The organism is Thermocatellispora tengchongensis (genome assembly GCF_014202315.1).
In the GTDB taxonomy this organism is placed as follows: Bacteria; Actinomycetota; Actinomycetes; order Streptosporangiales; family Streptosporangiaceae; genus Thermocatellispora; species Thermocatellispora tengchongensis.
In genome coordinates this window covers 344378-400507 of sequence record NZ_JACHGN010000003.1, presented here as the reverse complement: position 1 = coordinate 400507, position 56130 = coordinate 344378, and the positions used below count along the sequence as shown (strand labels likewise).

General features: G+C 74.7%; 48 protein-coding genes and 1 pseudogene (2 of these 49 only partly in view). 15 read left to right on the top strand and 34 right to left on the bottom strand.

The window, feature by feature from the left end:
* Together HNP84_RS08165 and HNP84_RS08160 are read right to left on the bottom strand one after the other, a co-directional pair.
* Nucleotides 1-1163 carry the 5' portion of an ABC-F family ATP-binding cassette domain-containing protein gene (locus HNP84_RS08165; RefSeq protein ID WP_185048762.1) on the bottom strand. Its footprint begins 553 nt before the window's first position, so the window shows 1163 of its 1716 coding nt (coding positions 1-1163); it begins with the start codon at nucleotides 1161-1163; its stop codon lies off the left edge, out of view.
* Nucleotides 1164-1442: 279 nt separating this feature from the next.
* On the bottom strand, nucleotides 1443-2015 hold the full coding sequence (locus tag HNP84_RS08160) for a TetR/AcrR family transcriptional regulator (RefSeq protein WP_185048761.1): 573 nt from the start codon (nucleotides 2013-2015) through the stop codon (nucleotides 1443-1445).
* Between the two features lie 85 nt (nucleotides 2016-2100).
* On the opposite strand from HNP84_RS08160, the gene HNP84_RS08155 reads away from it, so the two are divergent.
* Nucleotides 2101-3891: an AMP-dependent synthetase/ligase gene (locus HNP84_RS08155; protein ID WP_185048760.1), complete on the top strand. Its 1791-nt coding sequence runs from the start codon at nucleotides 2101-2103 to the stop codon at nucleotides 3889-3891.
* On the opposite strand, the gene HNP84_RS08150 is transcribed toward HNP84_RS08155, so the two are convergent.
* The 5 genes from HNP84_RS08150 to HNP84_RS08130 form a co-directional block, all read right to left on the bottom strand.
* Nucleotides 3864-4463: a phosphatase PAP2 family protein gene (locus HNP84_RS08150; RefSeq protein WP_221335982.1), complete on the bottom strand. Its 600-nt coding sequence runs from the start codon at nucleotides 4461-4463 to the stop codon at nucleotides 3864-3866. The two genes, HNP84_RS08155 and HNP84_RS08150, sit on opposite strands and share 28 nt — an antisense overlap.
* A gap of 570 nt (nucleotides 4464-5033) precedes the next feature.
* Entirely contained in the window at nucleotides 5034-6002 is a 969-nt protein-coding gene (meaB, locus tag HNP84_RS08145; protein ID WP_185048758.1) for a methylmalonyl Co-A mutase-associated GTPase MeaB, read from the bottom strand.
* Nucleotides 5999-8170 carry a methylmalonyl-CoA mutase gene (gene scpA / locus HNP84_RS08140; protein WP_185048757.1) on the bottom strand — a complete coding sequence of 724 codons (2172 nt, stop codon included), beginning with the start codon at nucleotides 8168-8170 and terminating at the stop codon, nucleotides 5999-6001. The genes meaB and scpA overlap by 4 nt, the downstream gene beginning before the upstream one ends.
* Complete coding sequence (locus tag HNP84_RS08135; RefSeq protein WP_185048756.1) at nucleotides 8167-10032, bottom strand: methylmalonyl-CoA mutase subunit beta; 1866 nt, start codon at nucleotides 10030-10032, stop codon at nucleotides 8167-8169. The genes scpA and HNP84_RS08135 overlap by 4 nt, the downstream gene beginning before the upstream one ends.
* An 89-nt stretch (nucleotides 10033-10121) precedes the next feature.
* A complete protein-coding gene (locus HNP84_RS08130; RefSeq protein ID WP_185048755.1) occupies nucleotides 10122-11474 on the bottom strand; it encodes a glutamate-cysteine ligase family protein in 1353 nt (450 codons plus the stop codon).
* A gap of 241 nt (nucleotides 11475-11715) precedes the next feature.
* On the opposite strand from HNP84_RS08130, the gene add reads away from it, so the two are divergent.
* Nucleotides 11716-12795 (top strand): adenosine deaminase, encoded by a 1080-nt coding sequence (gene add, locus HNP84_RS08125; protein ID WP_185048754.1) that lies wholly within the window; start codon nucleotides 11716-11718, stop codon nucleotides 12793-12795.
* Between the two features lie 107 nt (nucleotides 12796-12902).
* The gene (locus HNP84_RS08120; protein ID WP_185048753.1) at nucleotides 12903-13907 is read left to right on the top strand and encodes a DUF2278 family protein; all 1005 of its coding nucleotides are present in this window, start codon (nucleotides 12903-12905) and stop codon (nucleotides 13905-13907) included.
* A 91-nt stretch (nucleotides 13908-13998) separates the two neighbouring features.
* Here the strand turns inward: HNP84_RS08120 and HNP84_RS08115 are convergent, their stop codons facing one another.
* Entirely contained in the window at nucleotides 13999-14775 is a 777-nt protein-coding gene (locus HNP84_RS08115; protein WP_221336056.1) for a peptidoglycan-binding protein, read from the bottom strand.
* Between the two features lie 100 nt (nucleotides 14776-14875).
* Nucleotides 14876-15913, bottom strand: a complete 1038-nt coding sequence (gene mtnA, locus HNP84_RS08110) for an S-methyl-5-thioribose-1-phosphate isomerase (RefSeq protein WP_185048751.1) — start codon at nucleotides 15911-15913, stop codon at nucleotides 14876-14878.
* 102 nt (nucleotides 15914-16015) lie between these two features.
* On the opposite strand from mtnA, the gene HNP84_RS08105 reads away from it, so the two are divergent.
* Nucleotides 16016-17125, top strand: coding sequence for a DUF5925 domain-containing protein (locus HNP84_RS08105; protein WP_221335981.1), 1110 nt, complete (start codon nucleotides 16016-16018; stop codon nucleotides 17123-17125).
* 9 nt (nucleotides 17126-17134) lie between these two features.
* Here HNP84_RS08105 and HNP84_RS08100 read toward each other — a convergent pair whose 3' ends face one another.
* Nucleotides 17135-18424 carry an amidase family protein gene (locus tag HNP84_RS08100; protein WP_185048750.1) on the bottom strand — a complete coding sequence of 430 codons (1290 nt, stop codon included), beginning with the start codon at nucleotides 18422-18424 and terminating at the stop codon, nucleotides 17135-17137.
* Between the two features lie 242 nt (nucleotides 18425-18666).
* Between HNP84_RS08100 and HNP84_RS08095 the strand changes: the two genes are divergently transcribed.
* The 3 genes and pseudogenes from HNP84_RS08095 to HNP84_RS08085 form a co-directional block, all read left to right on the top strand.
* Nucleotides 18667-19788: a C39 family peptidase gene (locus HNP84_RS08095; protein ID WP_312924110.1), complete on the top strand. Its 1122-nt coding sequence runs from the start codon at nucleotides 18667-18669 to the stop codon at nucleotides 19786-19788.
* A gap of 3 nt (nucleotides 19789-19791) precedes the next feature.
* A complete protein-coding gene (locus HNP84_RS55895; RefSeq protein WP_185048748.1) occupies nucleotides 19792-21723 on the top strand; it encodes a S9 family peptidase in 1932 nt (643 codons plus the stop codon).
* Between the two features lie 29 nt (nucleotides 21724-21752).
* A pseudogene (locus HNP84_RS08085) lies at nucleotides 21753-23048 on the top strand (M20/M25/M40 family metallo-hydrolase); the annotation flags it as partial.
* Between the two features lie 30 nt (nucleotides 23049-23078).
* Here the strand turns inward: HNP84_RS08085 and HNP84_RS08080 are convergent.
* From HNP84_RS08080 to HNP84_RS08065, 4 genes are all read right to left on the bottom strand, one after another.
* Complete coding sequence (locus tag HNP84_RS08080; RefSeq protein WP_185048746.1) at nucleotides 23079-23780, bottom strand: GAP family protein; 702 nt, start codon at nucleotides 23778-23780, stop codon at nucleotides 23079-23081.
* A 636-nt stretch (nucleotides 23781-24416) separates the two neighbouring features.
* Nucleotides 24417-25334, bottom strand: a complete 918-nt coding sequence (locus HNP84_RS08075) for an ABC transporter permease (RefSeq protein WP_185048745.1) — start codon at nucleotides 25332-25334, stop codon at nucleotides 24417-24419.
* Between the two features lie 13 nt (nucleotides 25335-25347).
* On the bottom strand, nucleotides 25348-26271 hold the full coding sequence (locus HNP84_RS08070) for an ABC transporter permease (protein ID WP_185048744.1): 924 nt from the start codon (nucleotides 26269-26271) through the stop codon (nucleotides 25348-25350).
* Between the two features lie 100 nt (nucleotides 26272-26371).
* Nucleotides 26372-27985, bottom strand: coding sequence for a peptide ABC transporter substrate-binding protein (locus HNP84_RS08065; RefSeq protein WP_185048743.1), 1614 nt, complete (start codon nucleotides 27983-27985; stop codon nucleotides 26372-26374).
* Between the two features lie 189 nt (nucleotides 27986-28174).
* Here HNP84_RS08065 and HNP84_RS08060 point away from each other — a divergent pair, with 189 nt between their 5' ends.
* Nucleotides 28175-29191 (top strand): helix-turn-helix transcriptional regulator, encoded by a 1017-nt coding sequence (locus tag HNP84_RS08060; protein WP_185048742.1) that lies wholly within the window; start codon nucleotides 28175-28177, stop codon nucleotides 29189-29191.
* A 12-nt stretch (nucleotides 29192-29203) separates the two neighbouring features.
* On the opposite strand, the gene HNP84_RS08055 is transcribed toward HNP84_RS08060, so the two are convergent.
* Entirely contained in the window at nucleotides 29204-29662 is a 459-nt protein-coding gene (locus HNP84_RS08055) for an ATP-binding protein (protein ID WP_185048741.1), read from the bottom strand.
* 386 nt (nucleotides 29663-30048) lie between these two features.
* Here HNP84_RS08055 and HNP84_RS08050 point away from each other — a divergent pair, with 386 nt between their 5' ends.
* Nucleotides 30049-30489, top strand: a complete 441-nt coding sequence (locus HNP84_RS08050) for an adenylyltransferase/cytidyltransferase family protein (RefSeq protein ID WP_185049021.1) — start codon at nucleotides 30049-30051, stop codon at nucleotides 30487-30489.
* A gap of 38 nt (nucleotides 30490-30527) precedes the next feature.
* On the opposite strand, the gene HNP84_RS08045 is transcribed toward HNP84_RS08050, so the two are convergent.
* Nucleotides 30528-31376 (bottom strand): universal stress protein, encoded by an 849-nt coding sequence (locus tag HNP84_RS08045; protein WP_185048740.1) that lies wholly within the window; start codon nucleotides 31374-31376, stop codon nucleotides 30528-30530.
* A gap of 236 nt (nucleotides 31377-31612) precedes the next feature.
* Here HNP84_RS08045 and HNP84_RS51010 point away from each other — a divergent pair, with 236 nt between their 5' ends.
* Entirely contained in the window at nucleotides 31613-31921 is a 309-nt protein-coding gene (locus tag HNP84_RS51010) for a collagen-like triple helix repeat-containing protein (protein ID WP_221335980.1), read from the top strand.
* A 4-nt stretch (nucleotides 31922-31925) separates the two neighbouring features.
* Here the strand turns inward: HNP84_RS51010 and HNP84_RS08035 are convergent, their stop codons facing one another.
* Nucleotides 31926-32537, bottom strand: a complete 612-nt coding sequence (locus HNP84_RS08035; protein WP_185048739.1) for a DUF1707 SHOCT-like domain-containing protein — start codon at nucleotides 32535-32537, stop codon at nucleotides 31926-31928.
* A gap of 464 nt (nucleotides 32538-33001) precedes the next feature.
* Here HNP84_RS08035 and HNP84_RS08030 point away from each other — a divergent pair, with 464 nt between their 5' ends.
* Complete coding sequence (locus tag HNP84_RS08030) at nucleotides 33002-33259, top strand: hypothetical protein (RefSeq protein ID WP_185048738.1); 258 nt, start codon at nucleotides 33002-33004, stop codon at nucleotides 33257-33259.
* An 18-nt stretch (nucleotides 33260-33277) separates the two neighbouring features.
* The gene (locus HNP84_RS08025; RefSeq protein WP_185048737.1) at nucleotides 33278-34081 is read left to right on the top strand and encodes an acyl-CoA thioesterase domain-containing protein; all 804 of its coding nucleotides are present in this window, start codon (nucleotides 33278-33280) and stop codon (nucleotides 34079-34081) included.
* Here the strand turns inward: HNP84_RS08025 and HNP84_RS08020 are convergent.
* Together HNP84_RS08020 and HNP84_RS08015 are read right to left on the bottom strand one after the other, a co-directional pair.
* The gene (locus HNP84_RS08020; RefSeq protein ID WP_185048736.1) at nucleotides 34078-35202 is read right to left on the bottom strand and encodes a hypothetical protein; all 1125 of its coding nucleotides are present in this window, start codon (nucleotides 35200-35202) and stop codon (nucleotides 34078-34080) included. The two genes, HNP84_RS08025 and HNP84_RS08020, sit on opposite strands and share 4 nt — an antisense overlap.
* Before the next feature lie 45 nt (nucleotides 35203-35247).
* The gene (locus HNP84_RS08015; RefSeq protein WP_185048735.1) at nucleotides 35248-36390 is read right to left on the bottom strand and encodes a hypothetical protein; all 1143 of its coding nucleotides are present in this window, start codon (nucleotides 36388-36390) and stop codon (nucleotides 35248-35250) included.
* Nucleotides 36391-36999: 609 nt separating this feature from the next.
* Between HNP84_RS08015 and HNP84_RS08010 the strand changes: the two genes are divergently transcribed.
* Nucleotides 37000-38259, top strand: a complete 1260-nt coding sequence (locus HNP84_RS08010; RefSeq protein WP_221335979.1) for an acyltransferase family protein — start codon at nucleotides 37000-37002, stop codon at nucleotides 38257-38259.
* Here HNP84_RS08010 and HNP84_RS08005 read toward each other — a convergent pair.
* The gene (locus tag HNP84_RS08005) at nucleotides 38203-40809 is read right to left on the bottom strand and encodes an ATP-binding protein (protein WP_185048734.1); all 2607 of its coding nucleotides are present in this window, start codon (nucleotides 40807-40809) and stop codon (nucleotides 38203-38205) included. The genes HNP84_RS08010 and HNP84_RS08005 overlap by 57 nt on opposite strands.
* Nucleotides 40810-41016: 207 nt before the next feature.
* Between HNP84_RS08005 and HNP84_RS08000 the strand changes: the two genes are divergently transcribed.
* Complete coding sequence (locus HNP84_RS08000; RefSeq protein ID WP_185048733.1) at nucleotides 41017-41307, top strand: Fe-S cluster assembly protein HesB; 291 nt, start codon at nucleotides 41017-41019, stop codon at nucleotides 41305-41307.
* A 170-nt stretch (nucleotides 41308-41477) separates the two neighbouring features.
* Here the strand turns inward: HNP84_RS08000 and HNP84_RS07995 are convergent, their stop codons facing one another.
* From HNP84_RS07995 to HNP84_RS07975, 5 genes are all read right to left on the bottom strand, one after another.
* A complete protein-coding gene (locus HNP84_RS07995; RefSeq protein WP_221335978.1) occupies nucleotides 41478-42701 on the bottom strand; it encodes a cellulose-binding domain-containing protein in 1224 nt (407 codons plus the stop codon).
* Between the two features lie 223 nt (nucleotides 42702-42924).
* Nucleotides 42925-43965 carry an ROK family protein gene (locus HNP84_RS07990; protein ID WP_246517918.1) on the bottom strand — a complete coding sequence of 347 codons (1041 nt, stop codon included), beginning with the start codon at nucleotides 43963-43965 and terminating at the stop codon, nucleotides 42925-42927.
* Nucleotides 43966-44062: 97 nt separating this feature from the next.
* Complete coding sequence (locus tag HNP84_RS07985; RefSeq protein ID WP_185048731.1) at nucleotides 44063-44515, bottom strand: thioredoxin family protein; 453 nt, start codon at nucleotides 44513-44515, stop codon at nucleotides 44063-44065.
* 125 nt (nucleotides 44516-44640) lie between these two features.
* Nucleotides 44641-45180, bottom strand: a complete 540-nt coding sequence (locus tag HNP84_RS07980) for a nucleotide exchange factor GrpE (protein ID WP_185048730.1) — start codon at nucleotides 45178-45180, stop codon at nucleotides 44641-44643.
* Between the two features lie 25 nt (nucleotides 45181-45205).
* Nucleotides 45206-45670: a general stress protein gene (locus HNP84_RS07975; protein WP_221335977.1), complete on the bottom strand. Its 465-nt coding sequence runs from the start codon at nucleotides 45668-45670 to the stop codon at nucleotides 45206-45208.
* A 209-nt stretch (nucleotides 45671-45879) separates the two neighbouring features.
* On the opposite strand from HNP84_RS07975, the gene HNP84_RS07970 reads away from it, so the two are divergent.
* Entirely contained in the window at nucleotides 45880-47256 is a 1377-nt protein-coding gene (locus HNP84_RS07970) for a helix-turn-helix transcriptional regulator (protein WP_185048729.1), read from the top strand.
* On the opposite strand, the gene HNP84_RS07965 is transcribed toward HNP84_RS07970, so the two are convergent.
* The 9 genes from HNP84_RS07965 to HNP84_RS07925 form a co-directional block, all read right to left on the bottom strand.
* A complete protein-coding gene (locus tag HNP84_RS07965; RefSeq protein WP_185048728.1) occupies nucleotides 47229-48335 on the bottom strand; it encodes an MSMEG_0565 family glycosyltransferase in 1107 nt (368 codons plus the stop codon). The two genes, HNP84_RS07970 and HNP84_RS07965, sit on opposite strands and share 28 nt — an antisense overlap.
* Nucleotides 48332-49180 carry a carbon-nitrogen hydrolase family protein gene (locus HNP84_RS07960; protein ID WP_221335976.1) on the bottom strand — a complete coding sequence of 283 codons (849 nt, stop codon included), beginning with the start codon at nucleotides 49178-49180 and terminating at the stop codon, nucleotides 48332-48334. The genes HNP84_RS07965 and HNP84_RS07960 overlap by 4 nt, the downstream gene beginning before the upstream one ends.
* Nucleotides 49177-50025: a carbon-nitrogen hydrolase family protein gene (locus HNP84_RS07955; protein WP_185048727.1), complete on the bottom strand. Its 849-nt coding sequence runs from the start codon at nucleotides 50023-50025 to the stop codon at nucleotides 49177-49179. The genes HNP84_RS07960 and HNP84_RS07955 overlap by 4 nt, the downstream gene beginning before the upstream one ends.
* The gene (locus tag HNP84_RS07950; protein WP_185048726.1) at nucleotides 50022-51443 is read right to left on the bottom strand and encodes an MSMEG_0567/sll0787 family protein; all 1422 of its coding nucleotides are present in this window, start codon (nucleotides 51441-51443) and stop codon (nucleotides 50022-50024) included. Before HNP84_RS07950 ends, HNP84_RS07955 begins: the two co-directional genes overlap by 4 nt.
* A gap of 4 nt (nucleotides 51444-51447) precedes the next feature.
* On the bottom strand, nucleotides 51448-52503 hold the full coding sequence (locus HNP84_RS07945) for an MSMEG_0568 family radical SAM protein (protein ID WP_185048725.1): 1056 nt from the start codon (nucleotides 52501-52503) through the stop codon (nucleotides 51448-51450).
* A gap of 10 nt (nucleotides 52504-52513) precedes the next feature.
* A complete protein-coding gene (locus HNP84_RS07940; RefSeq protein ID WP_185048724.1) occupies nucleotides 52514-53026 on the bottom strand; it encodes an MSMEG_0572/Sll0783 family nitrogen starvation response protein in 513 nt (170 codons plus the stop codon).
* Between the two features lie 16 nt (nucleotides 53027-53042).
* A complete protein-coding gene (locus HNP84_RS07935) occupies nucleotides 53043-53888 on the bottom strand; it encodes an amidohydrolase family protein (protein ID WP_221335975.1) in 846 nt (281 codons plus the stop codon).
* Between the two features lie 2 nt (nucleotides 53889-53890).
* Nucleotides 53891-55192, bottom strand: a complete 1302-nt coding sequence (locus HNP84_RS07930) for an MSMEG_0569 family flavin-dependent oxidoreductase (protein ID WP_185048723.1) — start codon at nucleotides 55190-55192, stop codon at nucleotides 53891-53893.
* 160 nt (nucleotides 55193-55352) lie between these two features.
* On the bottom strand, nucleotides 55353-56130 hold the 3' portion of the coding sequence (locus tag HNP84_RS07925) for an RNA polymerase sigma factor (RefSeq protein ID WP_185048722.1). It continues 407 nt past the right edge of the window; the window shows 778 of its 1185 coding nt (coding positions 408-1185); its start codon lies beyond the right edge, outside the window; the stop codon is at nucleotides 55353-55355.

Genomic DNA, 56130 nt, shown 5'->3' with positions numbered 1-56130 from the left:
ACCAGCTCCTCCAGCGCCTTGCCCTCGGCCTCGGCCTTGCCCTCCGCCTCCGTCTCCGCCTCGGCGTCGAGCGGGCGGCCGGGAGCCTCCGGCCCGGCGGCGTCGGCGGGGCGGAGCCCGGTGAGCGTCAGCACTGTGCGCCCGGCCGGCACCTCGGTCTCGGGCAGGTTGATGCGGATCTCGGCGTCGTCGCGCACCGCCTGCTCGGCCTCGGTCAGCCGCTCGCGGGCCTCGGCCAGCTTCTCCATGTGCATGTTGCGGTGCTTGCCCGCCGCGACCTGCGCCTGCCGCTTGCGCTCCTGCATGATGATCTTCGGTTCGCGTTTGTTGTCGAACATCTTCTTGCCGTAGCGCACCCGCCGGTCCAGCTTGATCCGGGCCTCGGCCAGCTCGCGGGCCTGCCGCCGCACGTCGGCCTCGGCCGTGCGCACCATCCGCTCGGCGGCCTCCCGCTCGGCGGCCAGCACCTCCTCGTAGGCGGTGAAGCCGCCGCCGTAGACGCGCACCTCGCCGTCGGCCAGGTCGGCGATCTGGTCCACGCGGTCGAGCAGCTCCCGGTCGTGGCTGACGATCACCATCACGCCCGGCCAGGAGTCCACGGCGGCGTACAGGCGGTTGCGCGCGTCGAGGTCGAGGTTGTTGGTCGGCTCGTCGAGCAGCAGGACGTCCGGGGCGCGCAGGAACCGCGCCGCCAGCCCGACCATGATGGTCTCCCCTCCGGACAGCGTGCCCACGGTGCGGTCCAGGCCGAGGTGGCTCAGGCCGAGCCGGTCCAGCTCGGCGCGGGCGCGCTCCTCGACGTCCCAGTCGTCGCCCACGGCGGCGAAGTTCTCCTCCGACACCTCGCCCCGCTCGATGGCGTGCAGGGCGCGCCGCGTCTCGCTGATGCCGAGCAGGTCGGAGACCGTGCGGGCGGCGCCGAGCGGCAGGTTCTGCGGCAGGTAGCCGACCTCCCCCGCCACCGACACGGTGCCGGCCTGCGGGCGGAGCTCGCCGGCGATGATCCGCAGCAGCGTCGACTTGCCCGAGCCGTTGACGCCGATCAGCCCGGTGCGGCCGGTGCCGAAGGCGACGTCCAGCCCGTCGAGCACCTTGGTCCCGTCGGGCCACGCGAAGGTGATCCCGTCGCAGACGATCGAAAATGACGTACGCGAAAATGACATACGCGGCCTCCCACGTGCAGGTCGATGAGTTTCCCCACATGCGGGCCCCGCGCCGTCGCCCATGGCACGCACCGCCGGTGACGGCGCCGAAGGGCGAACGGGACGTTCGAGGATGCCGGACCACGCCAGGCGTGGCGGAGTCGCAAAGGCCGGATCCGCGAAGGCAGGTGCGTGCGCGACAGAGCGCGGTGCCCTAGCCTTCGTTCCTCAACGGCCTTCCCCAATCAACGGCGACAAGACTTGACGACCTTAGCGTGTCCGCGCCCGCAGCGCAAGCGGTCAGCCGGGCCGGACGATGGACCAGGCGGCGGCGGTCACGAGAGGGCGGGCGGCGGCCAGGTCGAAGGCGTCCGGGGCGAGCAGGTAGCGGCGGGCGCACTCGTGCACCGGCCCCATGACCACCGCGTCCAGCGCCCACACCGGCATCGCGCGCACCTCGCCCGCGCGCGCCCGCTCGCCGAACCAGGCGGCGATCGGCGCCATGATCTCGGCCTTGTCGCCGGCCATGCCCTCGCCGAGCGCCACCAGGCCGGCGGCCGGGGCGCCGTAGACGAAGCGGGCCCGGGTGGGCTCGGCGGCCACCCAGTCGAGGTACCTGCCGGCCAGGTCGGGCACGACGTCGGCGGCGGGGCGGGCGTCCAGGGCGGGCAGCATCGCGCGTACGAGGCGGGCGAAGCTGTCGCGGTACAGGGCGGCGATCACCCCGCCCCGGCTGCCGAAGTGGTGGTAGATGCTGCCGTTGGAGGCGCCGGAGACCTCCGAGAGCCGCACGATCGTCAGCGCGTCGAACCCGGCGCCGCCGACGATCTCCAGGGCGGCGTCCAGGATCGCCTGACGCCGGTCCGCCCCCATCGCCATCCCTCCCGCTCACCCGCGCACGGCCGAGCGAAGCCCGCTAGAGTGCCACTCTAGAGTGACACTCCACCGGAGGTCGGACATGAGCGGTTCCATCCCCGCCCTGCTGAGGGAGCGGGCCACTGCGACACCGTACACGGAGGCGTTCCGTCACCCGGACGGAACCGGGTGGTCCTCCCTGAGCTGGTCCGCCGTGCAGGAACGGGTCAGACGGCTCGCGCTCGGCCTGGCCGGGCTCGGCGCGGGGCCGGGCACGACGGTGGCGATCCTGTCGGGCACCCGCGTGGAGTGGATCCTCGCCGACCTGGCCGTGCTGGCCACCGGCGCCGCGACCACGACGGTCTACCCGTCCAACACGGCCGAGGAGTGCGCGTACATCATCTCCGACTCCGGCGCGGCCCTGGTCGTGGCCGAGAACGCCGCGCAGGTGGCCAAACTGCGCGGCGTGCGCGAGTCGATCCCCGCGGTGCGCCGCGTGATCGTCCTGGACGGCGAGGCCGACGGCGACTGGGTGCTGCCCTGGCCCGAGCTGGCGGCCACCCCGGACGACCCGGCGGCGTACGACGCCATGGTGGACCGCATCGGCCCCGCCGACCTGGCCACGCTCATCTACACCTCCGGCACGACCGGCCGGCCCAAGGGCGTGGAGCTCACGCACGGCAACTGGCTGTACGCCGCCCGCGCGGCCCGCGAGATCGCGCTGCTGGCCCCCGACGACCTGCACTTCCTGTGGCTGCCGATGTCGCACTCGTTCGGCAAGCTGCTGGAGGTCGTGGTGATCGAGACCGGCACGCCCACCGCGATCGACGGCCGCATCGACCGGATCGCGGCCAACCTGGCCGAGCTGCGCCCCACCGTGATGGCCGCCGCGCCGCGCATCTTCGAGAAGATCCACAACACCGTGGTGGCGACCGTGCGCCGCGAGGGCGGGCTCAAGCCGCGGATCTTCCGCTGGGCGCGCGAGGTCGGCGTCCGGATGAGCCGGGCCCGGCAGGCGGGCGTCACGCCCTCGCCCTGGCTGCGCGCCCGGTACGCCCTGGCCGACCGCCTCGTCTTCGCCAAGCTACGCGCCCGCTTCGGCGGGCGCATCCGCTACTTCATCTCCGGCTCCGCGCCCCTGTCGCCGGAGATGGCGGAGTTCTTCGACGCGGCCGGGATGACGATCCTGGAGGGGTACGGCCTGACCGAGTCCTCGGCGGGCAGCTTCGTCAACCGGCCGGGCCAGGTGCGCTTCGGCACCGTGGGCCCGCCCATGCCCGGCACCCTGGTCCGGATCGCCGACGACGGCGAGATCCTGATCGGCGGCCCCGGCGTGATGCGCGGCTACCACGGGCTGCCCGAGGAGACCGCCGCGGCCCTGCACGACGGCTGGCTGCGCACCGGCGACATCGGCGAGCTGGACGAGGCCGGCCGGCTGCGCATCACCGACCGGAAGAAGGAGCTGATCAAGACCTCGGGCGGCAAGTACGTCGCCCCGCAGCACATCGAGGGCAGGATCAAGGCGGCCTGCCCGTACCTGTCGCACGTGGTGGTGCACGGCGACCGGCGCAACTTCTGCACCGCGCTGGTCACGCTGGACCCCGACGTGGTGCTGCCCTGGGCCCGCGCCGAGGGCCTGCCGGCCGAGCCGTCGGACCTGCCCGAGCTGGCCCGGCACCCACGCCTGCGCCAGGTCGTGCGGGAGGCGGTGGACGCGGTCAACGCCACGCTCGCCTCGTATGAGACGGTCAAGGACTTCGCCATCCTGCCCGCCGACTTCTCCGTCGAGACCGGCGAGCTGACCGCCAGCCTGAAGATCCGCCGCAAGGAGGTCGAGGCCCGCAACCGCGAGGTCCTGGACTCCTTCTACGCCGGCTCGATCGGCTCCGCCTGACCCTCCCCCTCACCCTCCCCCTCGCCCGCCGCCGGCCGGGGCCGGGGCCACAGCCGCCAGGTGAGCAGCCCGGTGGCGACCCCGACCCCGGCCCCCGCCAGCACGTCACCCGGGTAGTGCACGCCCGTGTACACCCGCGAGAAGCACACCGCCGCCGCCACGACCGCCACCGGCGCCGCCACCAGGCCGGGGGCCTCCATGGCCACGGCCGTGGCGAAGGCCGCCGCCGAGGCCGAGTGCCCCGAGGGAAACGACGCCGAGGTCGGCATCGCCAGCAGCCGCGCCAGCGGCAGGTTCACCGGCGAGGGCCGGTTCCGCCCGAAGATCTGCTTGCCCACCAGGTTCACCAGCGGGCTGGCCAGCCCGATCGCCAGCATCCCCCGCGTCGCCGCCCGCCGCAGCCGCGGATGCCCGCTGAGCGCGAACCCCGCCGCGAACCCGGCCCACAACAGCGAGTTGTCCGCCGCCCGCGACAACGGCGGCAGGATCTGCTCCCCGCCCGGCCAGTGCGCCCGCGCCACAGCGTGGAACAGATGCTTATCCAGTACATGCAACCGGGACTTGATCCGCATACCACCCATTCTCCCGTGCTCCGCCACCCCGGCCAGGGTCGCATCCGGGGCGATTCGGGCACGTGCCCTAATCCGCCGGGATGATGCTGTATATCGGCCGGAAAAGGAAACTCACCGAAGGCGCGTCTTTCCCGGATAACACCGAGTGCCACGGGCGACGACCTGGGCCGCGAAATAGAGGACCGGCTCGACGCGGAAGGCCACCTCGTCGAGATGCGGGCCCACAAATTGCTCGTCGAGCGCACGAAGGCCGCCGTGACCTCGTCGAGTTACCACGAGGACGCCGGCACCGGCCGCTTCGAGCGCATCGGCGTACGCGCCACCTGCACCTCGCATATCGCCCGGCGAACCCGCATCGGGGTGTCCGGCATGGTCACGTGCGCGAGCACCGGCGACTCGCCGTGGGTCGCCCTGTGCCCGGGGACCGAGATTGCGAACCACTGGCTCATCACCGAGCGATCGGCCACTCCGGCGGCCGGGGAATGGCCGAAGAAGATCGCCACCGCGCCGCGGAGCGCGTCCGGGGGCGGACCCGGGCCGCGCCGCCCTCGGGCGGGGCGGCGCGGCGGATCACGGGCCGGTGAAGGCGCGCAGGATCCGGTCGGCGGCCTGGGTGGGGGTCAGGGTGCCTTCGCGGACCTGGTGTTCCAGGGTGGGGGTCAGGGCCGTCACCTCGGGGTGGTTGTGGAGGCGGGTCAGGAGGCGGTCGCGGACCAGGGCCCAGATCCACTCGATCTGCTGGCGGCGGCGTTTGTCCTCCAGTTCGCCCGAGGCCGCCAGGGCGTCCTGGTGGGCGACGATGTGCCGCCACAGCTCCTCCAGGCCGGTGCCGGTCAGGCCGCTGCACGTCAGCACGGGGGCGGGCGCGGCGCCGGTGCGGAGGAGGCGGAGGGCGGCCGCCAGTTCCCGGGCGGCCTTCTTGGCGGCCATCTCGTGGTCGCCGTCGGCCTTGTTGACCGCGATCACGTCGGCCAGTTCCAGGACGCCCTTCTTGATGCCCTGGAGCTGGTCGCCGGTTCTGGCCAGGGTGAGCAGGAGGAAGGTGTCCACCATGCCGGCGACCGCGGTCTCGGACTGGCCCACGCCGACCGTCTCGACGAAGACCACGTCGTAGCCGGCCGCCTCGACCACGACCATGGCCTCACGGGTGGCCTTCGCGACGCCGCCGAGGGTGCCGGAGGTGGGCGAGGGGCGGATGAAGGCGTTCTCGTCGGCGGCCAGGCGGGTCATCCGGGTCTTGTCGCCGAGCACGCTGCCGCCCGTGCGGGTGGAGGACGGATCGACGGCCAGGACCGCCACGCGGTGGCCCCGGGCGGTGAGCATGGTGCCCAGGGCGTCCACGAACGTGGACTTGCCCACGCCGGGGACACCCGTGACACCGACCCTGCGGCCGTGGCCGGTGAACGGGGTCAGTTCCACCAGCAGGCGCTGGGCGAGCTCCTGGTGGTCGGGGCGGGAGGACTCCACGAGCGTGATCGCGCGGCCGATCCAGGCCCGGGAGCCCTCCTTCACGCCCTGGACGTAGTCTTCGAGCTTCATGCGTGGCCCAGGCGGGCGGACAGCTCCTTCAGCAGGTCGTGGGCGGCGTCGGCGATCACCGTGCCGGGCGGGAAGATGGCCGAGGCGCCGGCGGCGCGCAGCTCGTCGAAGTCGCCCGGCGGGATCACCCCGCCCACGACGATCATGATGTCGTCGCGGCCCGCCTCGGCCAGGGCCTCGCGCAGGGCGGGCACCAGGGTGAGGTGCCCCGCCGCGAGCGAGGAGACGCCGACGATGTGCACGTCGGCCTCCACCGCCTGGCGCGCCACCTCGGCCGGGGTCTGGAACAGCGGGCCCACGTCCACGTCGAAGCCGAGGTCGGCGAAGGCGGTGGCGATCACCTTCTGGCCGCGGTCGTGCCCGTCCTGGCCGATCTTGGCGACCAGGATCCTGGGGCGCCTGCCCTCGGCGCGCTCGAAGGCCGCGCACGCCTCGCGCACGCTCTCCACGCCGTGTCCCACCTCCTCACGGTAGACGCCGGAGATGGTGCGGATCTGGCCGGTGTGCCGGCCGAACACCTTCTCCAGCGCGTCGGAGATCTCGCCCACCGTGGCCTTGGCCCGTGCCGCGTCCACCGCCAGCGCGAGCAGGTTGCCGTCGCCCGCGGCGCCCGCGGTGAGGGCGGCCAGCGCCGCCTCCACCGCCGCCGGGTCGCGCTCCTCGCGCAGCCGGCGCAGTTTCTCGATCTGACGGCGGCGCACCTCGGTGTTGTCGACCTTCAGCACCTCGATCGGCTCGTCGGCCGCCGGGCGGTACTTGTTCACCCCGATCACCGGCTGCCGCCCGGAGTCGATGCGGGCCTGGGTGCGCGCGGCGGCTTCCTCGATGCGCAGCTTGGGCAGGCCGGCGTCGATCGCCCTGGCCATGCCGCCGGCCGCCTCGACCTCCTGGATGTGCCCCCAGGCGCGCCGCGCCAGCTCGTACGTCAGCCGCTCCACGTACGCCGAGCCGCCCCACGGGTCGATCACCCGGGTCGTGCCGGACTCCTGCTGGAGCAGGAGCTGGGTGTTGCGGGCGATCCTGGCGGAGAAGTCGGTGGGCAGCGCGAGGGCCTCGTCCAGCGCGTTGGTGTGCAGCGACTGGGTGTGGCCCTGGGTGGCGGCCATGGCCTCGACGCAGGTGCGTACGACGTTGTTGAAGACGTCCTGCGCGGTCAGCGACCACCCGGAGGTCTGGCAGTGGGTGCGCAGCGACAGCGACTTGGGGTTCTTCGCCCCGAACCCGTCGACCAGCCTGGCCCACAGCAGCCGGGCCGCGCGCAGCTTGGCGACCTCCATGAAGAAGTTCATGCCGATGCACCAGAAGAACGACAGCCGCGGCGCGAACCTGTCGATGTCCAGCCCGGCCGCGACGCCCGCCCGCAGGTACTCCACCCCGTCGGCCAGCGTGTACGCCAGCTCCAGGTCGCAGGTGGCCCCGGCCTCCTGGATGTGGTAGCCCGAGATGGAGATCGAGTTGAACTTCGGCATCCGCTCGCTGGTGTAGGAGAAGATGTCGGAGATGATCCGCATCGACGGGGCCGGCGGGTAGATGTAGGTGTTGCGGACCATGAACTCCTTGAGGATGTCGTTCTGGATGGTGCCCGCGAGCTGCTCGGGCGCCACCCCCTGCTCCTCGGCCGCGACGATGTAGAGCGCGAGCACCGGCAGCACCGCGCCGTTCATGGTCATCGACACGCTCATCTTGTCCAGCGGGATGCCGTCGAAGAGCTGCCGCATGTCGTATATCGAGTCGATGGCGACGCCGGCCATGCCCACGTCGCCCGCCACGCGCGGGTGGTCGCTGTCGTAGCCCCGGTGGGTGGCCAGGTCGAAGGCGACCGACAGGCCCTTCTGCCCGGCGGCGAGGTTGCGCCGGTAGAACGCGTTGGACTCCTCCGCGGTGGAGAAGCCGGCGTACTGCCGGATCGTCCACGGCTGGGTGACGTACATGGTCGGGTAGGGGCCGCGCAGGAACGGCGCCGCGCCCGGGTAGGTGCCGAGGAAGTCCAGGCCGTCGAGGTCGGCGGCGGTGTACAGCGGCTTGACCGCGATGCCCTCGGGGGTCTCCCAGGCCAGGTCCTCCGGCCCCGTGCCGGTCTCCTGGCGTACGGCCTCCACCCACTCGGCCGGGCCTGCGGGGGTCTGGCCGGACTTCAGCTCGATGTCGGAGAAGTCGGGGATCGTCACCGGGTCACCTCCTTCTCGATGTCGGCCTTCTCGATGTCGGCGAATGTGGCGCGCAGGACCGCCAGGGCGTCGCAGCCGGCGTACAGGGTGCCGTCCACACCCTCATACTCTCCCCTGCCGGCCAGCCATACGCGCGCGGCGCCCGCCTCGCGCAGCGCCGCGGCGACGGGCGCGGCGTGCTCGGCGTACAGCTTGTCGGCCGAGCACAGGCAGGCCACCCGGGCGCCGCTGCGGGCGTAGGCGGCGGCGATCTCGGCCGGGTCGGTGGTCGCGCCCGCGGTCGTCGTGGCCAGGCCGCCGGCCTGGAACAGGTTGGCCGCGAACGAGGCGCGCGCGGTGTGGGCCGCGACCGGGCCGATCGTGGCCAGGAACACCAGCGGCCGGGCGCCGGTCTCGGCGGCGATGGCGTCGGCGCGGTCGCGCAGCTCCTCGAACGGCGCGGCCGGGCGCACGAGCGGCAGCCCGCCGTCCTCGCCCCAGGCCGCGAGCCCGGTGCCGGGGCGGCGCACGACCGGCTTCTCGGCGGGGTCGGCGAACTCGCTCACCCCGGTGATCGGGGCGCGGCGGTGGCCGACGTCCTGCGCGCGCCGCGCCGCCGTGGCCGCCAGCCGGGCCTGGACCAGCCCGGACGCGAGCGCCGCGGCCATGCCGCCCGCACGCTCGATCTCCTGGAACCAGGCCCAGGCCGCTTCGGCGAGGCCGGCGGTCAGGCTCTCGGCGTACCAGGAGCCGCCCGCGGGGTCGGCGACCCGGCCCACGTGCGCCTCCTCCAGCAGCAGGGTCTGGGTGTTGCGCGCGATGCGCCGGGCGAAGTCGTCGGGCAGGCCGAGGCAGGCGTCGAAGGGCTGCACGGTGACCGCGCCGGCCCCGCCGACCCCGGCGGCGAAGCAGGCCACGGTGGTGCGCAGCATGTTCACCCACGGGTCGCGCGCGGTCATCATGGCCGAGGAGGTCACGGCGTGCTGCCGCTGCCCGCCGTCGCCGGGGGCGCCGCACGCCTCGGCGACCCGGGCCCACAGCCGGCGGGCCGCGCGCAGCTTGGCCACGGTGAGGAACTGGTCGGCGGTGGCGGCGTAGCGGAAGTCGATCTGGGCCAGCGCCTCGGGCACGCTCAGCCCCGCGCCCCCGGGCCGGGGCGCGGTGAGCGCGCGCAGGTACGCCACGCCGGTGGCGATCGAGCAGCCCAGCTCCTCGGCGTCGGAGCCGCCCGCGTCGTGGTACGGCGTGGCGTCCACGGTCACCGCCCGCAACCCCGGGTGACCGGCCGCGCACCGGGCCGCCTGCTCGACGGCCACCCCCAGGTCGGGGGCGCCGCCGGTGCGCGCGGCCAGGCCGATCGGGTCGGCGCCGAGGTTGCCGCGCACCGGCGTGCCCCGCTCGGCGGCGAGGGCGAACAGCGCCTCGGCCGCGGCGGCGGTCTCGGCCCCCGCGTCCAGCACCACCGGCGCGAGGTCGAGGTAGACCCCGGCGAGCACCCGCGGCAGCTCGGCGACCGGGATCGCCTCGCGGCCCACGGCCAGCCACAGGGAGGTCACGCCGTTCTCCAGGTCGGCGAGCACGGCGTCGGGGTCGGCGACCGCGTGCCGCTGCCGCACGTCCCAGCCGGGCAGCGGGCGGTCGCCCCGTACGTACGGGGCCCGGCCGGGCACCCCGGAGGCGTCGGGGGCGCCGGGCGCGTCGGCGGCGTCGTACAGGGGGCGCACGGTCAGACCGTCGTAGGTCGTGGCGGACAGTGCCCGCTCCGGGTCGTCGGTCTCGATCCCGGACTTGCGCAGCACGGCGAGGGCCGACTCGCGCCAGCTTTCGCGAGTCGCCGGCGGGAAGTCCGCGGCCAGTCGAAGTTCTTCGGGCGGCACCGTCATGAGTGGGATGGTAAGCGTCTCGGTACCTCAGCGCTCGGGCGGGGGGCGCGGGCGCGTCGCGGCGGCGTGACCGCGCAGGTCACGAGCGGTCAGCGGTAGCGGTGCAGTTGAACATACCGCGCCGGGCTGGGATCGGCGGCCCAGCGGGCGGCCAGGCGCTCGGCGGGCGTGGCGCCGGAGCGCAGCACCTCCTCCAGCGGGTCCAGGAAGCCGAGCACCCGGTCGGGCTCCAGGCCGTAGCCGACGCGCCGCTTGAGGCCGTCGCGGGCGATGCGCACCAGGTCGCCGCACAGGTCGTACACGCTGTCGCCGCCGATCCGCGCGGCCAGGCCCCGCACGGCCACCTCCTCGTACGCCCGCACGTGCTCCTCCAGCGTGTAGCCGCCCATCAGCTCCAGCGCCTCCTCGCAGGAGCGCCGGTCGTAGCCGAGCCCCACCCACAGCGCCGGCCCCGACGCCCAGTCCCGCTGGAAGGAGCCGTCGCCGATGCGCAGCTCCAGGGTCTCCCTGAGCCGGACGTACGGCCACGTGGTGGCGAGCATCGAGGTCCAGTCGGCCGGGCCGGGCCGGGTGCCGTCGCCGTACCCCTCCGCGAGCAGCCGGCCGAACGACATCCCGGGCGGCACGGCCCGCGCCTCGCCGCCGGGGCCGTTGCGGTAGATCGGCGGCAGGGCGAGCAGCCAGGCGACGACGCCGTCCACCACGTCCCGGCCGCCGAAGCAGTGCCGGAACACCCCGACGCGGCTCGGGTCCACCCCCGACCAGATCTGGATGCGGCGCGACAGCGCCCCGGTCAGCGCGCCCCCGTGCAGCGGCGAGTTCGCGAACAGCGCCGCCACGAGCGGGGAGACCGCGTTCGCCATCAGGAACTTGCGCGCCAGATCCTCCTCGTCGAGGTAGTCCAGGGTGGTCTGGATGGAGATGATCTGCGCCATCGCCGCCCAGCCGAGCGAGCCGGGCCCGATCTCGCGGTCGAAGTACGCCAGCATCAGCGGCACCCGCGGCTTGGGGGCCCAGTGCACGTCCTCGCGCCGGTCGAAGGGCAGCACGGCGCCCGACAGCAGCGCCACGTCCAGGTCGGCCGCGATGGCGGCCAGCGCCGACATGTCCGCGTTCACCCGGTCCACCAGCCGCGCCAGGCTGCGGTCGGGCGCCGAGGCGTACTCCAGCGCGCACCCCGACTCCAGCGCGATCTCCACTCCGTCGGAGCGCTTGAGCCCGACGATGTGCCCCCCTTGCCGCACCGGCGCCCCGCCCCAGCGGCTCATGATCAGTTCGAGCAGCGCCCCCACGCCTCGCTCGCCGTGGTACGGCCGCGACACCCCCGTACGCGGATCGACCACGCCCGCCTCGACCTCCACCCCCACGCGCTCCGCCCGCCCCGCCTGCCGGGCGAACGGCGCGCGCACCATGGCCTGCTGGTCGTCGCTGAGCATGGTCATCGAGCCTCCTTGACGCGAACACGGGATCTAAGGAGTGCAAGGCCGCCTGGCACGGGCGCGGGCCGGCGGAGCGCGGAAACGCCTGCGGGGGCCGCCGGCCCGCCCATGCCTCGGCAACCGTTATTCCCGCGCCGTCCCGTTCCACCCGCCCGATCCGGCCCCCCGCGCGGGCGGCGGGTCCGCGGGTTCCGGGGGATATCCGGGTGCGGGATGGGGCGGGAGTGTGCGTAGGGTCGGGAGCATGCCCGATGCCGAGAAGACGCGCGATGCCGGGAGCACCCCCGATGGGGGGAACACCCGCGACGGGGGGAACACCCGTGATCTCGCCCGCCTGCCCAAGGTCCACCTGCACGTGCACCTGGAGAGCACCGTGCGAGCCGGCACGCTGCGGGAGCTGGCGGCGGCCAACGGGGTGGCGGTCGCGCCGCCGGTGACGCCGTTCCCCGGGTTCCGGGCCTTCGCCGACTACGGGTCCACGGTGCGGGAGTGCCTGCGGCGGGCGGAGGACTTCCGGCGGATCGCGGTCGAGTTCTGCGCCGACGAGGCGGCACAGGGCACCCGGTACGCCGAGGTGACCTTCACGGCCGCCTCGCACGCCGACCGGCTCACGCCGTACGGGATGGCCGCCGAGGAGCCCCTGGAGGCGGTGCTGGACGGGCTGGCCGAGGGGCGGGCCGCGTACGGGATCGAGGTGGCGGTGATCCTGGACCACTCGCGCCGCCGCTCGCCCGAGCGCGCCTGGCGCACCCTGAAGCTCGCCACCCGGTACGCCCGCCACGGCGTGATCGCCATGGGGATGGCCGGGGAGGAGCGGTACCCGCTGGCCCCCTTCGCCGAGGTGATCGACGCGGCGGCCGAGACGGGCGTGCATCTGGTGCACCACGCGGGCGAGACCTGCGGGGCCGACAGCGTGCGCGAGGCGCTCAGGCTGGGCCGGGCCGAGCGGATCGGGCACGGCTTCCGGGTGCTGGAGGACCCCGAACTGGTCGCCGAGCTGCGCGATCTCGGCACCCCGCTGGAGGTCTGCCCGTCGTCCAACGTCTCGCTGGGCCTGGTGCCCTCGCTGGCCGACCACCCGCTGCCCCGCATGGTCGAGGCGGGCCTGGCCGTGGTGCTGGGCGCCGACGTGCCGGACGTGATCGGCACCACGCTGACCGGCGAGTACGCCCGGGTCCGCGACGCCTACGGCTACGACGACACGCGCCTGGCCGCGCTGGCCCGCACCGCGGTGGACGCCTCCTTCGCGCCGGCGGCCACCAAGGCCCGGCTGCGCCGCGAGATCGACGCCTGGCTCGCCGGGGAGCCGCCCGCGGCGCGGTGACACCCCCAAATTGACCGGATGTGGTCGTTGCGTCCCGGCGGTTCATCGGCGACGCTCGTAGGCGTCCGGGTGGAACCAGCCGCCGGACCGTCGCCCGGAGGTGGCCCATGCCCTTGCGGTCCTACGGGGTGCTGGCCTGCCGCGCGATGGAGGCCCACCGCGAGAAGTCCGACGACTCGCCGCACTACCAGATCCGGCTGTCCGACGACGCCGGCACGGCGTACCGGGCGGCGGTCAACGTGCTGTCGCAGGAGGCGCCGTCGCAGTTGCTCTACCTGGCCGACGACGACTTCCGGCACCCGGTCACGGCCGCGCTGCCCGCCCCGGGCAGCGGGTGGACGCCGCTGCCGAGCCGTCCGGGCGGGGCGGCGCTGGACTTCGTGCGCGGCAACCTGTTCGACCCGGCGCTGATGCGGGAGCTGCCACACCACCAGCCCGGCGAGGACAACGACCTGGCCGACATGCTCGACCACTACGTGCACCGGGCGATCGACGACCCGACGGCGGGGGTGTACGTCTTCGGGGAGCGATGGGGCCCGGAGCCCGGCACCCGCGACAAGATCTTCGGCTTCCTGCCCGGCAACGGCGTGCACGACGTGCACATGAACCAGGGCAACTCCCCCAGGTTCCGCCGCGACGACGGCGTGTGGCAGGACGGCGGGCTGATGATCCACCTGCCCGGCGAGTCGCGCTGGGTCGCGGTGTTCCTGGCCTTCCAGTCGCAGTCGTGGCACACCGACGACGTGACCGGGCACGCGCTGGATGGCGCCCCGCCGCGTCCCTCGCGCGGGGAGGAGCCGGTGCGCATCATCGCGGCGCTGGTCAACCCGGCCGGGCCCGCCCCGGAGCGCGAGACCGTCACCCTGCTCAACGCCTCGCCCGGCCCGGTGGACCTCACCGGCTGGACCCTCGCCGACCAGGGCAGGCACCTGCTGGCCCTGACCGGGACCCTGGCGGCGGGCGCGCCGCTGACGGTGCCGGTCGCCCCGGCGCTCACCCTGGGCAACAGCGGCGGCAAGCTGACCCTGCTCGACCCGGCGGGCCTGAAGGTGCACGGCGTGGCCTACACCGCCCAGGACGCCGCCCGCGAGGGGTGGACCATAACCTTCTGACGGGCTGACGGGCTGACGGGCTGACGGGCTGACGCGCCGGACTGACGGGCTTATGGGCTTATGGGCTTATGGGCTTATGTGGGCGGCCGGCTCAGGTGACCGGCATCTCCCAGGCGGCGGTCCAGGTGGCCTTGTTGACCACGCCCGTCACCGGCAGACCCTTCTCGCGCTGGAAGGACCGGCAGACCTCGCGGGACCTCGGCCCGTAGGCGCCGTCGACGGCGATGCCCCACCCGCGCTCCTTCATCCGCGCCTGCCACTGCCGCACGTCGTCGCCGCGCATGACCGGCGGGTACTTCAGCTCACGGCCGGGCCACTCGGGCGCCTCGCCGCTGGGCGGCTCGGGGTCGGAGGGCTCCTGGGCGCCGGGCCGGGGGGCGCCGCGTTTGACCCAGGAGTACAGCTTGTCACCGGGGCAGTCGGTGGCATAGCCGTCGCGATGCCCCTTGATCTCGCGCCCGGCGTCGCCCTCGTCGCGGAGGTACTCGATCGCGTCCACGATGCCGTGCAGCATGCCGTCGGGCGGGGTGACCAGCCCCGAGGAGCCGACGAGCCCCAGCACGGCGTAGTGCCCGGAGTTCAGCCCCGGCCCGTTGGCCGCCGGCAGGTGCTTGATTCCCCGCCCCTCGAACACCTTCCGATGTGGACAGACCACCAAGCTGTACCCGATGTCCATCCAACCATTGCCGTCCATATGGCTCTTCTGGATGGAGCGCACCATTTTCACGCACTTGTCGTGATCATCGACGATGGCGGGATCGACCCGGCCGCCGGTGTAGTGGATCTTCACGCCTCTGGTGGAGGACAGGGCGGTGTAGGAGCCGCGCGGGGATCTGGCGCCCCACTCGCGACGGGAGACGAAATCCATGGCCACTGGGGGGAGTCCTCTCAGATGTGCAATTGGGTGACAACTCAGCGTAACGTGCTTGCGATGGGATCATCGGGGGTTTCACCGGCAAAGCCGGGGCCTATACCCGTTCGGAAGGGCCGGCGCGGCGCGGGCCGGGGGGCACCGACGCGAGGGATTCGCCCTTGTCGAGGCGGATGACGCGGCGGTCGGTGACGATCGCGGTGATCAGGTCGTGCGGGGTCACGTCGAAGGCCGGGTTGAGCGCGCCGGTGCCCTCGGGGGCCAGGCGGTGGCCGCGCAGAGTGACGACCTCCTCGGCGTCGCGGTCCTCGATCTCGATGCCGGCGCCGGTGGGGGTGGCCATGTCGATCGTCGTCTCGGGGGCGACCACGACGAACGGCACGCCCGCGCGGCGGGCGCCCAGGGCCAGGGCGTAGCTGCCGACCTTGTTGGCGGTGTCGCCGTCGGCGGCGATGCGGTCGGCGCCGATCAGCACGGCGTCGGCGTGGCCGCGGGCGAGCAGGAACGGGCCCGCGGAATCGACGACCAGGCGGTGCGGGGCGCCCATGCGGGCCAGCTCCCAGGCGGTCAGCCTGGCCCCCTGGAGCAGCGGGCGGGTCTCCAGGGCCAGCGCCTCGGCCAGGAGGCCCCGCTCGTGCAGGGTCTGCGCGACGCCGAGGGCGGTGCCGCGTTCGACGGCGGCCAGGCCGCCGGTGTTGCAGACGGTCATGACGGTCAGCGGGCGGGTGCCGGTGAGACCGGCGAGCAGGTCGGCGCCGTACTCGCCCATGGACAGGCACGCCTCGACGTCGTCGTCGCGGATGGCGAGGGCGCGGCGCAGCACGGCGTCGGGGCCCTCGGGCAGCAGCGCGGCGGCCTGGTCCACGCCCCAGGCGAGGTTGACCGCGGTCGGGCGGGCCCGGCGCAGGCTCTCCGCCGCCGCCCGTACGGCCTCGGGGCCGGGCTCGGTGTACGCGGCCAGGGCGACGCCGAGCGCGCCCGCCACGCCCAGGGCGGGCGCGCCGCGCACGGCCAGCCGCCGCACCGCCGCGACGAGGTCGGCGACGGTTCGCAGCCGCAGCACCTCGACCCGCTCGGGCAGCAGGGTCTGGTCGATCAGCTCGACGGCGCCGTCCACCCAGTCGATCGTCCGCACGTTCCGACGCTACCGGAGACAGGCCACCGTCAATGCCGCAGACGGCCCCATCTGCCGAAAAACGATCGACGGCGGGCGGGGGCGACCGGGATCATTGACCTTATGTCCGTGGTCAAGGGGGTTCCCTTCACGCCCGCGCCCGCCGAGCTGCCGATGAACGTCTGGCTCGACGACGGCGACTCCCCCATCGATGTCATCGACGCGCTCGCGCTGTCGCCGTTCGCGACCGGCGCGCAGCCGTGGTCGCGAACGGCGGATCTGGAGCGGGTGCGTCCCGGCGCGGCGCTGATGCCCCGCGACGGGCGGCTGATGCGGGTGGCGCAGGAGGAGGACGGCCGCGACTCGCGGCTGGTGTGCGGCGAGGGCTGGACGCTGCGCGTGGTCCGCTACAGGGGCAGCAGCGCGACCGTGAGCGTCACGGCGGTCAGCGAGGAGCTGGCCGGGCGGGTCCTGGCCGAGACGGTGCGCGACGCGGTGGAGCCGCCGTCGGAGACCGGTCACGTCGAGATGGGCTTCTGGTGGCTCACCGACCGTGGCGGGCGGCGCGCGGAGAAGCTGATCAGCGCCCCCGGCTGGGCGGAGATCGCGGGCAACTACCCGGCGCAGGTGCGCGGCCGGGTGGACCGGCTGATGCGCACGGTGCCGGCGGAGGTGAGCGGGCGGCTGGTGCTGCTGCACGGGCCGCCGGGCACGGGCAAGACCACGCTGCTGCGCGGTCTCGCCCACGAGTGGCGCGAGTGGTGCCAGGTGGACTGCGTGCTCGACCCCGAGCGGCTGTTCGACAGCCCCGGCTACCTGCTGCAGGTGACGATGGGCCACGACGGGCCCGACGACTCGGGGCGGCGCTGGCGGCTGCTGGTGCTGGAGGACTGCGACGAGCTGATCCGGGCGGGGGCCAAGGACCTCGCGGGCCAGGGCCTGTCGCGACTGCTCAACCTGACCGACGGCCTGCTCGGGCAGGGCCGCGACGTGCTGCTCGCGATCACCACCAACGAGGACCTGGCGCGGCTGCACCCGGCCGTGGTGCGGCCGGGCCGGTGCCTGGCCAGGATCGAGGTCGGCGCGCTGCCGTACGCGGAGGCGGTGGCGTGGCTGGGCACCTCGGAGGGCGTCGGGCCGCAGGGCGCGACGCTGGCCGAGCTGTACGCCCTGCGCGCGGGCCGCCCGGTGGACCAGGCCCGCACCTCGGAGGGCACGGGCCTGTACCTGTGAGCGGGCGCGTCAGGCGAGGGCGGCGGCGGTCTCCAGGACCCGCTCGTCGTGGCCCGGGGCGGCCATCAGGCTGAGCCCGAGCGGCAGGCCGTCGAGCCGGCCCGCCGGGAGGCTGACGGCCGGCGCGCCGGCCAGGCCGGCCAGGCAGGTGAGCCGCACGGTGGCGGCGCGCCGCTCGCGGTCGCGCGGGCCGGTGACCACGGCGCGGTAGCCGCTGTGCCCCCGGTACGTCGGCGGCGCGGGCTCCTCCTCCGCCTCCCGCCCGCCGCCGGGGCCGTCGGAGCCGGGGGATCTGAAGCCCTCGGGCAGCGGGGGCGCGGGGGTGGGGGCCGTGGGCAGGGCCAGCAGGCCGCCGTCCGCGAGCAGGGCGGCGATCCGCTCGGCGGCGCGGGCGAGCAGGTCCTCGGCGGGGGCCAGCTCCTCCTTGGTGATCCGGGCGGCGGCGCGGAACCTGGCCCCCACGCCGGGGCCGAACTCGGGGTGCTCGGTGGTGATCCACACCCCGTGCGCGTCCCACGCCTGCGCGCCCTGCACCACCGCGAACGCCGCGCGTACGCGCTCCCCGTCGAGGCCCGGCCCGGGGAAGACCGGCGTGCGGTCGATGGGCAGCGACTCGGCGAGGCGGCGCAGCGCGGGGGCCAGCGCCGCGCCCACGCGCGGCGAGACCGCCGACCACAGGTCGGGCGGCACGTGCAGCCGCGTGGCCGGCTCGGCGCCCGCTCCCCCGCCGAGCAGGAAGGCGGCGGCCAGGCGCAGCACCGCGACGTCGCGGGCGAGCAGCCCGGGGACGTCGAAGGACGGCGCGAGCGGCACCAGCCCGGCGCGCGAGACCCGGGCGTGGCTGGGCCGGAAGCCCCACAGCCCGGTGTAGGCGGCCGGAACCCGGATGGAGCCCGCGGTGTCGGTGCCGAGGCCGAGGTCGGCGGCGCCGGAGGCGACGGCGGCGGCGGTGCCGCTGGAGGAGCCGCCGCAGGCGTGGCCGGGCGCGGCGGGGTTGGCGGGGGCCCCGTAGTGGGCGTTGGTGCCGCCCAGGCTGAAGGCCAGCTCGTCCGTGTGGCTCTTGCCCACCAGTTCCGCGCCCGCCTCGCGCAGCGCGGCCACGGCGTCGGCGTCGCGCGCCGGGACCGGGTGGGTGTCCAGCCAGCGGGGGTGCCCGGCGCCCGTGGGCAGGCCGGCCACGTCGATGACGTCCTTGACGGTGAGCCGCAGTCCGCTGAGCGGCCCGGCGCGCCCCGGCGCCGGCGGCGGGGCGCCCCAGGGGACGAATGGCTCGACCTGCGGGAGATGGGCTTCGGTCATGTATGGGGTTTGTACGCGAACGCGATGACGCCCGCGTGCTTCCGGCTTTTCCGCGATGTTACGGGGACCGGCATACCGGACGGACCCCGCGGACGCGGATCTACCGCCACGCATGGGGATCGGCTACCGTCCATCCCGCGGCGGTGGCCGGCGCCACGGGCTCACCTCCTCGGACGTTGCCGGGTTAGGCATACGTAAATGTTCCGATGTGGGGTGATGGGGGTGGAAGCAGAATCGGCGGGGTGGTCACTGTGTTGCCTGCGGGGCTGAGCCAGGTGGTGCTGCACCGTTTCGCCGACGTCGATGCGGGCGAGCGCGGGGTGGCCGGCTACCTCGACCCGTTCGGCAACGGGCGGGCCCGCTACCCGTACGCCCGGTGGGTGTCGCCGGAGCGGGAGATCGGGTTCCCGGCGACCGAGCTGGTGCCCTCGTGGACCGCGACGACGCCGCCGGGGTCGTGGCTGGAGGTGGAGCTGCAGGGCCGCACCGCGGCCGGCGCGACCACCAAGTGGTACGTCATGGGCCGCTGGGCGTCCGGCGAGGACTCCATCCACCGCACCTCCCTTCCGGGCCAGGGCGACGACGACGGCGACGTGGCCGTGGACACGCTGGTGGCGCGCCGGCCGCTGGTGGCGTACCGGCTGCGGCTGACCCTGTACGGCGAGGGCGCGCGGGTGCGCTCGGCCGGGGTGATGGCCTCGGCGGTGCCGGCGCGGGCGAGCGTGCCGCCGAGCGCGCCCGGCGGGCCGGGGACCGGGGTGGTGCTGGACGTGCCGTGCCGGTCGCAGAAGGTGCACAAGGGGCACTACCCGCAGTGGGACGGCGGCGGCGAGTCGTGGTGCAGCCCGGCGGCGGTCACCATGGTGCTGGAGTACTGGGGACGCGGGCCGGGCCCGGAGGAACTGTCCTGGGTGGACCCGGGCGACCCGTGCCCGGCGGTGGACCACGCGGCCCGGCACATGTACGACCACAGCTACCAGGGCACCGGCAACTGGCCGTTCAGCGTCGCGTACGCCGGCGGGTACGGCCTGGACGGGTTCGTCACCCGGCTGCGCTCGCTGGCGGAGCTGGAGCGGCTGATCGCGGCCGGTGTCCCGGTGATGACCTCGCAGTCGTTCAAGGAGCATGAGCTGCCCGGCTCGGGGTACTCGACAAGCGGTCACATCATGGTGGTCGTCGGCTTCACCGAGGCGGGCGACGTGGTGGCCAACGACCCGGCCGCGCCCGGCGACGGGTCGGTGCGCCGGGTCTATCCGCGGGCCGCGTTCGAGAACGTGTGGCTGCGGAGCACGAGCAGCGGGGGGATCGTGTACGTCGTTCACCCGCCGGACCATCCTCTTCCCGCTTCCGACGGCAATTGGTGATCGATGCTGAACGAGTCTCCCATCCGCCCCGTGGACGTGGCCCGCGTGGACGAAAGTCCGCTGTGGGTCGAGGCCGTGGGCGATGAGGTCTGGTGGGACGAGCCGCGCCCGCACGAGGGCGGGCGCCGGTGCGTGGTGCGCCGCGCGCCCGGCGGGCAGCCGCGCGACGCCATCCCGCCGGGCTGGAACGCGCGCAACCGGGTGATCGAGTACGGCGGGCGGTCCTGGCGGCCGCTGCCGGACGGCGGGGTGGTGTTCACCGACTGGGCCGACCAGCGCGTGTACCGGTACTCCGGCGAGGGCGAGCCCCGGCCGCTGACCCCGCAGGGCCCGTACCGGTACGCCGACCTGTACCTGCCGCCGGGCCGCGAGGAGGTGTGGGCGGTGCGCGAGTCGGGCGAGGGCCGGGCGGTGCGCCGCGACCTGGTGGCCGTGCCGCTCGCGGGCGGCGGGGTGCGGGTGATCGCGCAGGCCCAGCACTTCCTGATGAATCCCCGTTTGTCGCCTGGCGGGGGAAAAATCGTATGGATCGGCTGGGACCACCCCAGCATGCCCTGGGACGGCACCGAGCTGTGCGTCGCCCCGCTGCGCCCCGACGGCACCGCGGGGGCGCACGAGGTGGTCGCGGGCGGCCCGGCCGAGTCGGTGGTGCAGGCCGAGTGGCGCGACGACGACGCCCTGTACGCCGTGAGCGACCGCAGCGGCTGGTGGAACATCCATCTGATCCCGCTCGACGGCGGCGAGCCGGTGAACCTGACCCCGGTCGCCGAGGAGTTCGGCGACGCGCCCTGGAAGCTGGGCTACACCTGGTTCGCACTCGCGGGCCCCGGTGAAGGGGCAGGCTCGGGCGAAGGGGCGAGCGCGGGCGCGGGTGTTGGGGCGGGTGGGCGGATCGTGGCCATGCACGGTACCGCCGACGGGCGGCGGCTGGGGGTGCTCGACCTCGCCACCGGTGAGATCGCCGACATCGGCGGCGACGCGACGTACTGGCTGCCCTCGATCTCGGTGAGCGGATCGCGCGTGGTCGGGGTGGCGGCCTCGCCGTACACGCCGTACGAGGTGGTGGCGCTCGACCTGGACGGCGGCGGGCGCACGGTGCTGTCGCGGCCCAAGGAGCTGCCTCCGCGCGAGGTCCTGCCCGTTCCGGAGGCGGTGACGATCGAGGGGGTGCACGCGCACGTGTACCCGCCGCGCGGGGCGCGCGGCCCGGCGCCGTACGTGGTGTTCGTGCACGGCGGGCCGACCGGCCTGAGCGCGCTCACGCTGGACCTGGAGGTCGCCTACTTCACCAGCCGCGGCATCGGGGTCGCCAAGGTGAACTACGGGGGCTCGACCGGGTACGGCCGGGCCTACCGTGAGCGGCTGCGCGAGCAGTGGGGCGTGGTGGACGTGCGCGACTCGGCGACCGTGGCCCGCGGCCTGGTGGCGAGCGGGCGGGCCGACCCGGAGCGGATCGCGATCCGGGGCGGCAGCGCGGGAGGCTGGACGGCGCTGGCCGCGCTGGTGCACAGCGACGTGTTCCGCGGGGCGGTGGCGCACTACGCGATCACCGACCCGGAGATGTGGGCGGCCGAGACGCACGACTTCGAGTCGCGCTACCTCGACGGGCTGATCGGCCCGCTGCCGGAGGCCCGCGAGCGCTACACGGAGCGTTCCCCGCTGCTGCACGCGGAGCGGGCGTCCGGCCCGGCGCTGCTGCTGCACGGCCTGGAGGACGCGATCGTGGACCCGGCGCAGGCGGAGCGGTTCGTCGCCGAGCTGGACCGGCACGGGCTGCCGTGGGCGCTGCGCACCTTCCCCGGCGAGCAGCACGGCTGGCGGCGGGAGGAGACGATCGTGGCGGTGCTGGAGGCGGAGCTGGCCTTCTACGGCCTGATCTTCGGCATCTCGGTGCCCGAGGTGCCCGCGCTGCGACTGAAGCACATGGATGGGTAGAGGACACCGACCAGCCGGATGCGACGCGGGAGGGATGGATGAGCGAGGTCGCGGGGATCTGCTCCGACCTGATCAGGATCGACACGACGAACCCGGGGTCGGGCGAGCGGGAGGCGGCCGAGCACATCGCCGGGCTGCTGGACGAGGCGGGCGCCGAGGCGGTGGTGTTCGAGTCGGCGCCGCGCCGTGCGAACGTCGTGGCCCGCATCCCCGGCGACTCCCCCGACGCGCTGCTGATCCACGGGCACATGGACGTGGTGCCCGCCGACCCGACCGAGTGGCGCATGCACCCGTTCTCGGGCGAGATCGACGAGGACGGGTGCGTCTACGGGCGCGGCGCGGTGGACATGAAGGGCACGCTGGCGATGACGCTGGCGGCGGTGCGCGACTGGGCGCGGCGCGGCGTGCGGCCCAAGCGGGACGTCGTGCTGGCCTTCCTCGCCGACGAGGAGGCCACCGGCGAGTACGGCTCGCTGTACGCGGTGCACGAGCACACCGACCTGTTCGAGGGCTGCACCGAGGCGATCAGCGAGTCGGGCGGCTTCAGCGTACAGTCGCCCACCCACTGCGGCGACGGCGACCAGGTCCGCATCTACCCGGTGGCGGTCGGCGAGCGCGGCACGGCCTGGATGCGGCTGACCGCGCACGGCGTGCCGGGCCACGGCTCCAAGCCTCCGGTGGACAACCCGGTCACCGAGCTGTGCCGGGCGATGACCCGCCTGGCCGACCACCGCTGGCCGGTGCGGCTCACGCCCGCGGTCTCGGCGCTGATCGAGGCGCTGTCGAAGGTGCTCGGCGAGCCCATCGACGTGGACCGGCTGGATGAGGAGGCGGCCCGGCTCGGCGTGGTCGGCGCCCTGTTCAAGGCCCAGATCCGCAACTCGGCCAACGCGACCATGCTCAACGCCGGCTACAAGGTCAACGTGATCCCGGGCAGCGCCGAGGCCCACGTGGACGCCCGCTTCCTGCCCGGCTACCGGGACGAGCTGCTGGAGACGATCGACGCGCTGCTGGGCCCGAAGGTGACCCGGGAGTTCGTCAACCTCAGCGGCGCGCCGTCGGCGCCGTTCCCCTCGCCGTTCTTCGACGAGCTGTGCGGCGCCCTGGTGGCCGAGGACCCGCTGGCGCGGCCGGTGCCGTACGTGATGTCGGGCGGCACCGACGCCAAGGCGTTCAGCCAGATCGGCATCCCCACCTACGGCTTCGCGCCGCTGATGCTGGACCCGGGGCTGGACTACTTCGGCATGTTCCACGGCGTGGACGAGAGGGTGCCGGTGAGCGGGCTGGAGTTCGGCGTGCGGGTGCTGGACCGCCTGCTCACCTGACGCGTACCGGCTGGTCTCAGAAGACTGGCCTCAGAAGAACAGCCGGGCCACGCCGTCGCGGGCGAGCAGGAAGCCCGCGATGGCCAGGGTCCAGCTCAGCATGCTCGCCGAGTTCCTGGACACCCAGCCGGCCAGCCGGTCCAGGGCCTTGTCCATGTGCCGGCGGAAGGCGTACCTGGCCGCGAGCAGCACCAGCGCGGGCAGCACCATGACCAGGTTGTAGGCGGCCAGGATCGGCAGCCGCCCCGCCGCCGGCAGGCCGGATGCGCCCAGCAGCCCCATGGCGGCGAGGTAGGGCAGCATGGTCGCGGCCTCGATGCCGGCGGCGGTGATCCCGAGGGCGACCATGCCCAGGTTCGACTGCCGCACGGCCTCGACCTTCTCCCGCGCCCAGCCGGGCTTCTCGGGCACGCCCCTCGCGGCGCGCCGCTTGGGGTCGAACCGGTAGCTGAGCGCGAACAGACCCACGCCGACGACGGCCTCGGCCCAGTACAGCGGCTCGTAGTCGGCCACCCGCCCGGCGAGGTCCCGCAGCACCGGCATCAGCCCCAGCGTCAGCGCCGCGCCGACGCCGAAGTAGAACACGGCGACGGTCGCGAGGTAGACGAGCACCCGGCGCGGCATCGCGCGGCCCGGCACCAGCATCAGGAAGATCGGGATGACGAGGGTGCCGATGCTGGTGCTGTCGATGAGGGCGAGCGCGCCGAGCGAGAGGAGAAGGGCCACGTCCATGCCCTCCATGCTCGGCCGGGCGGGAGCGGCGATCCTCCTCACAGGGGACGAATCCGCGCGTACATCCTTCGTCGCATCGGCTCCGCCCCCGCGTCTTCCGCAGCGCGACGCGGGGGCACCTCGATCTTCTGGCTCCGCGCGCCATGATACGCCTTTCGTGGTGCACGTGTAGTAAAAGGAAAGTTTATTATTAAATAGGCACTCTTGCGGATAGAAGGCGGCACCGGATCGGCGTACGGTCCTAAAGCGCGAGGGGGGCGGCGGCCGGGCGTGCAAAACCCCCAGACACGGCCGGCCGGCGACCCCCCTCGGCGTGAACCGGGGGCCCCAAAAGGCGCGGGAATTCCCATGAGCGTGTGCGGAACCCGCTTTGCCGAACTCCGCCACCAGGCGCGTTCCCGATTCACCGCCGCTCCCGGCGGCTGCGCGCCTGCCATTCTCCCGTGTTCCTGCCGCGGCCTTTCCGAGGCAGGAGAATCCGCACCGCGATATTCGCGGCATTCGCCATGCTATGCACGGTCGTGGCGATTCTCCTGACCGCCTCCGATCCCGGTCAACGCCGGGATCGACCGGCTCGGGCGCGTCCGGGACCTCGGCCCCGCGTAGCCCGCCCCGGCCCGTCCCGTCCGGCCCGGGTCAGCGGAGTTTGGGGTCCAGAGCGTCGCGCACCACGTCGCCGAGCAGCAGGAAGCTCAGGACGGTGGCGGTGAGGAAGACGGCGGGGAAGATCAGCAGGTGCGGGTGGGTGGTGTAGAAGGCGCGGGCGGCGTTGAGCTGCAGCCCCCAGCTCACCTCCGGGTACTGCAGGCCCACGCCGAGGAAGTCGAGCGTCGCCTCGCCGGCGATCACGTTGCCGACGTTGAGGGTGGCCAGGACGACCACGGGGGCGATGGCGTTGGGGAGGATGTGCTTGAGCATGATGCGCAGGTCGCCGGCGCCGAGCATGCGGGCGGCGGTGACGTAGTCCATCTGACGCACCGCGATGACCTGGCCGCGCATCAGGCGGGTCATGGTGGTCCAGCCCAGCACCACCAGGACCAGGGTCATGGCCCAGATGCCGTGGTCGGGGAAGGCGACCAGGATGACCGTGGCGCCCAGGACGAAGGGGATGCCGAAGAAGACGTCGGTGAGGCGGCCGATGACGGCGTCGAGCCAGCCGCCGTAGTAACCGGCGAGCAGGCCGAGGACGACCGAGATGAGCAGGGCGAAGACGGTCACCGCGATGCCGATCAGGATCGAGGCGCGGGCGCCGTGCACCACCTGGGACCAGTAGTCGCAGCCCTGCTGGTCGTAGCCGAAGATGGCGCCGTCGCCGGGCCCGCGGTTGAACAGGCGCAGGTCGCAGCGCTCGTTGGGGCCGAAGCGGGCGAACAGGCCGGGGAAGGCGGCCATGGCCACCGCGATGGCCAGGGTGAGGGTGGAGAGCCAGAAGACGGCGCGGCCCCGCATCTCGCGCCAGGCGTCGCCCCACAGCGAGCCGGCCGGGCCGGGCTCGGCGCCGGTGGCGGCGCGGAGGGCGGCACCGGTCTGGAGGTCGGCCTGGAGGTCGGTCATCGTGCGGCCTCCCTCAGGCGCGGCGGATTCTGGGGTCCAGGACGCCGTACAGCAGATCGACGACCAGGTTCGCGGCGAGGAAGATCATCACGAGCACGGTGACGATGCCGACCACCACCGGGCCCTCCTGGAGCTGGATCGACTGGAAGACCTGCTGGCCGATCCCGGGCAGGTTGAAGATCCCCTCGGTGACCACCGCGCCGGCCATCAGGTTGCCGAAGTCCACGCCGAGGAAGGTGACCACCGGGATCAGCGAGTTGCGCAGCGCGTGCCGGCCGATGACGCGGCGGCGGCGCATGCCCTTGGCCACGGCCGTGCGCACGTAGTCGGCGCGCAGGTTCTCCGCCAGGCTGGTACGCGTCAGCCGCGCGACGTAGGCCAGGCTGAACGACCCCAGCACCATCCCCGGCAGCAGGTAGCTGACCGGCCACCCGTGCTCGACGCCCGCCGTGGGGAACAGCCCCAGGTTGACGCCGAGCAGGATCTGCGCGCCGTAGCCGACCACGAACACCGGCACCGCGATCACGAACGTCGTCCCGGCCAGGACCGCGGTGTCCACGGCGCCGCCGCGGCGCAGCGCGGCGATCACGCCGAGCGCGACGCCGACGACCAGCTCGAAGATCCACGCGGTGAGGGCGAGCTGCGCGGTGACGCCCCACCGCCCGGCCAGCAGCTCGCTCACCTGCTGCCCGGTGAAGGTCTCGCCCAGGTCGCCCTGGAACAGGCCCAGCATGTAGATGCCGTACTGCACGAGCAGCGGGTCGTTGAGGTGGTACCTCTCGCGCAGCGCGTCCAGCACCTCCTCGGGCACCGGCTTGTCACCGGCCAGCGCCAGGATCGGGTCGCCGGGGAGCGCGAACACCATCGCGTAGATCAGGAAGGTGGTCGCGGCGAAGACCGGTACGGCCTGGATCAGGCGCTGGGCGGCGTATCGCATCGGAGGGCGGTGTCGCTCACTTGGACGGGCTCACTTGGACGGGCTCATTTGGACGGGCTCATTTGGACGGGCTCATTTGGACGGGCTCATTTGGACGGGCTCACTTCACGGTGATGGTGTCGAGGTTCGGGCTGTAGGCGTCGAGCCTGACGTTGGTGATCTTGTCGGAGTGGCCGGCCTGGTCCTGCCAGTTCCACAGCGGCATCATCGGCATCTCGGCCAGCGCCAGGTCCTCGGCCTTCTGGTACAGCGGGATGCTGGCCTCCATCGACGGCGCCGCGTTGGCCTGCTCGATCAGGTCGAGGAACCGCTGGTTCTCCCAGCCCATCCGGTTGCCCTCGCCCCACATGGACTCCAGGTAGTTCTGCGGGCTCGGGTAGTCCATGACCCAGTTGTTGCGGTACGGGCCGTCCTGCTTGTGCTCCCGCAGCGTGGACAGGTAGTCGGCGGCCGGGATCTTGCGGAACTTGATGTCGGCGATGCCGAGGTTCTGCTTGAGCTGGTTGGCCACCGCCGTCATCCACTGCTCGTAGCTGGGGTCGGCGTTGGAGAAGTACAGGTTGAGCGTGCCGCTGAACCCGCCGGCCTTGGTGAACAGCTCCTTGGCCCTGACCGGGTCGTACGCGCACGCCTCGCCGCAGGGGTTCTCGCGGTAGCCCGGCACCAGCGGGGCCACCAGCGACGACATCGGCTTGAAGGTGCCGCTGAAGACCGCGTTCACGATCGCCTGCCTGTCGATGGCCATGGAGAAGGACTTGCGCAGGTCGGGGTTGGCGAAGCGCTTGTCGAAGACCGGGAAGCCCAGGTAGTCCATGGTGCCGCTGGGCGTGGCCACGAACCGCTCGCCGAGCAGGGTCCTGGCCTCGGCGGCGCTGGCCGGCGGGATCGTCTGCAGCAGGTCCACGTTGCCGGCCCGCAGGTCGGTGTACGCGGTCTCGCGGCTGGCGTAGATCTTGAAGTCCACGCCGGCGGACTTGGCCGGACGCGGCCCGGCGTACCCGTCGAACCTCTTGACCTTGATGAGCTGGTTGCGCTTCCAGTCGCCGTCCATCATGAACGGCCCGTTGCCGATCGGCTTGACGTCGTACGCCGACGGGTCGGTGAAGGCGGCCTTGGGCATCGGCGCGAACCCGGTGTAGGCCAGGGTGATCGGGAACTGGCTGAACGGCGCGGTGAGCGTGACCTCCAGCGTGCTGTCGTCGATCACCTTCAAGCCGCTGAGCTTGTCGGTCTCGGGCTTGGGCGCCTCGTCCGAGCCTTCGGGGGCCTCGGGGTTGAGCTTGTCGTAGCCCTCGATGTTGGCGAAGTAGTAGTTGTTGGTCCACGCGTTCGGCCCGTACGCGGCGGCGTTCCAGGCGTCGGCGAAGCTCTGGGCGGTGACCAGCTCCCCGTTGTGGAACTTCTGCCCGGCCTTGATCTTGATCGTCCAGACCTTCTGGTCGTCGCTGGTGACCGACTCGGCGGCGCGCATCTGGGGCGTGCCGCTCGGGTCGATCACGACCAGGGTGTCGAACAGCGCCTGGAGCACGGTGATGGAGTAGCTGCTGGAGGTGTTGCCCGGCGTCAGGTGGTCGGGCTCGGTGAGCGCGACCGAGAAGGTCCTGGCGGCGCCCCCGCCGGTGCCCCCGTTCCCGGCGGGTTCGCCGGAGCCCCCGCACGCGGTCAGCGTGAGGAGCGCGCAAAGGAGGACGGCGGCGCCTCGCGTCCTCGTCATGGCCGTCCGCGTGGCCGTCCTCGTGGCCGTCCGCGGGAGGGCCGTCCGTGGGACCGTCACTGTATGTCCGCCTCTCCGTTTCTCCGGCGTGATGCCGGAGAGGGTAAACAGCTGGGCAAGGCTGGGCATCGGAAGGTTTACGTATTCCCCGCCGCGGCGTACTGGGGCACTCTAGGCGGGGAGGAGACCATGGACCAGATCACCCTGAGCCCACGCCACCTCCATGCGTTCACCGAGGTGGGGTTCCAGGTCGCCGGGCACCGCGGCGCCCGAGGGGCGATGGCCGCGCTGCGCCGGGTCATCCCGCTGGACGCCTACGAGTTCGTCGCGTACGACCCGGCGACGGGGCGGCACCAGAGCCTGGTCTCCGACGGCTACGCGCGCGTGGACGGCGACGCCGCCGAGGAGTACGTCCGGCTCGACTCCTACCGCGCCGCGATGGCCGACCGCAGGCCGCTGGTCATGGGCTCGCCGGGCACCGAGCGCTACTTCCGCCGCCACCTGGAGCCGTACGGCTGGCGGGCCGGGCTGACCACGCCGCTGTTCCTGACGGGCGAGGCGGGCGAGGACGGCGGGGCGGGCGAGGAGGGGCGCTACACCGGGCTGCTGCACCTCAACGCCCGCGACCCCGACGCGTTCCCGCCGCCGACCGCCGAGCTGATCAGCGCGGTGGCCCCGACCCTGGCGCACGTCACCGACCTGCGCCGGTGCGTGATCGACCCGGTGGGGGTGCCGCCGGGGTTCCACGCCCTGGCCTACGACCGGGCCGGCACCCGGCGCGAGGTGGCCGGGGTGCCGCCGTCGGAGGCGATCACCCGGGAGCCGGCGATGGCCGAGCTGGCCCGGGAGTTCATCGACTCGCGCGAGCTGAACCGGCGCGGGCTCTGGCTCGACGCCGCGGGCACCTGGCGCGAGGTGCGGCTGCTGCGCGCCGGGGTCGGCTTCCAGGGGGCGATCCAGGGCGCGGTGATCGCCGAGCGGCCGTGCGCGCTGCCGTACGAGCTGACGGCCCGCGAGGTGGACGTGCTGACCCGGGTGGCGCGCGGCGACTCCAACCCGCAGATCGCCGCCGCGCTGGTGCTGAGCGTGCGCACCGTCACCACCCATCTGGAGCACATCTTCGCCAAGCTCGCCTGCGACAGCCGCACCCGGCTGACCACCAAGGCGCTGGCCGAGGGGCTGTGCCGGCTCGACCTGCCCGGGTGACGGCCCCTCGGCTCAGCAGTTGACGAGGCTCCCGTTCACCCGCGCGGCGGCGTGCCCGGCCGCGGGAGCGACGAGGTCCAGGGCCAGCTCGAACCACACGGTGTTGGCGCCCTCCTCCCGGATCACGCCCCAGCGCCGGGCCAGGGCCTCCAGCAGCGGCAGGCCGCGGCCGTTGGTGGCGTACAGGTTGGCGCGGCAACTGCACGGCGGCTCGATCGAGCCCTCGTCGCGCACCCGCACCCGTACGACGCCGTCGGTGCGGCTGACGCTGACGGTGAACTCACCGCCCTGGCCCGACTCGGAGTGCAGGACCGCGTTGGTGGCGATCTCGCTGGTGAGCAGCACGCAGTCGTCGTGAAGCGGATGATCTCGGCCGACGGCGGCGGAGACGAGGCGCCGCGCCCGCGCGATCTGGTCGATGGTCCCGGACAACCGGAACACGCGGTCCACGGCCGGTCCCGATGCCGGCATGTCACTCCCCGACGAGTCCATGATCCCTCCGTTACGATGTACCGCCCACGTAAGGACGCGGAGCCCGCCTAGGTCAGATGTCACGAAAAAGTAGGAGTCCGATCACCACCGGGATAGGCCGGCCATTCTCATGGAACCGCAGGTGGGACGGGGTTTTCCGGCGGTGCGGAGGGGTCTGAGGGGCCCTGCGGTGCCGCTGCGGCCCGACGGGCCGCAGGGGCCGGGGGCGTACGATGTGACGGCCCCGGGGGTCCCGGGAATGCGCACGGCCGGGGGCGACGTCATGGTGTCGGGCGGGGCGGCGCTAGTCTGCCCTCTGTCCGCGCCTGCCGTACGACGGGACGAGGGAGGGAGCGCTCTTGAGCGCCCTGGAAGCGATCTGGGTGATGCCCTATGAGCGGCCCGGGGCAGCCGTGGTCACGGGGGCCTTCGACATCCTGCACGTCGGCCACGTGCGCTTCCTGCGCGCCGTACGCGAACGCGGCCTGCCGCTGGTGGTGGGCGTGGAGGACGACGCGCGGGTGCGCGCGTGGAAGGGCCCCGACCGCCCGCTGAACACCGCCGCCGAACGCGCGGAGGTGCTCTCGGCGCTGCGCTTCGTGGACGGCGTGTTCATCGTCACCGGGCCGCCCCCGCTGAACCTCCCGGCGGAGTACATCCGCCTGCTCGCGCCGATGCGCCCGGGGGCGCTGGCCCACACCGAGGGCGACCCCCACGCCGCAGGCCGCCGCGCCGCCGCCGACATCCTGGGCGCCGAGTGCTGGGAACTGTCCGCCGTCCCCGGCCACTCGACGACCCGCATCCTCAACGCCAGCCGCAACGGCTGACCCGGTCCCCTCCGCCGCCGGACGGTCTGCGGGGGCGGTCAGCGCACCACGGCGACGGGGCGGGTCACGTGGTGGATCACGCCGTGCGAGACCGAGCCCAGCACCGCCGCGCGCAGCGCGCCGTGCCCGCGTGAGCCCACGACGACCAGGTCGGCCCCGTCGGCGGCCTCGGTGATCGCGGTCACCGGGTGGCCGGTGACGATCCGCTCCTCGATCGGCACGTCGGGGTACTTCGCGCGCCACTCCTCCAGGACCTTCCGGGCGGCCTCGGTCTGGCCCTCCAGCGCCGCCTCGGTCAGGTCGGGGTACGCCGCCATCGCGGGCGTGGCCGGGACCTGCCAGGCGTGCACCGCGCGCACCCGGGCCTTCCTGACCCGGGCCTGCTCCAGCGCGTACGCCAGCGCGGCGGACGAGTGCTCCGACAGGTCGAACCCGACCACGATCTCGCCCCGGGGCCGGTCGGGCCGCTCGCGCACGATCACCACCGGGCCGTGGGCGTGGCCCGCCACGCTCAGGCCGACCGAGCCGAGCAGCATCCCGGTGAACCCGCCGCGTCCCCGGCTGCCGAGCACGGTCTCGCTCGCCTGCTCCGCCTCCGCGAGCAGCACGGGCACGACCGCGCCGCTGAGGGCCTGGGTCTCCAGGTGCACGCCGGGCACCCGCCGCCGCGCCGTCTCTGCCGCCGCTTGCAGGATGTCGCCGGCCTCGCCGCTCAGCGCCTCGGCGAACCCGGCCACCTCCGAGTAGGGCGCCTGCAGCCCCGCCAGACCGGTGACGTGCACGATGCGCAGCCCCCGCCGCCACAGCCGCGCCTCGTCCGCGGCCCACTCCACGGCGGCCGCGGCCTGCTCCGACCCGTCGGTCGCCACCACGATCCAGTCGCTCATGACCGGTCTCTGCCCCGCACCACGATGCCGACACCGATCGTGAAGGAAACGTCAATTCGGTGGTTCTGGTCGTCCGGAACCGCTAGCGTTATCGTTAATTGTCCCTACAAATGAGACAACTCAGTTACCGCACGGTCTCATGTGGGGGTGTGGGGGCATGACAAGGGGGGCCGGCACAGCGGTGGCCGATCCACCTGCCGCCGTGCCGGCCCCCCACCGCATCGGGAGGTACTCCGATGCCGGGCAAGCGCTGGATGGGCGAGAACGGCGTCGAGGTCGAGACCGTGATGCTGCACGGCCGCGAGGTCTTCCGCGTGAGCCAGGACGACTACTTCATCGCCTACTGCGACTCGATGGAGGACGTGGCGACGTTCGTCTCGCCGCGGACTCTGGTCGAGCTCCCCGACTGGGGCGACGAGTCGGGAGAGCCCGGAGAACCCGACCAGCCCGGAGACCTCGGAGAACCCGGGGAGCCCAGAGGCCCCGGAGAGGCCAGAGAACCCGGAGAACCCGGAGAGCCCAGAGAACCCGGGGAGCCCGGGTAGGACTTCAGCGCTTCTTGCGCTTGCGCGGCCGGCCCCCGGCGCCGCCGAAGACGGCCAGGCCGCGGACGATCACGACCGGGGCGTTCGGGTCGGGCTCGGCGCTGCCCCGCACGTCGAAGCCGCCGAAGATGCCGGTGCCCTCGCAGCGGACCTCGACGCCCTCGGGCACCTTGATGTCCACGCCGCCGAACACCGCGGTGACCCGGACCTCGACCTGCGGCGACTCGAAGATCGCGTCGCTCATGTCCAGCTCGACGCCGCCGAAGACGGCGATGGCGTCGATCCTGCGCCGCACCCGCCACCGGCCTGTCCGCTGGCTGCCGCTGAAGACGGCCACGAGCTTCTCGCTCTGCCCGCCGGGGGCCGGATCGTAGGAGTACGACGCCTCGGCGGGGGCGGGCCGCGGGCGCGGCGCCACTTGCAGGTCGTGGGTGAGAACGTCCAGCTCGCCCACCGTCTTGACCTGGTAGAGCGTGTCGAGCCGCTCGGAGTACTCGTCGTGGCTGAGCTGCCCGGTGGCCATCGCCTGGCCGAGCATCTCGGCGACCCGCTCCCGGTCGGCATCGGACGCGCGAAGGTGCGAGGCTCCGTCGCGGCGCTCTGGGGGGTTTTCCATGGCAAACACGATAGTACGTGTCGGACTTGGCGAACACGGCCCATACCCTCCCGGCCCGGTCACCTGGTCCCAATTGAGTAGCACGATACTCAGGCGAAGCCACGCAGCCCCGGTCACACTGCTCCTGACCCCGGAAAGGAGCCCCATGGCCGGACGTTCCCCCCGTGCGCCCCGGCGGTTCCGTGCCGCTCTCGTCACGGCGCTCGTGCCGGTCGCCCTCTGGGCTCTCGCCGCCGCCACCCCCTCTCCGCCCGACGGCGGCACCGAGGGCGGCACCGAGAGCAGCACCGAGGGCGGCACCGGCGACGGCTTCTCCGAGACCGGCCAGGAGGCCCGGGTCAGCCCGGCGTGGGGGTATCCCGGTGACGTCGTGACGGTGAGCAGCGGCCACACCTGCTCGTTCACCGAGCGGCACGAGTTCGAGGTGTACTGGGACGGAAGGCGGCACGGCCTGCCTGGGCACGGTGCTGTTCGCGCTGATCCCGATGCACTTCATGGACGGCTTCAAGCTGCGCACGTGGAGCCGGGCCGCGTGGTGGGCGCTGTGGCCGCCGGTGGCGTTCGCGTTCGGCTACCTGACGCTGCTCACCACCGACGACCCGCCTGCTCTGACGGAGGTGGGGCCGATGCCGGCGCTGTTCCTGTCCTTCGCGGCGATCTCGGTGGCCACGTGGGCGTACGCGCGGTGGCGGCTGCGGCACCTGCTGCCCCAGAGTCAGTAGAATGATATTCTAGTATTCATGGCGGAAGACGATCCCCGGCCGGCGTTCTTCACCCGCGCCGGCGACGACCTGGTCCCCGGCCCCCACGCGCGCAGCCCGTGGGCGGCCGACATGCTGCACGGCCGCCTCGTCGGCGGCCTGGCGGCGATGGCGCTGGAGGCCGAGCACGCCGCCCCCGGGCTGCACCCGGCGCGGCTCACCGTGGACATGTTCCGCAACACCCCGCTGGTGCCGGTGCGGGTGACCACCACCAGGGTCAGAGACGGGCGCCGCATCCGGGTCGCCGACGCCCACCTCGTCACCGACCGCGGCCCGATCGGCCGGGCGAGTGTGGTGTTCCTGCGCCGGGGCGGCCCGGCGCGAGGCGAGGTGTGGGCCCCGGAGCCGTGGGCCCATCCGCCGCTGTCGGAGCTGGGCGAGCCGGCCCGCGGCGGCGCCTGGGACCCGCCGTTCGACCTGTGGTGGCTGGGCGGCTTCCGCTCAGGCGGCAGCCGTGGCCGCGCCTGGCTGCGCGAGACGCACCCCCTGGTGGCCGGCGAGCCCGTCTCCCCCTTCGTACGCGCGGCGCTGGCCGCCGACTTCACCAGCCCGCTGAGCAACGGCGGCTCGGCCGGTCTGGAGTACATCAACGCCGACTACACCCTCGCCCTCAGCCGGCTGCCGCTGGGCGAGGCGATCGGCCTGGAGTCCACCGGCCACCTCGCCGACGAGGGCGTGGCGATCGGCCACTGCGCCGTCTACGACGAGTCGGGGCCGATCGGGCACTGCACCGTGACCGCCCTGGCCAACGGCGGCCTCAGCACCGCGCCCCCGGGCGCCTAGCGGGAATCCCCCTCGGCGTCCTCCAGCGCGGGCAGGTAGGCGGAGACGGCCTCCTCCACCGGATCGATCCAGCGCGGCTCGACCCCGCGCCGCTCCAGCGCGAAGCGCACCCAGGCGCGCAGCGCCGCGGGCAGGCGCTCGCGGCGCGCGGGGTCGAGCGCGACCTTGCGCGGCAGGTGGTCGGCCAGGAACAGGGCCACCCGGCCGGGGCTCCAGGCCAGCGGGTGCGGGGTGATGGCGCCGTCGCCGTAGTCCAGGAACAGGCCGGCCAGGGAGCGGGTCACCTCGTCGTCGGGCAGACCGCGGCCGGCGGCGTATCGGGCGAAGGAGGCGATCAGCTCCTCGCGCTCCTCCGACGGGGTCGGCTCCCAGTCGGTCCAGGCGGGCAGGTGCGGACGGCACCGGGTCCAGGCGAGCGCCCGCAGCGCCGGGTACTCCCCCTGGGTGCGCCGCGGCCAGAGCGCGTCGGTCTCGCGCATCGCCGCGGCGAGGTCGGCGAGCGCGGCATCGGGGGCGACCGCGGTGATCGGCATCGGGACCTCGTCCTCCTCTCGCAGCTCGCCCCAGCGCTCCGCGGCGCCCGGCTCCAGCACGCCGAGCCTGCCGACCGTGCGCCCGCCGTTCTCCAGGACCACCGCCATCAGGGTGTGCGGGCGCGGCTCGCCGTACTCCACGAACAGCACCCGCTCGCTCTCCCACACGTCCACCGCGCGCCAGGCGGCGGCCCGGGTCCACTCGGGCAGCCCGTACCAGGACGCGGCGGGCTGGTCGATGGCCAGGATCGCGCCCGCCTCGGCCAGCATCTCGCGCGGACCCGGCGGCGCCACCCGGCCGAGCGCGGCGACCGCGGCCAGGCCGAGCGCGGTGGGCTTGGCGGTGGCCCGCCCGGCGACCTCGGTGCAGATCAGCCGCTCCGGCTCGGACTCGCCGGGCGGGGCCGCCGCCCACACCTCGCCGAGCCACCCGCTGGCCCACAACTCCACCAGCAGCACATCGTCGGCGCCCGCGACGCGCCGGGCGTCGAGCAGGATGCGGTCGGCCAGCCGCAGCCCGGTGGCCGGTCGCTGCGGACGGTTCGGCCGGCCCCGCCCCTTGGGGCGCCCTCGGCTCTTCGGACTCATGTTCCGAGTCCATCACATCCGGGCGGCGGGCACGCGCCGCGGGGATCACTCGGCGGCGCGTTCGGCGGCCGGGGCCATGCGCAGGCGGACGGCGAGACGGCGGCGGCCGTACGGGTCGAGCCGCTCCCACAGCGTGTTGGCGACCAGGTGCACGACGTTGACCGCGAACACGGCCGGGGCGATCACCGCGACGGCCTCGGGGAAGTCGCCGGCCAGCGCGAGCGCGAGCAGGATCGCGGTGATCCCGTTCTGCTGGCCGAGCGCGAGGTAGACCCGCTCCTCGCCGGACAGGCCGCGGGCGATCACGAAACCGCCCACCACGGCCTGGGCCAGGAACGCCGCCAGGCCCAGCACCAGCCCCTTGACCGGATTCACCCCCTGCACGAGCAACATCCCGGTGGCGAAGGTGGCCAGCAGGAACGCCAGCGCGGTGATCCGGTCCAGCCACCGGTCCAGCCAGGGGCGGAAGAACAGGCCCATCAGGGCCGCGCCGAGCAGCAGCAGCTCGCGTACGGCGACTGCCAGGGCCGCGACCAGCGCGACGATCGCCACCGCGCGCACCAGCCGCTCGTCCCGGGCGGGCCGCCAGGCGATCCGGTCGCGCAGCCACCGGCCGCCGAACCACACCACGGCCGCGACCGCCGCCAGCACGGCGTTCCCCCACGCGGTCATCAGGTACGCGGCCAGCCCGCCGCCCGTGCCCGAGTCGCGCAGCATCCACGCCGACAGGTAGACCGTGAGCAGCGCGGTGACCGGGTCGTCGAAGGAGGCCCAGGCCAGCAGCAGGTTCCTGGCCCGCGCGCTCATCCCCGACCCGCCGATCAGCGCGGCCACCGACAGCGGGTCGATCTGGGCCACGGCCACCGCGAACAGCAGCGAGGCGGGGTCGCGGTAGCACAGGTACATCACCAGCGCGATCAGGGCGGTCTTGAGCACCACCCCGACCGTGACGGCCAGCACGACCGTGCGCAGGTCGCGCACGACCTCGCGGGAGATGCCGTACGCGCCGGCGTACAGGCCGACGGCGAGCAGCCCGCTCACGGCGTACATGAAGGCCGGGGAGCCGGCCGAGGGGGTCAGCCCGGCCAGCGAGGCGACGGCGAACCCGGCGGCGGCGACACCGGTCGCGAGCAGCAGCCGCCGCGCCGCCCTGCCGCCGTTGCCTCGTGACGCGCTCGCGCCGGCCACGCCCACCTCCGCCGCCGCCCCGCGCAGCCGGGGCCGCCGTCATGCGATCGTCGTCGTCGCGACCGTCGATGTGATCGCCGATGTGATCGCCGTCGTGATCGCCGTCGTGATCGCCGTCGTGATCGCCGATGTGATCCAAGGCCGCCGGCCGGCGACGCTGCCCGCCGCGCCCGCGATGCTACCCGGCCGCGATCACGCCCACCATGGCCGCGAGCGCCAGAGTGTCCCGCCCCGGCCGCGGGTCGCGCGGGCAGGCGAAACCCCGGCGGCGGCCCGGAGATCCGGCTCCCGCCGTATCCGGCTCGAAATCCGGCTCGAACGCTCCCGCGCGCCCGGTCCCCGGCATCCCCTGCGGCGGGGACGGGACCTCGGGCGCCGGGACCGGGGCGTGACGTTTCCATCCGTGACAGGTCCGGTGTCACGGAATTCCGGTGCGACATATGCGGATGTGCCGGGATTGGTCGGCGGGGGACACTCGGACGGCATTCGGGGCCGCGCGGGGCCGCCGGTTTCGGCGTCCCGCCTCTTTCGCGTGGCCCGGCCTTTCCCACGGCGTGTACGCCCCCTCGCGGCGCGCGCCTCCACATACCTGAACGGGGAGTTTCGATCGTGTCTGTCCCTGCGGGCCGGCGGCGGCACGCGGCAAGAGGCGGCGGTGCGGGCGCGGCCGCCGGTGGCGAGCGGATCCAGTGGGCGGACACGGCCAAGGGCGTGTGCATCCTGCTCGTGGTGCTCTGGCACGTGGTGGCCAAGCACTACCTCCAGATCGAGTGGAAGATCGGCCTGCCGGTCCCGGGCGCCTGGGGGGCGCTGGGCGAGGCCCTGCTGCCGCTGCGCATGCCGCTGTTCTTCACGATCTCCGGGATGTTCGCGGCCGGGGCGGTGCTGCGGCCGTGGCGGATGGTGGCCAGGTCGCGGGTGGCCAAGTTCCTGTACCTGTACGCCCTGTGGCTGATGATCCACACGGCCTGGTTGTCGCTGAACCCCGGCTTCCCCACCGACCGGGCCACCAGCGTCCTGGGCCTGGTGGAGCAGCTCACGATCTCGCCGTCGAACCTGTGGTACCTGTTCGCGCTGGCCGTGTACTTCACGATCGCCAAGGTCACCCGGGGGCTCCCGCCCGCGCTGGTGCTGGTGCCCGCCCTGGCGCTGTCGGTGGCCGCCGCCGCCGAGCTGCTGCCCGTGGCCGGGAACCGGGCCGGGCTGTACCAGAACCTGGTGTTCTTCCTCGCCGGGCTGTACTTCCGCCCGCTCGTGGAGCGGGTGACGGCCAGGGCCCGCGGGCGCGACCTGCTGCTCACCGGAGCCGCGTACGGCCTGGTGCTGCTCGCCATCACGGCCCTGGGCGCGAAGACCTGGCCCGGCGTGTGGCCGGCGGCGAGCGTCGTCGCCACGCTGTTCGGCCTGATCGCGGCGGCGATGATGTGCCGGGTGCCGCTGATCTCCCGGCCGCTGTCGGCGCTCGGCCGCAGGACCCTGCCCATCTACGTGATCCACATGCCGGTGCTGGCCATGCTCGACCTGGTGCTCGCGGGCCCGCTGGCCCGGCTCGGCGCGCCCTGGTCGGCGATCGTGGCGCTGGCCGAGCCGGTGCTGCTGACCGCGTTGATCGCCTGGATCTGCCTGATGCTGGACGGCGGCCTGCGCCGCGTGCGCGCCGACCGGGTGCTGCTGGACCTGCCCGGCGGCGCCCCGGCAGGCCGGCACGCCCAGCACCCCCGATCCGTGCAGCCGGTGCAGCCCGTGCCCCCGGCACCGCCCATGCCCCCGGCACAGCCCGTGCAGCCGGTACGGGCGGCGCAGCCCGGGTGGTCACCGGCGCGTACCGGTGACCTCCTCCAGGAACCACCGTACGAGGTGCGCCCGTGAGGGCAGGTCGAGTTTGGCGCGGATGCGCTCCAGGTGGGTGTGCACGGTGCGCTCCGACACGCGCAGCCGCCGGGCGATCTCCCGGTTGGTGAGCCCGTCCGCGACCAGCTCGGCGACCTGGCGCTCCCGGCCGGTGAGGCCGCCCGGCTCCGCGTGCCGGGTGGGCGGGGTCCCGGCGTCGAGCGCGTACGCCAGCAGGTCCGTGACGTCCATGCGCCGCCCCTCCTCCTCGGCGGCGCGGGCGAGGCGGTCGGGCAGCGCCGCCCTGGCGGCCTCGGCGGCCTCGTCCATCGCCCGGCACCGATAGGCACACCCGGGCAGGCCCCGCCCGGCGCGCAGCGCCCGCGCCGCGGCGAAGATCCGCAGCGCCCGCTCCGCCGCGCCGCGCCGGGCGGCGACCGCGGCCAGGCCCTCGGCCAGGGCCGGCGTCACCGGGTTCGGCGTCAGCGGGGCCGGCGGGGCATTCCCGGACGGATGCCCGTGCTGTCCCAGGCCCTCGCGCAGGCGGGCCTCGGCGAGGCCGGGGTCGCCGCGCTCCAGGGCCAGCATGGCCGCGGTGAGCAGCCACTCCTGGGGCACCGGCCCGTCGCCCAGGGCGGTGTGCAGGGCCTGGCACTCCTCCAGCAGTGCGGCGGCCTCGTCCGGGTCGCCGGCGTCCAGGGCGTGGGCGGCCTGCCAGCGCAGGCACGCGGCGGTCTCCAGCGGGCTGCCGTGCCGCCGGACCAGCTCCACGCATCGGCGGGAGACTTCGTGCGCCTCCGCGAGGTTCCCGCCCAGGCGCAGGACGACGTGCAGCGCCCCGAGCACGCGGGCGAGCGCGAGCGGGCGCCGGCCGGGTTCCTCCAGCTCCCGCGCCTGCTCGGCCAGGGCCAGCCCCTCCGCCGGGGCGCCCCGCAGCGCGGCCAGCACCCCGGCCATGGCGAGTGCGGCGCCGCGCCCGGGATGCGCCGGGCCGGCCCAGGCCAGCGCGGCGCGCAGCGCACGCGACGCCTCCTCGGCCCGGCCGCGCCACATCAGGCAGGCCGCGGCGGCGGTGAACAGCGGCACCTGCCGGTCGTCGCCGCGCCGCCCGGCCCACTCCGCGGCGAACAGCAGGGTGTCCAGCTCTGCGGCGGCCGGTTCCACCTCCGCGCTCGCGCACAGCAGCCGGTTCGGCCCGACGAGGGGCGCGGCCAGGCCGAGCAGCCAGGGCACGAGCCGGTCGTAGGCGGCGTCCGCCTCGCCCGTCTCGGCCAGCCGCTCCCGGCCGTAGATGCGCACCGACTCGGCCATGTGGTACCGCCCGTCCGCGCGGCCGGCGTCCGCCCGCAGCAGCGACTTGGTCTGCAGCGAGCCGAGCAGGTCGCGCATCTCGTCGCGGCCGGTGCCGAGGTCGGCGCACAGCGCCAGCGCGCCGTCCACCGTGACGCCGCTCGCGAGCAGGGACGTGCGGCGCAGCACGGCCCGCTCGGGCTCGGTCAGCAGGTCGTGGCTACGGTCGAGGGAGGCCCGCAGGTCGGCGTGCCGGTCGTGCAGCCACTGGAAGCGGTCGGGCAGCCGGGCGCGCAGCGCGGCCGGCGGCATCAGCCGTACGCGGCGCGCCGCCAGCTCGATGGCCAGCGCGTTCCCGTCGAGACGGGCGCAGATCTCGGCGATGTCGGCGTCGTTGCCACGGGTCAGCTCGAAGGCCGGATCGGCGGCGCGGGCCCGCTCGACGAACAGGCGTACGGCGTCGGAGCGCAGCAGCTCGCCGCGGTCGCGCTCGCCGGGCGCGGGCAGCGACAGCTCGGGCACCGGGAACAGCGCCTCGCCCGGCGCCTCCAGCGGCTGCCTGCTGGTGACCAGCACGGTCAGGCCGGGGCAGCGGCGCAGCAGGCCGACCGCGAGCCCGGCGGCGGCGTCGAGCAGGTGCTCGCAGCCGTCCAGCACCAGCAGCGCCCGCCGCCCGGCCAGCGCCGCCGCGACCGCCTCGGCCGCGTCGTCCTCGGTCTCCGGGGCCTCCCCGGCCACGATCTCGGCGACCCGGCGCGCCACGCCGGCCCCATCGGCGAGGGAGGCGAGATCGGCGGCCAGCACGCCGCCCGGGTACGCCGCCCGCGCCGCGGCGGCCAGCTCGAAGGCGAGCCTGGTCTTGCCCGCGCCGCCCGGCCCGACCAGCGTGAGCAGGCGGGTCCGGGCGAGCAGGACCCGCAGCTCGGCCAGCTCCCGCTCACGGCCCACGAAGCGGTCCAGGGAGGCGGGGAGCCCGCCGATCCCCGCCGTGCCCCCGCTCTGCGTCCCCGGCGTGGCGTTCCCGTCCGGCGCCTCCCGCGCCGGGCCGACGTCCGGTGTCTCCCGCGCTGTGCCCACGCCCGGCGCCTCCCGCGCCGGGCGCACGGCCGGATCGCGTACGCCCGGGTCGCGTACGGCGCGCGCCGCCGCGGCCCTGCGCCGGTGCGCGCGCTGGCGGCAGGTGGCCGAGCAGAACCTCGCCCGCCGTCCGGACGCGCCGTGCCCGCGCTCGGGCAGGTCCGCCCCGCAGAACTCGCATCTTCGCGCGCCGGCCGGCCTCGCGCCGTCCTTCGCGCCCATGGGCGCCACCCCCTGAACCGACCCCGCCCAGGCGCTCAGGCTAGGCGCACTCCCATCGACGTTCTATTGACAACTGCTCACAAAGCAGGTGCCGCGGGGTGTCCGCGCCGGGGCCGCCGAAGGTAAAACTCCCCGCGGATGGGTGTGAGCGCCATATGAGCGGGCAAGGCGGACGGGTATCCCATCCGACCACGACGAGGAGTCATCGTGCTCACGCTTACCGACAACGCAGTGCAGGTGATCCGCGACCTCACCGCCCAGTCGAGTAGCTCGCAGGAGACCGGCATCCGCATCGCGTCCCAGGCCGACCAGGCGGGGAGCCTGGTTCTGTCGATCTCCGACGGGCCGGCCGCGACGGATCAGGTGATCGAGGTGGAGGGCGCCCGGGTGTTCCTCGACCCCGTGGCCGCCGACGCCCTGGACGACAAGTCGCTCGACGCCAACGTGGACCAGCAGGGCAGCCCGTCCTTCCGCCTCTCGCAGCAGACCACGGGCTGACCGGCCCGATCGGCCGGATCGCCCGGATCGCTCGGATCCGCCAGATCGGCCCGATCACTCCGGCGCCCGCCCCCGGCACCGCGGCGGTGCGGGGGCGGGTCCGCGCGGGCCGGTGTCCCCGGTGTCCCCGGTGTCCCCGGAGTGCCCGGAGTCCCTGAAGCGTCCCCGGCTCAGTAGCCGTACCTGTGCTTCAGGTGCCGCCACCAGTCGCGCAGCATCCAGGTGTCGAAGGGCGTGATGCGGGTCGCCGTGCCGGCCTTCATCAGGAAGCCCGCGGTGCCGGCCGGGGTCCAGTCGTAGAAGTCGTCCAGGCCGAAGCCGTGCCCCATCTCGTGCAGCAGGATGTGGATGTCGTCGTCGTCCAGCGCGTTCACCAGGTATTCGCTGCCGATCCGCTGCCCCCAGTCGCCGCCCGCGCCGCCGCGCATGCCCTCGGTCAGCCACAGCGACATGTCGTAGTGGCGGGCCGCGCCCCCGGGGCAGCGGGAGTAGTCGCCGTCCTGGTGGAAGAACCGGCCGCAGTGCGGCGCGCACTGGGGCGCGCCGTCGGCCAGGTCGCCGACGTAGATGTCCACCGACGGGTCGCTCCACTCCAGCGTGGCGCGCTCGCGCACCGCCCAGCCCACGACGCGTACCGGCACGTCCGGGTAGGGCCAGGAGTTCCAGCCCCGGCCGTCCTCCACCAGCGCGTCGATCCACTTCTTGAACTGGCGCGCGAGCGCGGCGTGGATCTCATCGCGCAGCGCCGGGGTGACCTTGGCGTCGGAGTCCCAGCGGACGCAGTAGTTGATCGCGCCGCGGTTGGCCATGATCTGGTCCCAGACGTAGTTGCGGAAGCCGTACAGGCCGGGGTAGGTGTCCTCCACGTGCCGCCACGCCTGCGCCAGCCCGCCGGCCAGCGCGGCGGGCGGGTCCCACGGGTCGGGTCGCGAGGTGACCGACGGCACCGGGGAGGTGAGCCGGCCGGTGCAGGTGACGCCGTTGAGCGTGAACACCGTGGGGGCGGGGTTGGCGCCGCTCCAGGAGCCGTTGAAGCCGGGCGAGACCGAGGTGCCGGTGCCCAGCGCCGCGTTGTGCTCGGCGGCGGTGACGGTGACACGGTTGGCGCGCCGCTCGAACGTCCCGTTCCAGCCCTGCACGACCGTCTGGCTCGGGTGCGGGAAGTCCCACTCCAGGGTCCATCCGTCCAGCGGGCCGCCCAGGTTGGTCACCTGCACGGTGGCCGTGAACCCGCTGCGCCACTGGCTCGCGGTGTAGACGGCCCGGCACCCGGCCGAGGCCCCCGCCGGGCTCACCACGCCCATCGTCACCACCGCGACCATCACCGCGCACAGCGCCGCCATCGCGCGGCGCGCCAGGCCCGCGAGGCCGGCGGGAGCGGGGCCGTACGGCATGCGGGAACCTCCTCGCGCACGCGGGGTCCGGCGGGCCGCCCTCGGCGCGCCGGAGGCTCCTGCACGGTAGGCACGCCGCCGTCGTCCGGTACAGATCGGTTCCGCCGCCGCCGCGCCCCGTCAGGCGCCCCGTTCGGCGCCATGGCCGGGCGCTGACCAGCGCCGCGACGCGCGGGACGCCCCGCGCGGGCCGGCCGGAACCGCCCCGGCCGGTGTGAAAGTTTCACCGCCGGCGGGTCACCCCGGCGTGCGCGGCGAGGGCGGCGAGCGCGGCCCCGCGGGCGCCCGCCATGTCCAGGTCGGGCACCAGGGCGAAGCGGGCCACCCGGGCCTGCTCCTCCCGCAGGACGGTGTGCTCCACCACCTTGGCCAGGAACCACTCGCGGAACTCGCGCGAGGTCTGCACGACGCCCCCGCCGACGAAGTAGGCGTCGGGGTCGGTGAAGTTGGCCGCGACGGTGAACAGCCGGCCCAGGGCCATGGCCTGCTGCTCGAAGATGCGCAGCGCCAGCGGGTCGCCCTTCTCGCCGTACGAGCGCACCAGGCGGGCCGCCTCGGCGACGGTGCCGGCCCGCGCCAGCTCGTGGTCCGGCTCGGCGGCCAGCCAGTACGGCAGCAGGTTGTTCTGGATGCCGGTCAGCGACGCCACGCTCTCCACGTCGCCGGACAGGCCGCAGCCGCAGGCGGGCAGCGGCTGCCCCTCGCCCAGGATGCCGTCCATGGTGATCAGGATGTGCCCCAGCTCGCCGGCCATGCCCGCCGCGCCCTTGACGACCCGGCCCGACTCGATCACGCCGCCGCCCAGGCCGGTGCCGACGATCGCCGAGATGGAGGACGTCTCGGCCGAGCGCGCGCCGAAGAACTCGTGGTGGGCGTACAGGGCCGCGGCGTTGCCGTCGTTGTTGTAGACGACCGGCAGGCCGAGACGGTCCTCCAGGGCGCCGCGGAAGTCGTAGCCCCACCACTCGGGCTGGGAGAAGTTGGTGGCGCCCTTGGAGGAGATGACGCCGTCGGCGCTGGCCGGGCCCGGGGTGTCCAGCCCGACGGCCCGCACCCGGGAGGCGTCCACCCCGGCGTGCCGCAGCACCTCGGCGTACGTCTCGGCCAGGGCCTCCACCGCGATCCGCGGGCCCTCCTTCACCCGGCTGGGCAGCTCGACCAGCTCGTCCACCAGGAACCGGCCCGAGGAGTCCAGGACCGTCGCGTTGTTGCTCGACCCGCCGTTGTCCAGCCCGACGACGACCCACGACTCACCAGCGGTCATGCTCCCCATCCTTCTCCGAGTGCCCGGACATACGGATACTCCACCGCGCGACCGCGGGCTGTCGAGATCCCGTCCGAGGCGGAGCGCGGAGGCGGGGCTAGGAGGCGAGGGACTCCTCGATCCAGCGGCGGAGCTCCGGTTCCGGGGCGGCGTCGGCGTGCTGGGAGACGACCCGGTCGCGGTCCAGCAGGAGCAGGAACGGGACGTGCAGGATGGAGTAGCGCTGCGACAGGCCGGGCGACCGGTCCACGTCCACCCTGACCAGCTTGATCCGGCCGGCCAGGTCGTGGGCCAGGCGCTCCAGCAGCGGGCCCACCGCCTGGCAGGTGCCGGACCAGGCCGTCATGAAGTCCACCACGACCGGGATCGAGGCGCGTTCGGCGACGGCGGCGAAGGTGGTGTCGTCGGCGTCGGCGATCCAGGCCAGGGGGTCGCGGCAGCGCCCGCAGCGGGGCGAGCCGGTGGTCATGGCGGCGGGCACCCGGTTCCTGGCGCCGCAGTTGTCGCAGGCGACGATCGAGGCGCCGTACGCGGGCGTGGCCGTGGTCATGGCGTCCGGCCCCCCGCCGCATCCCGGCGCCCGGACCGCGGCGCCCAGGCCCGGCGGCCCGGTGAGTCGCTGGTCATCACGCTCCGCTTCCCCGTGTCCTCGTGGTGGTCGCGCGCCGCCATCGCTCACTCCGGCGCCTCGGCGGCGACCACGACCACCGCCGGGCGGAGCTGGTCCGGGCCGTCGCCGTATCCGGGGCGGACGACCTCGACGACCGTGCCCGGCCGGTGGCCGGGGCGCGAGACCGTGGCCACGGCCTGGTGCCGTGCCGGGTCGAAGGGCACGCCCGCCTCGTCGTGGCGGGCGTAGCCGAGGCGGTCGAGCACCCCGACGGCCTGGTCGCGGACGGCGCGGACCGCGTCGATCACCGCCCCCGCGGCGAGGTCGCCGCCGGTCCCGCCGCGCTCGCCCGCGTGCTTGAGCGCCAGCTCCAGGTTGTCCAGCACCGGCAGCCACTCGGCGGCGACCCGGGCCCGCTCCTCCGCGCGGGCCCGTTCGGTGTCCCTGGCCACGCGCTTGCGCAGGTTGTCCAGGTCGGCGGCGGCGCGCAGCCAGCGGTCCTCCAGCTCGGCGATCTCCGCGACCGCCGCCGCCGTGTCGTCGCGGCCCTCGTCCGGGACCATCCACGGGCCGTGGTGCTCGCCGTGACCCGCCGTCTCGCTCATGGGGGTGTCCCCCTCCCGGTGGCGCTCAGCGCAGCAGCAGCGCGCGGGCCTGCTCCGCGTGCGCCGAGTCGACCAGCACCTCGTACTTCTCCGCGACCAGGCCGCTGGTGGAGACGAAGTCGCGCTCGCCCCCGCTGATCGCGTGCGACACCAGCCCGGCGATGGCTCCGGCGATGGCGCCCCAGACCAGGCCCCAGATCACCAGCGCGGCCCAGGATCTCGGCACCGGCGAGAACAGGCCGAAGAACAGCCCGATCAGCAGGCCGAACCAGGCCCCGGCGAGCGCGCCCCGGCCGGCCGCGCGCAGGTAGGTCATCCGGGCGAGCACCCGCTCGACCAGCCGCAGGCCCACCCCCACGATGATCGTGCCGCCGACCGGGAACCCGTGGTCGGACAGGTAGTCCACCTCTTTCTGGGCCTCGGCGTAGGTGTCGTAGGTGCCGAGCCGCTCGTGGTCGCTCATGACCGCGCCGTACGGCAGTGTGGGCATGATGCCTCCCCTCGCCCGGTGTGCCGCCGACTTCGCCGGCACGCCTTTCCACGAGCGTCACCCGCCGCGCCGCCCGGCCGCACCGTCAGACCTGGTAGTCCTGGCTACCCGACCAGGGGGGCCGGGCGCGCGGAGACGGCCTGGGTAGTCTCGGAGGGAGGGCGGCGGACCATCCCCCCGGCGCCGCCGGGCGCGGCAGGGGGGAGACGATGCGCACACGCGAGCGGCCGGAGCTGCGCGGGCGCGAGGGCGAGCTCCGGGCCGTGGCCGCGCTGCTCGACACCGCGGCGGGCGGGCGCGGCGGGGTGCTGCTGGTGGAGGGCGAGCCGGGCATCGGCCGCAGCGCGCTCCTGTCGTGGGCCCGGTCCACGGCCGCCGGGCGCGGGTTCGCGGTGGTTCCGTGCGCGGTGCGCGAGCTGGGCCACCTCACGGTGGGATCGGCGCCGTACGCGCCTGTCCCGGAGGACCGCGACGACGATCCGGCCGCGCGCGGCGTCCGCGCGGTGGCGCGGGCGGAGCGCTGCCTGCGCGAGCGCACGGCGCGCGGCCCGGCGCTGGTCGCGGTGGACGACCTGCAACGGGCCGGGCACGCCGTGCTGGCCGGGCTGGCCGAGCTGTGCGAGCGGCTGGCGGACCTGCCGGTCGCCTGGCTGCTCGCCCGCGCGACCGCCCCGCCCGGCGAGGCGGCGCGGGCGTTCCGGTCGCTGGCGCGGGCGGGAGCCGAGCGGGTCCGGCTCGCGCCGCTCGGCCCCGGCGCGACCGCGCAGGTGGTCGCGGACGTGCTGGGCCTGCCGCCCGGCGACGACCTGGCCGCGCCGGCGGCGGAGGCGGGCGGCAACCCGCGGCTGCTGCTCGACCTGCTGGAGGGGCTGCGCGAGGAGGGCGCGCTCGACCTGTCGGGGCCGCGGGCCCGGCTGTCCCCCGCCCTCCCGCCGCCGAAGGTCCCGCCGCAGGCGCGCGACGGGCGGCCGTACCGGCCTGACGGGCCGCCATACGAGACGGGGCACGGGCCGGGCGGCGAGCGCCCGCCGCCCGAGCGGGTGCTCGCCGCGGTGCGCGACCGGCTGGACGCCCTCGGCGGCCCGGCGCGGCACCTGGTGGAGGCCGCCGCCGCGCTCGGCGGGCCGTTCACGCCGGAGCGCGTCGCGGACCTGATGGGCACGACCCCGGCCGCGCTGCTGCCGGCCCTGGAGGAGGCGCTGGCCGCCGGGCTGCTCACGCCCGGCGAGGAGACGCTGGCCTTCCGGCACGAGCTGGTCAGGCGGGCGGTGCTCGCGGACCTCCCCCTCCCGGTACGCCGCGCGGTGCGCAGGCAGGCGGGCGCCGCCGAGCCGCGGGCGCCGGCGCGGTGGGAGTGCGGGCGCCCGGCCTCGGGCTGGGACAGCCTGACCGGGACCGAGCGCGCGGTGGCGCTGCTGGTGGCGCAGGGACGCCGGAACCGTCAGGTGGCCGAGGAGCTGTTCGTCAGCGTGCACACCGTGGCCTTCCACCTGCGGCAGATCTTCCGCAAGCTCGGCATCTCCTCCCGGGTGGACCTGGCCAGGATCGCCGCCGAGCGTCAGCGCGAGGGCGCCAGCGAGCGGTAGAGGGCGAGGTGGGCGCGCGCCGCGTCGGCCCAGGTGTGCCGGGCGGCCAGGGCGCGGCCGGCGTGCCGCAGCCGCGGGTCGGGGTTGTCCAGGGCGCTGCGCAGGGCGGCGGCGAGGCCGGGCACGTCGGCGGCGAACAGCGCCGCTCCGCCGAACACGTCGCGCAGCACGGGCAGGTCGCGGGTGACCAGCGGCACCCCGGCGGCCAGCGCCTCCATGGCGGCCAGGCCGAAGCCCTCCTTGACGGAGGGGAAGGCGAAGGCCGCCGCGGCGGCGACCAGCGCGGGCAGCTCGCCGTGCGGCACCGGGCCCAGCACCTCGGGGGTCACGCCCAGCTCGGCGGCGCGCTCCTCCCACCGGGCGCGGTAGCCGCGGTAGTCGAACAGGGTCTCGCCGCCGGCGATGACCAGCCGCAGGCCCGGCACCCGCCCGGCCACCAGCGCGTACGCCTCCAGCAGGTCCAGCGAGCCCTTGCGCGGCTCGATGCCGCCGACCGTGAGCACGTACCTGCCGAACCTGGCCCGCCAGGCCCGCCTGGCCGCCACCGCGTCCTCGCCGTCGCCCGCCGCCTCGGCGAACCTGGCCGCCTCCACGCCGTTGGGGATCACCGTGGCCGCGATGCCCCAGCCTTCGGCCAGCTCGGCGGCCACCGCCTCGGAGACGCACACGTGCGCGTACGGCTCGGCGATGGCGCGCTCGTGGCAGGCGGCCAGCTCGGGGGTGGTGAAGCGGTCGATGTGGTGCACCGTGCGCAGGCACCGGGTGACGGCGTTGGCGCTGATGCAGTCCTGCGCGTGCACCACGTCGTACTCGTCCGCGCGTTCGCCGAACGCCTCGCGCAGCACGGCGATCGAGCGCAGCACCCGCGCGCCCACGCCCTCGCCCTCCCGGTCCGGGAACGGGACCACCACCTGGCGCACGGCGGGGGCGACCGGGCGGAAGAACCCGCCGTCGCCGCCCCGGCCCAGCGTCCAGACCGTCACGTCCTGGCCCAGCCCGGCCAGCGCCTCGGCCAGGTTGAGCGTGTGCACGACGCCGCCGCGCGGGCGGGTGGAGTAGGTGAGCAGCGCGATCCTCACGACGGCACCATCCGGTAGCCGGCCGGGCGCCGCTCGGCGAGGTGGTGCAGCACCCGGCGGGCGGTGGCGATCTCGGCGGCGACGTCCAGCTCGGCCACCGCCAGCCCGGCGCGGGACCAGGTGCGGGCCAGGATGTCGCCCCCGGGGCCGACCACCTTGGCCTGGCCGAGGAAGCGCATGCCGCCCATCGCGCCGGTCTGGTTGGAGGAGGCCAGCACGACCTGGTTCTCCGCGGCGCGGGCGCAGTCGTACAGGTCGAACAGGCGCGACTGGCGGTCCTGGGCCATGCGCGGGGCGCGGTTGGTGATGCTGGCCGGCCAGGCGGACAGGCAGGCGATGATCTCGGCGCCGTCCAGGGCGAGGCTGCGCGCCGACTCGGGGAAGGTCTTGTCGTAGTCGATGAGCATGCCGACCCGCCCGGCCGGGGTGTCGAAGGCGTCGAACCGGTCGCCGGACGCGTACGCGGCGACCTCGCCCGCCGGGAGGTGCACCTTGCGGTGCCGGCCCAGCACGCCGTCACCGCTGACGCACACCGCGCTGTTGTAGCGCAGGCCCCCGGCGGCCTCGCAGTAGCCGACGCACACCACCATCTCGGCGGCCAGCGCGCACACCCGCTTGACCTGCGGCCCGTCCGGGTCGAGCGCGGGCGGCAGCGCCTCCGGGTCGGGGTGGCGCAGGTCGGCGAGGTAGCCGCCGAGCGCGGCGTCGGGCAGCACGAGCAGCGCCGCGCCGGCCCCGCGCGCGTCGGCGATCAGCTTGGCGACCCGGGCCAGGTCGAACTCCAGGTCCCGGCCGAAGTGCGCGGACGCCGCCGCGATCCGGATCGTCCCCCTCCCGCCGCTCACGGCCCGGCGACCGCCACGGGCGGGGCGTAGGCGGCGGGGCGGCGGTCGCGCAGGTGCCCCATCGAGCGGCGCGCGGTCTCCAGCGCCCGCGGCACGTCCAGCTCGGCCGTGGCCACGCCGCCGGACACGCCGGTGGCGGCCAGCACGTCGCCGCCCGGATCGACGATCTTGGCGCTGCCGACGAACCGCAGCGAGCCGAACGTCCCCGACTGGTTGGCCGACAGCCACACCACCTGGTTCTCCAGCGCCCGCGCCCGGTCGAACAGGTCGAAGCGGCGGGTCCAGCGGTCCTGGGCCAGGTCGGGCGCGGGGTCGGTGCGGCTGCCGGGCCAGGCCGACACGCACACCACGATCTGCGCGCCGTCCAGCGCGAGCGCGCGCGCCGACTCGGGGAACGCCTTGTCGTAGCAGATCATCATGCCGAGCCTGCCCACCGGGGTGTCGAAGGCGGCGAAGCCGTCGCCGGCGGCGAACAGGCCGTCCTCGCCGAGCGGCTGGTGCACCTTGCGGTGCCGGCCCAGCACGCCGTCACCGCTGACGCACACCGCGCTGTTGTAGCGCAGGCCCCCCGCGGCCTCGCAGTATCCGGCGCAGACCACCATGTCGCCCGCGATGGCGGCCAGCCTGCGGATCTCCGGCCCGCCGGGGTCGAGGGCGGGCGGGCCGCCGTCGTGCCGCCCGCCGTCCATGCTGTGCAGGTAGCCGCCCAGGCACGCCTCCGGCAGGGCCAGCAGCCGTACGCCCGCCGCCCGCGCCCCGGCGACGATGCGCTCGATGCGCGCGAAGTCGCCCTCCAGGTCGCGATCGAACGGCGCGGCCACGGCGGCCATCCGCAACGCGCTCATGCTCTCCCCAATCCGGTCACCCCATCGGTGATCACTTCGGTCAGCTCGCCGTCGGGCCAGCGCAGCGACACGCCCCGCCCCGGCACCAGCTCGCCGCACTCCGCCCCGGTCGCGGGCCCCGCCGGAAGCGGGCCCGCGCCCGCCGGCGCCGCGGTGAGCATCGCGAAGCCGGGGAAGCAGGTCAGCCAGTCGCCCATGGCCGCGCCCGCCGGGCGCGGCACCGCGGCCACGTCGAGCACCGCGCCGCACCCGGCCGCCTCGGCCATCATGCCGAGGGTGCCGGCGACGCCCGCCATGGACACGTCCTTGGCCGCGTGCGGCCGGGCCGCTGCCACGGCGCCGAGCATGGCCCGCAGCTCGGGCGTGCGGCGGACGGTGGTGGAGTCCCACTGCCTGCCCGTGTAACCGGGCCGCCAGCCGCCGCCCAGGTCGGCGGTGAGCCGGACCCGGTGGCCCGGCCGCCCGCCGCCGCCGGGCACCGGGCGCGCCGTCCGGCCGAGGGCGGTCACGCTCAGCGCGGCGGGCACGCCGAGCTGGGTGTGCCCGCCGAGCACCGGCACCCCGTACGCGGCGGCGGCGCGGCCGAGCCCGTCCAGCACCCTGGCCGCGGCGCGGGCGTCGCGGGCGCCGAGCGCGTCCAGCAGCCCGACCGGCTCGGCCCCCATCGCGGCCAGGTCGTTCAGGTTGACCAGCACCGAGCACCAGCCCGCCCACTCCGGGTCGCGCTCCACCATCGAGGGCAGGATCGCGTCGCAGGCGGCCACGACGTCGGTGCCCGGCACGGGCGCGCCGTCGTCGCCGACGAACCCGGGCCCGCCGGGGGCGAACCCGGCGAGCAGCGGGCCGAGGGGCTTCTTGGCCGCGGCCACGAGGGCGGCGATCCGGCCGATCGGGTGGCGCATCAGCACGTGCGGCTCGCGGCCGGACGGGGCCTCGTCCGGCCGCGCCGGTCGCACCCGCCGCCAGCCGAGGCGGGCGAAGGCGGGCGCGTGCCGGGCGCGCACGGCGGCCTCGAAGCGCAGGACGCCGGCCGACTCGGCGTACGCGCAGGCCGCGCGGATCAGGGCGGGACCGGCGCCGGGCGCACCGCGGGTCGCGCGGGAGACCGCGAGCCGCCCGCCCCTCCACCACCCGATGTCGGTCCCGCCGCCGATCCCCCTCGCCGCCGGGAAGGGCACGGGGCCGAGGCGGACTCCGCCGACGACGGCGCCGTCGGCGGGGTCGCGGGCGACGAGCACGACCGTCCTGGGGTCGTCGTCGGCCTCGTCCAGGTCGGTGCGGTCGAACAGGCCCTCCTGCTCCACGAACACCCGCCGCCGCAGCTCGTGGTAGGCCCGGATCGCGGCCTGCCCGTCGGCCCGCTCGATCAGCGGGCCGGGCGCCGGTCCGGCGAGGACCGGCACGTCGATCGGGGACATCGGCTCACCCGCCCGCCGCGGCGAGCGCGCTGCACGCCCCGCAGGCCGCGCACCCCGCCCCCTGCTCGGCGCCGGTCATGCCCGCCGCGCGCAGCAGCGCCGCGACGCGCTCGGTGACCCGGCGCACCAGCTCGGGCGGCGGCGCCTGCGCGCCGTCCACGCGCACGGCCAGGGTGCCGCGCATCGGCCGGAACGGCACCACGAACGGGTAGACGCCCATCCGGATCAGCCGCGCCGCGCCGTCCACCAGCTCGTCCGGGTCCTCCCCCAGCCCGGCCAGCAGGTAGGTGGAGACCCGGTTGCGGCCGAACACGCGCACGGCCTCGGCCCACGCCTCCTCGTACCGCGCCACGGGCACCGCCGCCTTGCCGGGCGTCCAGCGGCGCCGCACCTCCTCGTCCAGGGACTCCACGTGGATGCCGATCGCCGCCGCGCCCGCCGCCCGCAGCTCGCCGAGCCACGCCAGGTCCTCGGGCGGCTCGCACTGCACCTGGACGGGCAGCCCGGGGACCGCGGCGAGCACCGCGCGCACGGAACGGGCCAGGACCCGCGCGCCCCGGTCGGGGCCGTTGGTGGTGCCCGTGGTCATCACCATCTGGGTGACGCCGTCGAGCCGCACCGCCGCCTCGGCGACCTCGGCGAGCTGCGCCGGGGTCTTGGCGGCGACGGTGGCGCCGGCGTACAGGGACTCCTCGACCGCGCAGAACCGGCACCGGTCGCTCTCGGCGTACCTGACGCACGTCTGCACCACCGTGGTGGCGAGCACGCCCGCGCCGTGCAGCTTGGCGATCTTCTCGTACGGGACGCCGTCCGCCGTCGTCAGGTCGTAGAAGCGGGGGCGGCGCACCGGGGTGACCGGCAGCCCGGTGTCCGTCTCGCCCAGCCACAGGCGGCCGTCGCGCACGGAGTACGGGCTGCGGGGGTCGAGGGGGACGGCGGCGCCCATGCCGTCCAGGATGAGGTGGCCGTCGTCGCTGGGGCCCGCTCCCCCGGCGCGCCGCACCGGCGCCTCCACCCGGACGCCCCGGATGGCCACGTCCACCCGCGTGCCCACATGCACGGCGCGCCTCCTAGAACATGTAGGTCGAGTTGATGATCGCGCCCTTGCGGGCGTAGTGGATCAGCGCGTCCTGGACGTCCAGCGGATGCGTCGGGATCACGCCCTCGATCAGGTCCTCCTCGCGGGCGCCGTGCAGCGACAGGCCGAAGCGGCAGCAGTAGACCTTGCCGCCCTCGGCGATGAAGGTGGCCAGCGAGTTGTTGATGTTGTGCTCTCCGGGGAAGGCCGAGTTGCCGGTGGTGGGGAAGCCCCGGGTGGCCAGGCAGTTCAGCGAGCCGGGGCCGTAGAAGTAGATCGCCGACTCAAAGCCCTTGCGCAGCGCCCGGGTGGCCTGCAGGATCGCCACGAAGCTGACGGACGACTCGTGCGCGATGCCGTGCACCAGGGTGAAGTAGCACTCGCCGTTCTCGGCCTGGTAGTCGGGGAAGACCTTGGTTCCGCCGTAGATGGTGCTGCCCTCGGGCAGCGACGGGTGCGGGATCTCGGTGAGGCTCTGCTTCTCGGTGTCGGTCAGTTCGGCCATGTGATCTCCTTGGTGTTCAGCCGTACAGCTCGGCGAAGTTGTCGTGGAACAAGAGCCGGGCCAGCTCGCCGTCCCCGGCCGCGCCCGCGAGCCTGGCGCGCTCGCCGGCGTGGTCGCCCCAGGGCTCGTCGCTGGCGAACAGCACGCGGTCGTGGCCGAGGCCGCGCCGGTCGATCTCCCGGGCCAGCCAGCGGGGCGCGAAGCCGATCGCCCAGGACACGTCGGTGTAGACCCGCTTGCCGGCCGCGATCCAGTCGAAGAAGCGCGATCCCGCGAGCTTGATGTGGCCGCTGGCGCCGCCGCCGAAGTGCACCAGGTGCACCGCCACGTCATCGGCGTACCACTCGACGAGGCGGCCCACCTCGTCGATGTCGGAGGCGGCGCCGGGCGAGGTGTGCACGTGCACGACCAGCCCGTGCGCGCGGGCGGCGGCGAAGATCCGGTCCAGGTGGGGGCGGCAGGCCGGGTCGCCCGCCCGGCCGCCGAGCAGGAAGCTGAGCTTCAGCGCCCGCACGCCGCTCTCGCCGGCCAGCGCCAGGGCGGCGCTCGTACGCTCCTCGTCCTCGGGCCGGGGCGAGACCCACAGCCCGCACCTGATCCGGTCGTCGCGGGCGGCGGCCTCGACGCACAGCTCGTTGAAGGAGAAGGCGACGGCGGGGTCGGGCACCCCGTAGTTGGGCAGCACCAGCGCCCGCTCGGTGCCCTCGGCGTCCATGTCGGCGATCAGCTCGGCGACGGTGGCCCGCGCGCCGACGTCCGGCGAGACCGGCGGCCCGCCGTAGAACGGGTAGGCCGGGAGCACGCCGAGGTGGCGGTGCGCGTCCAGCACCATGCCGTTCGTCCGGCCCGTCGTCCGGCCCATGCTCAGCTCCCCAGCAGCTCGGGGTGGACGAAGTACGGCGCGTGGGCGGGCACCGGCCGCGCGGGCACGGCCGCCGCGGCGATGTGCCGGGCCAGGTGCTCGGCGTCCCGTCCCACCCCGGACAGGCGTCCGGAGCCCCAGGTGTGCTGCCAGGGCAGCCCGATGAAGTACAGGCCGGGCACCCGGGTGACGCCGCGCTCGTGCGCCGGGTATCCCGTGCCGTCGAACACCGGCACCCTGATCCAGCGGTAGTCGCGGGTGAACCCGGTCGCCCACACGATCGCCGAGACCCGTTCCATGTCCGGCGGGGGCGGGTCGCCGTCCGGCTCCCAGACGGGCACGTACCGGGGCTCGCCCGGGGCGGCGATGCCGGCGGACTCGATGAAGGCGTCGATGGAGTCCTTGATGCTCTCCGAGACCGCGTCGGCGTGGTCCAGGTTGCGCCGCAGGTCGCCGGCGAACTCCGGGGTCCCGCCGTCGGCGACCCCGGTGAGCCGCCCGTACAGGCGCATGCCCTCGCGGGCGCAGGCCCGCAGGTCGATGTCCCGGCCGCCGTCGCGCCCGGTGACGTAGTGGTTGGCGCGGGCGCGTACGGCGTCGTGGTCGTCGAAGTCGTCGATCGGCCGGTCGTAGTAGCCCATCAGGTCCAGCCAGGCCACCACGTCCCGACCGCGGTAGAAGCGGGCGCAGCGCGGCGCGGTGCCCACGCTCAGGTGCACCCGCCGCCCCGCGAGATGCAGGTCCTCGGCGATCTGGCACCCCGACTGCCCGGTGCCGACGACGAGCACCTCGCCCTCGGGCAGCCCGCCGGGCCCCCGGTACTCCGAGGAGTGGAGCTGCCTGATCCGGCGCGGGAACCGCTCGGCCATCCGCGGCACCACCGGCACCTGGTACGGCCCCGTGGCCACCACCACCTGGTCCGCGGTGACGGTCCCGGCGTCGGTGGCGACCTCGAACCCGTGGCCGCGCCGGCTCAGCCGCTCCACGGTCACGCCCTCGGCGAGGGGCGGCCGGAACGAGGCCGCGTACCCCTCCAGGTAGCGCACGACCTCGTCGCGGCCCATGAAGCCGTGCGGGTCGTCGCCGGCGTACGGGTAGCCGGGGAGCCGGCACTGCCAGTTCGGCGTGACCAGGCAGAAGGAGTCCCAGCGCCGCGTGCGCCACTCGTGCCCGACGCGGTCCCGCTCGATCACCAGGTGCCCGATCCCGCGCCGCGTCAGGCAGTGGCTCACCGCGAGCCCGGCCTGCCCGCCGCCCACCACGACGACCGCGTGGTGCTCGCCGCCGACGAACCCGACCCCCATGCTCCCGCCCTCTCCGCGCCCGCCCGACCGGCGCAAATCCGGAGCCGTGACCACCCGGCCACACCCCAATTCGAGGCGGGGGCCGATACCGTTCGATGTCCTCCGAACTAAATGCCGGTTACGCCACGCGAGGCCGGGTTCACGGTCGGTTTCCCGCCGCTCATCCCGGCGCTTGCGGGCCGGTGCGCAGCTCGCGGAGGCGGCGGGCGAGGAAGCGGCGCTCGGCCTCGGTCACGGTCAGGCCGAGCGCCCTGTCGTACGCTGCCCGCGCCCCCTCCACGTCGCCCAGGCGGCGCAGCAGCTCCGCCCGGGTGGAGTGGAAGTAGCGGTATCCGTCCAGGTCGAGGGCATCGACGAGCGCCAGCGCCGCCTGCGGCCCCTCGGTCTCGGCGACGGCCACGGCCCGGTTGAGCGCGACGACCGGAGAGCCGGTGAGCTCCCCGAGCCGGTCGTACAGGGCGGCGACGGCGGGCCAGTCGATCCGCTCCTCGGCCTGGTGGGCGGCGATGGCCGCCTGCACCGTGTAGGCGCCGCCGCCGCCCCGCGCGAGGGCGCGGTCGAGCAGCCCCAGGCCCTCCCGGATCTGGGCGGTGTCCCACAGGCCGCGGTCCTGCTCCGCCAGCGGGACGATCTCGCCGTCGCGGACGCGGGCGGCCCGGCGCGAGTCGTGCAGCAGCATCAGCGCCAGCAGCGCGGCGACCTCGGGCTCGGCGGGCATGAGGCCGAGGAGCACCCGGCACAGCCGGATCGCCTCGGCCGCGAGGCCGGCCCGCGCGTCGCCGTACCCCTGATTGAAGATCAGGTACAGCACCGCGAGCACCGCCCCCAGGCGCGCGGGCAGCGCCTCCCGGCGGGGGACCGCGAACGGGATCACCGCCGCCCGGATCTTGGCGCGCGCCCGCGACAGCCGCCGCTTCATCGTCTCCTCGCCCACCAGG

What these genes read in the sequence shown, in the direction of transcription:
- HNP84_RS08160 (WP_185048761.1), bottom strand. Translation starts at nt 2,015, where the DNA reads ATGGGGGCGGACCGGCGTCAGGCGATCCTGGACGCCGCCCTGGAGATC.
- HNP84_RS08155 (WP_185048760.1), top strand. Translation starts at nt 2,101, where the DNA reads ATGAGCGGTTCCATCCCCGCCCTGCTGAGGGAGCGGGCCACTGCGACA.
- HNP84_RS08150 (WP_221335982.1), bottom strand. Translation starts at nt 4,463, where the DNA reads ATGCGGATCAAGTCCCGGTTGCATGTACTGGATAAGCATCTGTTCCAC.
- meaB (WP_185048758.1), bottom strand. Translation starts at nt 6,002, where the DNA reads ATGAAGCTCGAAGACTACGTCCAGGGCGTGAAGGAGGGCTCCCGGGCC.
- HNP84_RS08135 (WP_185048756.1), bottom strand. Translation starts at nt 10,032, where the DNA reads ATGACGGTGCCGCCCGAAGAACTTCGACTGGCCGCGGACTTCCCGCCG.
- HNP84_RS08130 (WP_185048755.1), bottom strand. Translation starts at nt 11,474, where the DNA reads ATGACCATGCTCAGCGACGACCAGCAGGCCATGGTGCGCGCGCCGTTC.
- add (WP_185048754.1), top strand. Translation starts at nt 11,716, where the DNA reads ATGCCCGATGCCGAGAAGACGCGCGATGCCGGGAGCACCCCCGATGGG.
- HNP84_RS08120 (WP_185048753.1), top strand. Translation starts at nt 12,903, where the DNA reads ATGCCCTTGCGGTCCTACGGGGTGCTGGCCTGCCGCGCGATGGAGGCC.
- HNP84_RS08115 (WP_221336056.1), bottom strand. Translation starts at nt 14,775, where the DNA reads ATGGATTTCGTCTCCCGTCGCGAGTGGGGCGCCAGATCCCCGCGCGGC.
- HNP84_RS08105 (WP_221335981.1), top strand. Translation starts at nt 16,016, where the DNA reads ATGTCCGTGGTCAAGGGGGTTCCCTTCACGCCCGCGCCCGCCGAGCTG.
- HNP84_RS08100 (WP_185048750.1), bottom strand. Translation starts at nt 18,424, where the DNA reads ATGACCGAAGCCCATCTCCCGCAGGTCGAGCCATTCGTCCCCTGGGGC.
- HNP84_RS55895 (WP_185048748.1), top strand. Translation starts at nt 19,792, where the DNA reads ATGCTGAACGAGTCTCCCATCCGCCCCGTGGACGTGGCCCGCGTGGAC.
- HNP84_RS08080 (WP_185048746.1), bottom strand. Translation starts at nt 23,780, where the DNA reads ATGGACGTGGCCCTTCTCCTCTCGCTCGGCGCGCTCGCCCTCATCGAC.
- HNP84_RS08075 (WP_185048745.1), bottom strand. Translation starts at nt 25,334, where the DNA reads ATGACCGACCTCCAGGCCGACCTCCAGACCGGTGCCGCCCTCCGCGCC.
- HNP84_RS08070 (WP_185048744.1), bottom strand. Translation starts at nt 26,271, where the DNA reads ATGCGATACGCCGCCCAGCGCCTGATCCAGGCCGTACCGGTCTTCGCC.
- HNP84_RS08065 (WP_185048743.1), bottom strand. Translation starts at nt 27,985, where the DNA reads ATGACGAGGACGCGAGGCGCCGCCGTCCTCCTTTGCGCGCTCCTCACG.
- HNP84_RS08060 (WP_185048742.1), top strand. Translation starts at nt 28,175, where the DNA reads ATGGACCAGATCACCCTGAGCCCACGCCACCTCCATGCGTTCACCGAG.
- HNP84_RS08055 (WP_185048741.1), bottom strand. Translation starts at nt 29,662, where the DNA reads ATGCCGGCATCGGGACCGGCCGTGGACCGCGTGTTCCGGTTGTCCGGG.
- HNP84_RS08050 (WP_185049021.1), top strand. Translation starts at nt 30,049, where the DNA reads ATGCCCTATGAGCGGCCCGGGGCAGCCGTGGTCACGGGGGCCTTCGAC.
- HNP84_RS08045 (WP_185048740.1), bottom strand. Translation starts at nt 31,376, where the DNA reads ATGAGCGACTGGATCGTGGTGGCGACCGACGGGTCGGAGCAGGCCGCG.
- HNP84_RS51010 (WP_221335980.1), top strand. Translation starts at nt 31,613, where the DNA reads ATGCCGGGCAAGCGCTGGATGGGCGAGAACGGCGTCGAGGTCGAGACC.
- HNP84_RS08035 (WP_185048739.1), bottom strand. Translation starts at nt 32,537, where the DNA reads ATGGAAAACCCCCCAGAGCGCCGCGACGGAGCCTCGCACCTTCGCGCG.
- HNP84_RS08025 (WP_185048737.1), top strand. Translation starts at nt 33,278, where the DNA reads ATGGCGGAAGACGATCCCCGGCCGGCGTTCTTCACCCGCGCCGGCGAC.
- HNP84_RS08020 (WP_185048736.1), bottom strand. Translation starts at nt 35,202, where the DNA reads ATGAGTCCGAAGAGCCGAGGGCGCCCCAAGGGGCGGGGCCGGCCGAAC.
- HNP84_RS08005 (WP_185048734.1), bottom strand. Translation starts at nt 40,809, where the DNA reads ATGGGCGCGAAGGACGGCGCGAGGCCGGCCGGCGCGCGAAGATGCGAG.
- HNP84_RS07995 (WP_221335978.1), bottom strand. Translation starts at nt 42,701, where the DNA reads ATGCCGTACGGCCCCGCTCCCGCCGGCCTCGCGGGCCTGGCGCGCCGC.
- HNP84_RS07990 (WP_246517918.1), bottom strand. Translation starts at nt 43,965, where the DNA reads ATGACCGCTGGTGAGTCGTGGGTCGTCGTCGGGCTGGACAACGGCGGG.
- HNP84_RS07985 (WP_185048731.1), bottom strand. Translation starts at nt 44,515, where the DNA reads ATGACCACGGCCACGCCCGCGTACGGCGCCTCGATCGTCGCCTGCGAC.
- HNP84_RS07980 (WP_185048730.1), bottom strand. Translation starts at nt 45,180, where the DNA reads ATGAGCGAGACGGCGGGTCACGGCGAGCACCACGGCCCGTGGATGGTC.
- HNP84_RS07975 (WP_221335977.1), bottom strand. Translation starts at nt 45,670, where the DNA reads ATGCCCACACTGCCGTACGGCGCGGTCATGAGCGACCACGAGCGGCTC.
- HNP84_RS07970 (WP_185048729.1), top strand. Translation starts at nt 45,880, where the DNA reads ATGCGCACACGCGAGCGGCCGGAGCTGCGCGGGCGCGAGGGCGAGCTC.
- HNP84_RS07955 (WP_185048727.1), bottom strand. Translation starts at nt 50,025, where the DNA reads ATGAGCGCGTTGCGGATGGCCGCCGTGGCCGCGCCGTTCGATCGCGAC.
- HNP84_RS07950 (WP_185048726.1), bottom strand. Translation starts at nt 51,443, where the DNA reads ATGTCCCCGATCGACGTGCCGGTCCTCGCCGGACCGGCGCCCGGCCCG.
- HNP84_RS07940 (WP_185048724.1), bottom strand. Translation starts at nt 53,026, where the DNA reads ATGGCCGAACTGACCGACACCGAGAAGCAGAGCCTCACCGAGATCCCG.
- HNP84_RS07935 (WP_221335975.1), bottom strand. Translation starts at nt 53,888, where the DNA reads ATGGGCCGGACGACGGGCCGGACGAACGGCATGGTGCTGGACGCGCAC.
- HNP84_RS07930 (WP_185048723.1), bottom strand. Translation starts at nt 55,192, where the DNA reads ATGGGGGTCGGGTTCGTCGGCGGCGAGCACCACGCGGTCGTCGTGGTG.